The following is a 57,671-nucleotide window of genomic DNA, read 5'->3' as shown; positions in this document are numbered from 1 at the left end:
CACTTTCCGGTTGCCGCCAGCATAAATCACCCGGGTATTGAAGCCGAGAAGATTGTCCTTCGTTCTGCCGACCTTAAATTCTTTGCCAGCAATAAAATTACCGGTGAAGTTTCCGTTGAAACGTGTGTTTCGTTCGATGCCATCCGCCCCGTTATACTTCGACTGGTACACTGAAGAAGTAACTGTGTAATAAAAGCCGTTCGTTAAGAACTTCTCCAGCGTTAGTTCGAGGCCATAGTTGCGCCCGGTTCCGTCGTTGGTCAACGGACGAGTTGTGTAGCCATCTTTGGCGTTCAGCACACTAAATGTTGGTGCCCATTCATCCGTATTTGTCACTTGCGCAATGGGTACATTATAAAGATGCTGATAATAGGCTTCGGCTTTCAGCCGAACGTTGTCCGTCAGCTGTTTTTCATAACCAAGCACAAAATGCCCGGCTTTACTCATCTCGAGGCCCTTGTTGTGCTGAACCAGGGTTCCATCTTCAAGGGTTTCGTTAGCCAGATAGAGCGACGCCGATTCAAGGCGGCTGTGAAGCCCAATGCCTGCAGTGATCGATGAACCCTTGGCCACCGCCCATTTCATTCCAAAACGTGGCTCCAGCGCATGCTGGTTTTTCAGAAAAAGGTGCGAATAGTGGAACCCTGTGTTCAACGTGAGGTGCTCACCTGCCCGGTATTGCCATTGTGAGAAACCCTGAAGGAACATCATGCTGCCGTCTGCTTCCAGTCCCGTGTAAGTGGTATCATCAATATTGTGGTAGTAGCTCGAAATGAGATCGTAGCCGAGTGAACTGGCAATGATACCTGAACGCAGCGTGTTACGGGCGTTGAACTTCTGATTGAGCATTGTCGACAATCGATAGTCTTTTTTCAGAAAGGATTCTTTGTTGTATACCTGTAGCTTCAGCGAGTCCTCGTCATAAACGTTTCGGCCTCTGGAGGCAGTAAGCTTGGTTTCAATGAAGGTGTCTTTGTTAACAAAGTACACATGCGACAAACCAGCCACGCCCATGTCGGATCGGAAGTTGCTGTTGAACGGGTAGCCCTCTTCGAGGTTGGCTGCCTCGGTTTGTCTGCTGAGGCCGCCAAGCCCCCATAATGAGAAGGCTCCTGCTTTTTGGGTGGGTAGGTGAATTTTGTACGAAAGATCCTGGAACACGATCTCCTCATCACCAAAAATGGGTAACAGCCCCATTTGGTCAAGGAGCGAAAGGGTAGAGTAACGATAATTCACCAGATAAGAAGCTTTTCCATTTTTCTTCAGCGGACCCTCGGCGGCGAAAGCAATACCCAGAACGCCGGCTTGAAATGCATACTCACGCTTATCTGTATTTCCCTTGCGCAGGTTAATGTCGAATACCCCACTCAGGGCATTGCCATATTGGGCCGGAAAGGCCCCTGTATAAAAATCTGAATTGGCCAGCATATTGTTGCTCAGGATGCTGATGCCGCCTGCTGCAGAGCCCTCTTCTGCAAAGTGATTCGGGTTTGGTACTTCCACACCCTCCACTCTCCATAACAAGCCTCTGGGCGAGTTTCCCCGGATCACGATTTCGTTGGTGATATCGTCGCCACCACCACGCACACCCGCAAACGAGGCAGCCGCCCGGGCCGGATCATCAAAAGTTGCCGCATAACGGCTTGTTTCCTCCACGTTGATGGATTTTGCGCTTACAGTGGCAAAGTCGTTGAGCGGAGCCCCTTTGTCTTGTTCCGAGGCGGTGACAACCACTTCGGCCATTTGAACAATGGATTCGGTCAGGTGAACGTTTAGTACCACTTCCTTTCCAGAGCCCACCAGTACTTCCGGAATTACTTTGTTCTCGTAACCTACAAATGAAATCTGTACATGATGGCGACCAACAGGCACTTTTTCAATTTTGAAATTGCCATCAAGGTCAGTTACCGCACCCTTTATCGGGCTGCTGTTGACGATCATTACCGTGGCGCCGGGAACAGGTGCCAGCGACTGTGCATCCAGCACCTGGCCCTTCACTGTTTGAGTTAAATCCTGACTGGCAAAGGCAAAAGAATATCCCGAAAGCAAGCCGCTCAGCAGCAAGCATTTAAAAAAATTGTGCATATGTCTATTTTGAGTTTTAAACTTGCTACAATGACGATAACCGCAACCAAAGGTTTCCAAACAATTGTTTACCTGATGATTTTTTTGACAAAAAGGAGGGACTGGTTGACGAAACCGTTAGTCGCATGGAAGGTGGTAAATAGTTCTACTTTAGGTGCCAAATAATTCACCAGAGTGTACAGAGCCATAAAACTTAAACTATTCGTTACTTCTTTCAACAGGATTCACTTAATTCAGTGTTCCTTTGAAACAACACTGTGAAATATTTTAATCATGGACAGACGAACCGCCCTTAAACAAGCCGCCCTCTTTGCTGGTGGAGTGGCACTCCTGCCATCTTGCTCTTTCGGACCGGAGCGGGTGGCCATGGCACTTAGCAATTTGCAGATAGATGCTGATCAGCAGGATTTGCTCGCCAAAATTGTGCAAACCATTATCCCTTCAGGAGAAATTCCCGGTGCTGACGAGCTTGAAGTCTACAAGTTTGTGCTGGTGATGGCCGACGATTGTATGGACAAGAGCGAGCAGGGTGTATTTACGAGTGGTCTTCAAAAATTTGGCCCTTTTGTTAAGGAAAACTTCGACAAGGCGTTTGCAAAAGGCGACCAGGTGTATAAAGAGAAAGTACTGACTGATATCATGGCTATGGAAGATGCTGACGATGCATCTAAACCAGGCCTGAAGGATGTTAAATCATTTCTGGATGCCACCAAGGGCTACACTATTAGGGGCTATATGGCTTCGCAGTACATCTTGACAGAGAAATTCCCCTACAAGCATGTGCCAGGTTCATTTGAGGCATGTGTATCAACTGATGGTTTAATTGTAATGTAATGGCAAATTTTAATATAGACAGCACCAAAGAAAATACCTATGACGCCATCGTTATAGGATCAGGAATGAGTGGGGGATGGGCCGCCAAAGAGCTTGCTGACAAAGGATTGAAGACTCTGATTTTGGAAAGAGGAAGGGATGTGAAGCACAATGTGGACTACCCAACCACTAATATGATGCCCTGGGAGTTCAAGCACCGAATGCAGGTACCGCAGGAGGTTGTGGATGAGAACCCGGTGGTGAGCAAATGTTACAATTTCCGGGAAGATTCTATGCACTTCTTTGTGAAAGACAAGGAGCATCCGTACGTGCAAGAGAAACCTTTTGACTGGATCAGGGGCTATCAGGTAGGTGGCAAGTCCATTATGTGGGCAAGACAAACCCAGCGCTGGAGCGACTTCGACTTTGAGGGCCCGGCCAGAGATGGCTTTGCAGTCGATTGGCCAATCAGGTACAAGGACATTGCACCCTGGTACAGTTACGTCGAGAAGTTTGTAGGCATTGCCGGCTTCAAAGACGGACTTCCTAACCTCCCTGATGGCGAGTTTTTGCCCGGCTACGACCTGAATTGCGTGGAAGGCTACTTCAAGGAGAAAGTAGAGTCGACCTATAAGGATAGAAATATTATCTCTGCCCGTTGTGCCCACCTTTCCGAGCCTCAGCCTATTCACTTGGAGCAGGGAAGGGGCCAGTGCATGAACAGAACCTTGTGCCAGCGTGGGTGCCCTTTTGGAGGCTACTTCAATAGTAACTCGTCTACGATTCCCTGGGCACTGAAGACTGGAAATGCAACGCTAAGACCATTTTCGGTAGTACATTCCCTGATCTATGATGATGCAAAAGAAAAAGTGACTGGTGTAAGAGTAGTCGATTCCGAATCGAAGGAAATGATCGAGTATTATGCCTCTATTGTGTTTGTGAATGCAGGCGCACTCAATACCAACCTTATTCTTCTGAATTCTACTTCGAACCGATTCCCTAACGGACTGGGCAACGACAACGGCCTCCTTGGAAAGTATGCTGCTTTCCATAACTACAGAGCCAGGGTTTCTGCCCGATATGAAGGGTTTCCTGATAAAACAACAGTAGGCCGTCGTCCCACCAGCGGGTATATACCTCGTTTCCGCAACGTGTATAAGCAGGAAACAGACTTCCTTCGGGGTTACGCTGCCGGCTTCAGTGCCGGCCGCCAGGTGGACAGGAACTATGATGGAGTTGGTGAGTCACTCAAATCAAATTTACTCAACCCTGAATGGGGTGGATGGAGAGTAGGCTCGCATATGATGGGGGAAACTATTCCGAAAGAATCTAACTACTGGGGCATTGACCTAACGCAGAAAGACGAGTGGGGCATTCCATTGCTGAAGGTCAATGTGGACTATGACGACAACGACGAGAAAATGGTGGCCGATTACATAGAACAACTCACTGAGATGTTCACAATGGCCGGCTTTACCGACATTCAGTCGAACGATTCCAAACAGGCACCTGGCTTGGATATCCACGAAATGGGCGGCGTACGCATGGGCAAAGACCCTAAAACATCGCTGCTTGACAAGTGGAACCGGATGCACCTGGCCAAAAACGTTTTTGTGACCGACGGTGCTTGCATGACCTCCACCAGCACACAAAACCCCTCGCTCACTTACATGGCACTAACAGCCAGAGCGGTGGATTTTGCGGTGAAGGAAATGCCGAAGGAGACGACTTAAGAATAACGAGTTTAAGAAAGACTAGTGAGGCGGGCGGTTAGTTCGCCTCTTTTTTTGGTGCTGTAATATGTAATTTCTATTTTCATCGTACCTACGATAATCCTATGCATATTTCTAAAGCTGTTCTACAAAAAGTTATAACCGGCCTTTCCACCCTGACGGCATTCATTTTTTTTGCGCAGTGCTCTTCCACTGATAAGCCAGCAGTTGAATCGGACACCGGAGGTCAAAGGCCCAATTTCGTCATCCTTTTTGCCGACGACCTTGGCTATGGAGATTTGGGAGTTTATGGACACCCGACAATCAAGACACCAAATCTTGATAAAATGGCCTATGAAGGGCAGAAGTGGACGAATTTTTATGTGGCTGAAAATGTCTGTACCCCTTCGAGGGCTGGACTCCTCACTGGCAGGTATCCTGTAAGAAGTGGCATGACAAGTAATAAGCGAAGGGTTCTTTTCCCCGATTCAGATGGAGGCTTGCCTCAAACAGAAATTACAATTGCCAAAGCCCTAAAGGGAGCAGGGTATGCCACTACTGCCATTGGCAAATGGCATCTCGGCCACTTGCCGACTTATTTACCTACTCAGCATGGTTTTGATTCATATTTTGGAATACCCTATAGTAACGACATGGACAGGGTGAATGACGGTGGCGACTATAGGGCAGCTTTTTTGGATCCAAAAATAGAAACCTTCAATGTGCCACTTATGCGAAATGAGGAAATAGTTGAACGACCCGCAGATCAGAACACCATTACCAAAAGATATACCGAGGAAGCAGTGAAGTTTATTACTTCGAACAAGGACAAACCTTTCTTCCTCTACCTGGCGTACAACTTACCCCATGTGCCACTTTTCGCTTCCGATGAATTTCGTGGAAGTAGCGAGCGGGGACTTTATGGAGATGTTGTGGAGGAGATTGACTGGAGCGCCGGAAAAGTAATGGATGCATTAAAGGAATTGGGGATTGATAAAAACACTTTAGTTGTTTTTACTTCTGACAACGGGCCATGGGTTATTTTTGATAGCCATGGTGGAAGTTCTGGGTTGCTATACGGTGCCAAAGGAACGAGTTACGAAGGAGGCCAAAGAGAACCGGCTATTTTCTGGTGGCCGGGGACGATCAGCCCCAAAATTGTATCGGACATTGGTAGCACCCTAGACATGCTGCCTACTTTGGCGAGCCTTGCTGGAGTAGATTTACCACAGGATAGGATTTACGATGGCTACGACCTGACTGATGTGTTGAAAAAAGGAGCCCCATCACCACGGAACGAGATGATCTACTATCACAGTGAGCGTATTTTTGCAGCCAGAAAAGGAGACTATAAACTGTACTTCTATAAAAACAACCCTGCTGGTTATCCGCAACAATTGGAGAAATTGGAAAAATTGCAGCTCTTCAACCTATCAGTGGATCCTTCTGAAAAGTATGACATAATTGACGATAACCCCCAGATAGAGAAGGAGATAGAAGAGATGGTAGTGGCGCATGCGGCAGGTGTCGAGGCGGTGCCCAACCAACTTGAGAAGAGGATTGGCGAACCATTGCCAAGTGAAGTCAAATAGGGTTGAAGCCATTTTGTAGTAGATTCTATTGACGATTGAAGTGGGGGGTTGTGGTATTCAATGGAATTCCGACATTCTTTGGCTTCTATATTACCCAACTTGAAAAGCCCGTAAAAATGAACAGATATGTTAACATCATTCTAATAGCAGCCTTTTCGGCCATTGTTGTATCCTTCAGTTCATGCAAATCTGATAGAAAGGACGGAAATGCGTCATCCCAAAATTTAAGACTAATCACCTACAACGTGTGGTACGGTTTCACCGAGGTGCCTGAGAGAAAGAAGACCTGGATTGACTGGATGAAGGAGCAACAACCTGACATTGTCTCACTTCAGGAGTTGAATGAATATACGGAGGAGAAATTAGCTGAAGATGCTAAAAGTTATGGGCATCCATACAGCGTATTACTAAAGGAAGAAGGGTTTCCAACGGGAATCACATCAAAGTATCCTATTGAAGACATTCAGCGAATCCGGGAAGGCTTTCATCATGGATTGATGCGAGTGCGGATACAAGGCATTTATGTTTATGTAATTCATTTGCATCCTTCCAACTGGCAAACCAGAAAGGTTGAAATAGATCAGATTCTTCAGAATATTGAATCATTACCCACGGATTCGAAAGTAATCCTTGCTGGTGATTTTAACACATTTTCGCCACTCGACTCTGTTTACTATACACATGGAAGGCTGGAACCATTTTTTGACCAGCGAGATTCTTTGTACAATGAACAAAACCTGAATAATGGTCAGCTGGACTACTCAGTCATTCAGCAGGTATTGGATTTTGGATTAATTGATCTTGAGGCCAGCAGGCGATCTTCCGGTTATGAATTTTCCGGGAGCTTTCCAACGTTGATAGAAAAGGAAGGTGAGCACGGGGATAAAAGACGATTAGATTACGTTTTTGCCACTAAGGATGTAGCAAAAAAGGTTACCCGTGCTGAGATCATTACCACAGATACCGCTTTGATTTTGTCAGATCATTTACCAGTTGTTGTAGACTTGGATATATGACATTGAGCATTGCTTTCAGCGACCCCCTCACTGTGGCTGCCTTTTCTCCAAAGCAAAAATATGATTGTTCTTAACAGAAGCAGACCTCCAGTCTCCCGGCTTACGACCTTGACTAAGCCAAAAATCTATGGAGTAGACCAGTATCACAGGTGCATATCTGATTTACTGAACCGGTGGAATTCTGTCTGGGAATAAATTGGTAAAATACGCTGCGGCCTACATCTTTCTATTCAATATTGCTATTAACAAGCCGTTTGATAAAGTTCAATGACTGGCCCGGTTGGGTCGATTATATTTCTTATTTTGGCCATTGTAAAAAATCCTCTTGGATGACTAAAAAGCTTTCAATTTTCGTTTTGGCAATAGGTATGGCGCTTTCCTGCTCTACACCAACAAGCAAAACTTCTTCTGCAATCCAGTCGCAAGCTGGGGACTCGGCTAATGCTCCTGAAGAAATGGTCTTCATCCCGTCTGGCACCTTTACAATGGGTGGCAAATCGGAAGAGGCTTCACCCAATGAGTACCCTAACCATCAAGTAGAGGTTTCTGCCTTTTTCATGGATGAGCATGAGGTTACTAATGCACAGTTCAAAGCATTTGTAGATGTCACGGGTTATATCACTATTGCAGAAAGAGCCATCGATTGGGAGGAAATGGCCAAGCAGCTGCCTCCTGGCACACCTAAGCCAGCGGATTCAATCCTGGCACCAGGCTCCCTGGTTTTCCGGGCAACTGAAGGCCCTGTAAACCTGCGGGACTACAGCCAATGGTGGGAATGGGTGATAGGGGCCAACTGGCAGCACCCGGAAGGGCCGGAGTCTTCCCTTGAGGGAAAAATGAATTTCCCGGCTGTCCACATAGCTTACGACGATGCCCTGGCATATGCCCAATGGGCTGGTAAGAGACTGCCTACTGAGGCGGAGTGGGAGTGGGCCTCGATGGGAGGCCAGGAAGGAGTGAAGTACCCCTGGGGCAATGAATCGGTGGAGACTGCATTTACTAAAGCGAATTTCTGGCAGGGCTTCTTTCCCTACGATAACGAGGTGAAGGATGGCTTTTTTGGTGCTGCGCCGGTCAAGTCATTCCCAGCCAATGGCTACGGGCTTTATGATATGGCCGGCAATGTGTGGGAATGGTGCTCCGACAAATACCATGAAGAAGCCTACAAAATGGCTGAGGAGCAGGGTAAAGTGGAAAACCCAAAAGGCCCGGATTCCTTCTACGATCCCAACGAGCCTTATGCTGAAAAGCATGTGGTGCGAGGCGGTTCTTTTCTGTGCAACGACAGTTATTGCAGCGGTTACCGGGTAACCCGCCGCATGAGCTCCAGCCACGACTCAGGACTCAACCATACAGGATTCAGGTGTGTGAAGGATATTTAGAAAAATTAACTATTTGCCAGGTCTTTTTCGTAGTGAAGTAGCATAATATCGTTTGCTGCAAGGGGTAATTCGGCTATTGTCTCACCCTTCAAGTTCGCAAATTCAATTTCAAAGGCTGAACTGCTGTGAAGCTCCACTACGGTTCCAACCTGCCCCGACACCAGACCAAACTCAGGCATATCTTTAACGAGAGCAACAGTGTCGAGTAGTTTTATTTTTGTTCTTTTCATTACCTATACTTTTAAGTAACAGGATGTAAGCTTTGGAAATTGTTCACTATTTGGAATTATCCAACCCGTAATTAACAGTGCTTCTTTATCAAAGATACGAATATTGATTGGAACGGAATAGCGCCTACCATACTTGTCTGCTGACTTTTCATGAGCTTCAGATATAGCAATGCCGTCGAGAATTGCATTGATAAGTACTCCCACATCATCTTCGGCAAGGCCCAACACTGCTTCAAAAACCCTCGCTTTATATTTACCGGTAGGATGGCTTTTGTTTAAGCAATATTCCCGCAGCTTTCTTTCGGAAACAATTGCGTTTTTATGGTTAGGTAATAATTTCAGAGGAAAGTTAGTCATTGTTGATCTAATGATCTGATCCGGTTTTTTACCATAGTCGCACCAGGATTAATTTTCAGGTATCTTTCGTAATATTCCAGGGCCTTTTTCCAATCTCGTTTTTTGTCCCGGTATATGTCGCCGACTGTCAGATAAGCGGAGCTGCTTTTAGGATAGTTTTTAATATTCAAGAGGTAGCATTCAAGTGCCTTGTCGTATTCTTTTTGAACCATAAAGTTGTAGGCTACGACGTTAACGACTACTTCAGGAGGCAGAAACGAAAAATGGACATCTTCGGAGAATCGTTCAAAATGGGTTTTTAGTTTTGCTGCATCAGGGGTATCCGACTCGGTGTTGATGCGGTATTTCTCAAAAATAAAATGGAGCCCATCCAATTCTGCGAAAAGTGGCACGGAACCATGGGTTTCAGTTTCGTATTTTTCATAGTTGAATCTAAGTCCCGATGCTCCAGATGTTTGCAAGGTCGTCACAATTCTATCGACAGCCCGATCTGTTGTTAAACGCTTCGAGCTGTTCCCATTGTTGCGATTGGACAGGCCTAAGAAGAATGACTTGTTAGCAAGTTTTGCTTGCATGGCCTCTTCTTCGAACTTTTTTATCACCATATTATCGTCCCATCCAACGGTCGGATCGATGGCGATAAAGGCATTGAACAGACCCGGCCGGGAGTAGGCTGAATAGAGCGCCAGCAAACCGCCAAGAGAATGCCCAACGAATAGTCTAAATGGAGCCGTGAGGTAGGTTTTGTCGATGTGAGGGATCAACTCTTTCTCGATAAAGTCTAGAAACTCCTTTCCGCCGCCAGTCGTCTTAGCCTTACTATTGGGTTTCTCCAACAATGAGTCATTGCTGGTTGGCGTCAAGTCCCGCCATCTGTCTGTATTGCCAATGGCAACGACTATCATTTGTGGAAGGTAGAAGGGTGACCTGGCATCAACAATGCCGCTTATACTATGAAAATGACTCTCACCATCCAGCACATACATCACTGGATAGCTCTTCGGATGGGATGATTTATTACTGTAGCCATCAGGAAGATACACCGCATAGTGCCGTTTTTCATTCAGGATTTTGGAATGAATAACATGCGATTTTCCGATAACAATATCAGTACCTCCCTCTTGCGCCAATGCCTTGATTGACACAAGCGTAATAAAAATGGATAAGAGAAGTTTCAAACTACCTGCTCACGCTTTAATTATTGCAGATGAAGATACTAAACATTTGATAAAGAGTTGTCTCTGAATTTACTTGAACTCCACCTCATACAAAAAAGCCAATTGCTTCTCCTGAACGCTTTGTGGAACCATGCTAAACAGCTTGTTACGCAACCCGGCTGCCCAGGGCTTTTCCCATTGAGCCACCCGGCCTATTAGCCATGAGTTTTCCACTATCTTTTTGGTTCGTGGCTTCCTGACCTTTTCGAACCGGCGGAACTTCTCCTCAATGCTTCCAGCGCCCTGCAGGATCGAGTAAAGAAACGCTGCATCTTCAATCGCCTGGCAGGCCCCCTGTCCCATATTGGGCGTGGTAGCGTGACCTGCATCGCCCGCCAGCAGCACCTTACCAAAGGCAAACTTGTCGATTGGAGCAAGGTCAATGATGTCACTCCAGATGATGTCTTTCTGTGCCGCACTCTGGATGAGTTCTGCCACTGGTTCATGGAAGTCGTCGAAGTGCCATAGAAGGTTTCCTTTTTTGAAGTTGCGCACCGACAGATCATGTTGCCTTGCGTTGAGGCAGGCAAACCAGTAAATCCTATCATCCTTCAAAGGAACGATGCCAAACCGTGCGCCTTCTCCCCATGTTTCTGAAGGCAACTCTATCCGTTGTTTGGGTTGCGGAACCACAGCTCTCCAGCAGGTGTAGCCGGCATATCGTGGTGCCGACATAGGTAAAAATTGCTTCCTTATTTGGGAGTGAATGCCGTCAGCGGCTATTAAAAAATCGCCGGAGGCTGAGGTTCCGTCAGTAAATTTTACTTCGACACCAGATGCACTTTCACTACAGGCCTCCGCTTTTTTTCCGGTGACGAGTTTAGTTTTCTTAAGGTTTTTGAGTAACACTGCGTGCAGGTCGGCACGGTGAATAGCAAAGTTATCAACACCATATTTTGCGCTTATTTTTAGTGAATCTACCTGAGTAATGACTGCTCCTTTTTTGGTCAAGAGTTTTGCACTGGGAAGTAGCTGACCTGCAGCCAGTACTTCGTCCTTCAGGCCCAGATGGTCAAATGCTTTGACAGCATTCGCTGCCAGACCAAGACCGGCGCCCACAGATTTGAACTCTGGTGCTGCTTCATACACTTCTACTTCATGCCCTAGCTTTTCCAGTGCGATGGCGGTCGTTAACCCTCCTATTCCGCCTCCTGCTATTACTGCCTTCATATTTTAATAATTTGGTTATGCAATTTTACGGCAAAGAGCAGTTCTGGAATTTTCCAAACCCGCCAAAGTACTTGCCAATCACGACAAAGTAGTTAAATTGACGCCCATGATGATATCAGCCAATATCGTGGGGCACCTGATGAAGAAAGTGGAAGTGGCGGGGTATGGCCATTTACTGCAAAATTCTACAGATTATACATCGGTGGGATCCTTGTCCACCACAGCCATGATACCCGCCGAAATGTTTTTTCGGATAATTGAACATGTCAATGCACACTATCCGGATGGACAAATGGCCTACGATATTGAGTACAAGCACTTTTCACTCGGACAAATTAACATGCTGGGGGCACTGGGTCAGCTAGTGCAGGTAAGTCCTACGCTGGAGGATGTGTCGGAAGCTTTCTACAAATATTACGGAAAGCTAAATGGCATTTTTAGTCCGGCCGTTGAACGAAGGGGTGAGTATGTTGCTTCCAAAATTACAACTAGTAATCCTACCCTCTGGAAGCTACGTCCCTTTCAGGTAACTATCGAAATGTTCCTTTACGGAATGATGAGGATAGTGAAAGAATGGTTCGATGCTGAAATAGCCGAGCCTGTTTCGCTTACCCTTCCTTACGAGTTACCAGGGCCTGAGCGGTCGGTAATGAGGAGGACAGTGGGTATTGAGCCATTGATGGGGGACGGTTGTTATTTGGTGTTTAAAGCGGATGTTTTCTTGCGGCCCCTGCCGTTCGCCAACCCGCAGCTATGGGAGCATTTGAAACAATACCTTGAGCAGAGCGCACAGCAAGACAAAGAATTGTTCAAGACTCAGCTTGAGGCCTATTTAAAGACCAACATTAAAAACACCCCCGACTTAAAAGCGGCAGCCAACCATTTCTCGTTGAGTGAGAGGAGCTTGCAAAGGAAGCTGCAAAGTGAAAAAACAGCCTTCCAGCGGGTGATTGACGAAGTGAGAAAAGATTTGGCGTGCCAACTGCTCCGCAACGACCGACTGAGCTTAAAAGAAATTGCTTTTGAATGTGGGTTCTCTGACCCCAACTCTTTCTTTAAAGCATTTAAAAAATGGACTGATAAAACGCCGGATCAGTGGCGAAATACAGGCTAAAACCAATTCTACTGCATCGCCAGTAGAGTGAGGTTTTTACATACTACCAAAAGAGGTGTCAAGGCATTTCAATCACCTGTTTCCCACATTTGCAGCCTTGCCGAAATAATGAACGCACGCTTCGTGCATTGTAGAGATGTACCATTCTTTTTTAATAAAAAAGACATTGATATTATGTGAAATTTTAGAAAAAACTTTAGCTTTAGATAGCTGCCTTTGATTTTTTCTAATTTCCGACATTAACCGAAAGGACTATGAAGTTGATTTTGGTGATAGAAGACGATCTGGGCGTTCGTGAAAACACAGTCGACATTTTGGAGCTGGAAGGCTATCAGGTGATTGCTGCAGTCAATGGAAAAGAAGGAGTGGCGTTAGCGGAACAAAATACCCCTGACTTGATTCTCTGTGATGTTTCGATGCCTTATTTGGATGGGTTTGGTGTTTTTATGCAGTTGGCCAAGAACTTAAAAACAGCTGGCACTCCTTTCATTTTTGTTACCGGCCAGGCACATACTACAGATCAAATGAACGGTATCCAACTTGGTGCAGATGATTATATCATCAAGCCATACGATGTCGATGTCCTCCTTGCAACTATCAAGTCCAGGATTGAGAAGCATGAGAAGAACAAGGAAGAAATGGGCAGAGAACTTTCCGCCTATGTTCATGAGCTGGAAACGTTGCTTTACATGACCTCCCACAGAGTGCGTTCACCTATGGCCCGCTGCCTTGGACTCATCGGCTTATTGGAAAACGAATATGTGAATGGCACCCTGAATGATGAAATGAAAGCCACTCTTACCTACTTGAAAGAGAGCGTTCGGTCTCTTGACGAGTTTACCAGGGACCTCACTCAATTTATGAGTGAATCTCACGGCACCAGAAGCACAAAGCTAGAAGCATACAGGAACTTGTTTGATCAAAAACATGAGGAGTTGGAGTAAGCAAAGCGCAGGGAGAGTTTGTCTTACTTTGTCTGGGCCGGTTTTGTAAAAGGCTAGTGTTCTCAAATAAATTGCGGGCAAAATATGCCGAGAACCGAATTGTAAAGAAATTGTAAAAGGTCTGTAAAAAAACTGGCTTCGTGTAACTCTTTGATGGATGTGGAGTAAGTTAGTAAGACCTAACACGCCTCCCTATGATTCGGAACTACCTCCTCATTGCATTTCGTAACCTGCTCAAGCAAAAACTTTTTAGTTTCATTAACGTTTTCAGCCTCGCTGTTGGGTTAGCGGCGTCCATCGTCATTTACCTCTTTATTCAGGATGAAACCAGCTTCGATCAATTCCATTCGCTAAAGGAAAACATTTACCGGCTCGATGAGATTCAGAGCTTTCCTGGCACTAACACTCAGAAAGTGGCCTTGTCTATGCCAGGTATGGGGCCGTTCATGCAGCAGGATTTTCCCCAGGTGAAGCGGTACTCCCGGTTCATGGGAAACGACAATATGCTGCTGGAAGTAGGCGAAAAGAAAATAAAAGTAGGAATGGGCGCTAATGTGGACAGCACTTTTCTCCGGATGTTTGATTTTGGCGTGGTTGAAGGTGATAGAGAAAATGCTTTGAACGAGCCACTCACTATGGTGGTAACCGAAGGGTTGGCCATGAAGCTTTTTGAGAGAAAAGACGTGATGGGAGAGGTTGTCATTTGGGGTGATAAATCTTATAAGATTACCGGCATAATGAAGGATGTGCCCGAAAACTCACACCTGCAGTTCGAAGTACTTGTTTCCATGGCTACTATGGTGAGGGACAATCCGGGACTTAATTCCGCCTGGGGAGGCAATTGGATGGTGACCTATCTTGAATTGAACCCGGGCACAAACGTGGAAGAAATGTCTGCGGGCTTCAACGACTTTCTCCTCAAGCATGGCGACGAAGACATTCTGAACTACTACAAATTGTTTTTACAACCCCTGACGGATGTGCATCTAGGGTCGATCGACATTGAGCACGACTACCACGACTACCGTAAATTCAATGGCGAGTACATTGGCACTTTTGAACTGGTGGGAATTTTCATACTGCTTATTGCGGGAGTTAACTTCACAAATCTGGTCACAGCTCGGGCTTCCTACCGATTCAAAGAAGTAGGTGTTCGAAAATCAATTGGGGCCAAAAAAGGCCAGCTTTTCGCTCAGTTTCTTGTCGAGTCAGCTATTTTGGCCTTTTTGGCGTTGCTTATGGCTCTGGTTTTAGACCTGCTCCTCATCCCATTTCTAAACACACTGATTGGAAGGGAACTCAGCCTGCTTTCATACCTGGTTCAACCCGCATTTTTAGGCGGACTTTTGTTTATTACTTTGATGTTGGGGTTGATCGGAGGAATTTACCCGGCGCTATTTATGGCGTCATTTAAACCCGTCAGCATCATCAAGGGAGGGAATGTAAAAGGGGGCAAGTCCTGGCTCGGAAACTCGCTCATTGTGGTGCAGTTTGGCCTCGCATTAGCCATGATTGTGAGCACTTTTGTCGTCTTGCAGCAGCTCAGCTTCATGCAAAACAAAGACATTGGCTTCGAAAAGGATCACATTGTGCAGGTAAGTATGAACGGTGACGCCAATCGGAAGTTTGACCTTATCAAAAGTGACTTGCTCAATCAAACCGATATTCTTGGTGTAACGGCCTCCGGTCAGCGGCTGGGTAACAACTTTCACCAGTGGGGCTTTAAGTACAAGTCGGATTCCGGAGTAATGGACATCACCCCCTCGAATGTGAATGTAGATTATGATTTCCTTGAAGTATTTGGGATTAAACTGAAGGACGGTAGAGGCTTTTCTAAAGACTACGCACAAGACAATGGCATGTCATTCATCATTAACGAGTCGCTGGCCAAAGACCTGAACTTGTCGCAGCCGATAGGAGCAAAAGCAGGACACGGTTGGTTCCACAATGATTCTCTTGGCACTATTATCGGTGTGACTGAAGACTTCAACTTCAATTCGTTACACTATGCCGTTAACACCCTTTCGATGGTTGTGCACCCGGAGTGGGGCTATCAGGAGATGTCTGTGAAAGTAAATGGGCAAAACGTTGACGGAGCGCTGAAGGAACTGGATGAAGTATGGACAAAACATGTCGGTGAATTTCCGCTAGAATACACCTTTCTGGATGCACACTTTGAGGAGCTCTACCGCTCCGACAAACAAATGAGCGCCGTGGTGACTATCATGGGTGTGCTGGCCATTCTTATTGCCTGTATGGGGCTGTTTGGTTTGGCTGCCATTACAACCGAGAGAAGAATCAAAGAAATCGGGATCAGGAAAGTGCTGGGTGCCTCCGTGATCGATATCATGTTTGGGCTGAGCAAAAGCTTTGTGTTACTGATACTGATAGCCTTTGTGATCATGACACCGCTGGCATGGCTTTTCCTTGGTAAGTGGTTGGAGAACTTTGCTTATCACATCGACATCAACCCAGTAGTTTTTATCGTATCGATGGTCATTGCCGTCGCCATTGCCCTGGCGACCATCAGCTACCACACGCTCAAGTCCGCCAAAGCCAATCCGGTGGATGCATTGAGGTATGAGTAGGGGGTGGGTTAGGCACTGAGGTAGCTGCACCGTCACTCCTGCGAAGGCAGGTGTCCCGAAGTGGGCCTGCCATGTCTTTTACAAAGTGGCCAAAGGCATGTTGGGGTGGTGGATATGCTTACTAAGGGAGATGGATGTGACGTTGGGGGGCAGGTGAGCCTGACGAACGAGATTTTGTTCACTAGTGGCTGCCAGAAGGATCAACCGGTTTTTTCGTGAAATCAAACCCCACGCCTAAACCTATTTTGAGCCCAGACCAATCTACAAGAGCCCCACTTTGAGTGACTGGGTAGTCCAATTTTGCATATTCATATAAGAGTGAGGCGTTGATATAACCTTTCCATATTTCCTTGCGGTAACTTATTCCTATTAATATTGGTAGCGAAGCCGATGGAGTGCTTTTTTTTTCAAATTCACTTGAGTCCTGAGTTTTTATTGTCTGGACGATGTCGAGAGAGTTCCATGAATAACCGACCCGCAGGTTTATTCTAATAATTCCAGGCCTTGTTCTGATGCTCCCCTGATACCCCGGGCCAATGACGACTGACTCCACCAGAAAATCTGTTGTATAGCTCCCTGAATAATCGGCATAGGAGTTTCTTGCGCCAGTAGAACGATAGCTGCCCCAAATACCTATCTGGCTCACGTCATCAAGCTTGTAGGAGGTTAATAGGTCGTATGCAAAGTAGGCGGGAAAAGTTGCGACCGCTTTCAATGGAACTGGATTATACCACATTAGCAGGGACTGCACGTCATGTAAGTCCTTCATTGAATAGGAAGCATAGTAGATGTTTGACTCAATATTTATTACTTGGGTGTAACCTGCCCTTGAAATAACTATAAGCGCTATGGAAAACAGCAGTATTCTCATTTAGTTGTATTTGAGAGCTCTTCCATTAGTAGCGATCAACACTCCATTTAAATAGAAATACCCTCCGTATCTGTTTATAGGGGCTTTTTGTATTAGTCTGTTTTCAGAATAGTCGTAAATAGCGACTTCATTTTTTCCACGATCAAAATAAACGAAAGTGTCCTTTTTTTCGTCAAAGTATATGTTTAGCAGTGGCCCCACTCGGTTGGCAATATACTGAGCTTGATCAAACGAGAATGAATACCCCGCTTCTTGAGAGGCCAAATCGATTTCTCGTGTGCCAAAATCAGATAAAGCAATAAATTTGTCACTGTTCTTAAAAAAGCCCTTTCTTTCGGCAATATTATACTGAAATTGAAATGCCCCGCCTACCAGTTGAAAAAACTTCCCTGTATCAAAAAGATATTTTCCATCAGGTGAGAGTTGGATTCGCTCTGTCGCGGCATCAGTTTTTACGTCATATAATACCTTTGTACGATCTTCATTAATCACAAGAGCCCTATAAAACAGTCTAATAAGGGCTAAGTTATTGCTGGCAAGATTTAGATCTCTGGTTGTCTGTGAAGTAGTTAGAGATATTAAATTCTCAATATTCGTAGTTTTAACCACCTCCATTGAATGTGGGTTTATATCCGTAAGTTGTAAATGATATTGACTAATAACGGCTAAGCGTTGCCCGTCTTCACTTGCTCCTATGGCCACATACTTATCATTTGTTACCAGCAAATTATTCTGATCAATAACGTGAAATACAGGACTCATCTTAAGAACCGCTGTTATATTTTCTCCGTTTTGATTTTTGCCCCCTTGGATTAAGAAAAAGGAATCTAAACTATGACTGTATGCAATGTCCTCGAAAGCTGGGATTGAATCGCCAAGGCCGATTTGTTTAACTACTGTGTAAGATCTGTCCCTAAAAGGATACACATTTCTCTCAAAGATAAAATCACATCGAAAAGCTAGCATGTCTCCAAAAACCAGATTTTCTGGATAGACCAAAGTACCATCAGTAATCGCTGCTGTTTCTAAGACCACTTCGTTTTGCTGTCTAATAGTAAGTTCCGTCGCATTGCTGTAAAGAATGGGCTTTTTCCAAGCAACAGTAACAAGGTTACTATCGACAAGTGATAGATTAAGTAAGTGATCATTCAAAGAAAATGATTTTGACCTTCCTCGGACATAGAAGTATGGCGATTCAATATCCACACGAAGGATTATGTTGCCAGCCAGAAACTGTGAAAAGCTGGAGGATAATGAATTTTTTGAAACTTCGAATTTGGCGTCATTGTCCGCAATATAGTATCGACTGAAATTTTTGATTTTTGGTGCGGTCCAATCGAGTATCAGCGTTCCGTTAGAAATGTAGATACTGTCTATTTCAATGGCCTCAGGGGGACTAGTATTTATTTCGACATCTAATTCTTTCCATATCAAATATTCCTCGTAGCCTAGAACATCACCCAGACTGCTATTCCCTGGCGCTGTTGTGTATTCAATGCGGAGAGTGTAGTCTCCATCTCCGAAATTTTCCGGATCAAGTTCAAAAGAAAGAGTATCACTAAGGTGTTCAAAAAACTTTAAAGGTATTAGAGAACTGTCTAGTCTAACTATGACATTCTTTAATGGAAGAGTTTTATTACCAATAACAAAATCAAAAGTAGTCGGTTCGTAAATGAAAATGCTGTCATTCGAATCAATCGAAATACCTACTCCCGAAAAGTCAGGCTTTTCAACCTCTTTGAAGTAAACATCGTCTGGTTGAAATTGACAAGCATATAAAAAAAATAGGCAAAATGATATTATCCATTTCCCTGGTTTCTTATCAGAAGTCTTCCTGAAGGAATCGAGCATTCAACGAAGGCATAAGTGTCTAGCGCAATTAAGGTAAATTTGGTGACATTTATTCGTGATTTCTGCTTATGAACTCTAATAAATCTACCAACTAAATAGTGTAGTGACCTGCCTCAAGGTGGGGGACTCACCGCCGTCCACCCTCCATCTACCACCAGCGTCTGCCCCGTAATTTGCCCAGAGCGGGGAGAAAGGAAGAACAACGCTGCATTGGCAATATCCTGTACGGTAGCTGCTCTTCCCGTGGGGGTAATGCTGTTCCACACATCCAGATAGTGCTCGTCCAACGCCAATGTCCGCTCCGTAATGGTGGCACCTGGTGAAATGGCATTCACGGTTATTTGCTTAGGGCCAAGCTCGGCGCCAAGCGTTTTGGCCATAAACTGAATGGCTGCCTTGGACATGCCGTAGGCTGCCAGATCGGGATGGTACTGGTGCCCGGTCACGGAAGACATTAGTAAAATGCGCCCATCGGACTTTTGTTTGATGAACTGGAGCGCTGCCTGTTGTGCTAAAAAGAAGGTGCCCTGCAAGTTTACGGCGCAAATCTGCTGGAAACTCTCCACCTGATAGTCCAAAAACTTACCAAACGTAGTGATGCCCGCATTGGCAATGGCCATATCCAGCTTGCCATAGGTGCTCACTGCCTTTTCAATCAGCCCTTGTATGGTTTCCATAGTGCTGGAGTCGCCGACAAAGGGCACGCACTTGCCACCTTCCCTGGTGATGGCATCAGCCGCCTGCTGAGCAACCTTTTCGTCAATGTCATTCAATACAACACTGGCGCCTTTTTGAGCAAGCTGTCGGGTAATTTCAAAACCGATGCCGATACCGGCACCGGTGATGATGGCTACTTTGCCCTTGAATAATTGATCCATTTCAAAAGGGTGTTAATAGACGAAATTTTATCATAAACGCAATGTCATACTGAGCCTGTCGAAACACAGCGTTTGAAAACACAATTTTCCAGGGCTATTAAACCGCCCTCGACAGGCTCAGACTGACATTCTTCTTTGCAACCCTCCAAAGGTGAAGACGGGTTTTCTGATCCCTCCCTTTAGGGTCGGGGTAAAGGATCAGAGACGATCGTGTCTAATGCGAATCTCGCTTCACCTCTTTGCCTGACTTACCTCTAAGGAAGTCGAGGTCGGTGCCCAGGTGCGACTGCTCCACGTGGTCGATGTAAAGCTTCACATAGCCACGGTCGTAACCCAGGTCGGGCGCTTTCCACTTCTTCTTCCTTTCAGCCAACACCGCATCCGACACATGCAGTTGCAGTTTTCTTTTTGGCACATCCAACTCAATCAGATCACCATTTTCTACCAGCGCCAAATTGCCACCCGCAGCTGCTTCAGGTGACACGTGCAGAATCACCGTGCCAAAGGCAGTGCCGCTCATGCGTCCGTCAGAGATGCGGATCATGTCCGTCACGCCTTTGTCAAGCAACTTCTTAGGCATGCCCATATTGCCTACTTCAGGCATGCCAGGGTAGCCCTTGGGTCCAACGTTCTTCAGCACAAGGATGCAGGTTTCATCGACCTCCAATGCCGGGTCGTCTATTTTGGCTTTGAAGTCTTCGATGTCTTCAAATACCACCGCTTTGCCTTTGTGTACCATCAACGCTGGCGTTGCGGCGTTGGGCTTGATAATGGCGCCATTTTCAGCCAGGTTGCCTTTTACCACCGCTATGCCAGAGTCCTTTTTAAAAGGTTTGGCAACAGAGGCAATCACCTTATCATTGAAATTTTCCGATCGGGCTACATTCTCGCCCATGGTCTTTCCGGTTACGGTGAGCGCATCCTTGTTGATCAAAGGAAGAAGCTCCTTGATGACAGCGGGCAAGCCTCCGGCATAGAAAAACTCCTCCATCATAAACTGCCCGGAAGGTTGCAGGTTGGCTAGCAGAGGAATTTTGGATGAGAATTTATCGAAGTCTTCGAGGTCGAGCTTGATGCCAGCACGGCCAGCGATGGCTAGCAAGTGAATCACAAAGTTGGTAGAACCCCCCACAGCAGCATTTAGCATGATGCTGTTTTCAAATGCTTCCCTTGTCAGGATTTTAGACACAACCAGGTCTTCTTTCACCATTTCCACAATCCGGCGGCCGCTCATTTGAGCCAATACTTTTCTTCTGGAGTCGGCAGCAGGAATAGCGGCGTTCTCTGGCAAGGTAAGCCCAAGCGACTCGACCATACAGGCCATGGTAGAGGCAGTGCCCATCACGGCACAATGGCCCTGGCTGCGACACATGCAGGCTTCGGCTGTCATGAACTCGTCCTGACTCATCTCACCCCGGCGGTTGGCTTCGCTGAAGCGCCAAATGTCAGTGGTGCCAATGTCTCTACCACGGTACTTTCCGTTAAGCATAGGGCCACCTGAAACGAAAATGGTGGGCAGGTCAACACTGGTAGCCCCCATCAGGATGGAGGGCGTTGTTTTGTCGCAGCCACCCAACAGCACTACGCCATCGATGGGATTCGCCCTGATGCTTTCTTCTGCATCCATGCTGGCAAGGTTGCGGTAGAGCATGGCAGTGGGTTTGATCAGTGTCTCGCCGAGCGACATCACTGGAAACTCCAGCGGAAAGCCGCCAGCTTCCCAAACCCCCTTTTTTACCGACTCGGCCAGGTCTCTGAAGTGTCCATTGCACGGAGTCAACTCCGACCAGGTGTTGCATATGCCTATCACCGGCTTTCCTTCAAACTCATCGTGCGGAGTACCCTGGTTCTTCATCCAGGCTCTGTAGATAAACCCGTCTTTTCCCTTTTTGCCAAACCAGTTCTGGCTGCGTAATTTTTTCATGTAAGTAAGTAATTGTAGGTGTTTTTTCTTCTTCTATATAATGACTTCCTTTTTGGGCTTTTCAATATTCTTCTCTAGTTCCGCCTGTAGTTGGGCAGGTTTTCTGTTCCCAACTTCCGTCTCCAGTCCCCTATCTTCTTCCTTCCTCCTCAATAAGTCGCTCTTCCTCCGCTAATATCAAAAACAAACCCAGTGTTAAAGCTTGCCTCTTTCGATACGATCCAGCAGGAGAGGGCCGACACTTCTTCGATGGTGCCCATGCGCTTCATGGGTATTTTATCGGTCATGTATTTCAACATTGCGGGGTCGGTGTTTTCATTAAACTCGGTAGCAATTACAGCTGGTGCAATGCCGTTTACGGTGATGCCCGACTCAGCATATTCTTTTCCGGCACCTTTCACGAGGCCAATCAATCCCGATTTGCTCGCTGCATAGCCCATCATACCAGGGTTGCCTTCTTTGCCACCAATGGAGGTCACGTGAAGAATTCTGCCATAGCCTGCTTTTAACATGGGAGCGATGGCATGCTTGGTAAGCAGAAACGCACCTCGCAGGTTGATAGCAATCACCTTGTCGAATATGTCGGTGGTGTAGTCGCCAATTTTCACATTGGTTTCGCCCACAATACCAGCACAGTTGACCATCACATCTAACCGACCGTTTGCAGCTACCACTTTTTGAACAAGGGCCTGTACTTCTTTTTCAGAAGTCACATCCACTATTTCTCCGGATACCTTCAATCCATTGCCGGTAAGTTCCTTTACAGTGGCATCCAATTCTTTCTGAAGTACATCCAGTATCACAACCGTTGCACCTTCTGAGGCCAATCTTTTAGCTACTCCTTTACCAATGCCCCTGGCTCCGCCAGCGACAATGGCTACCTGATTTTCAAATCTTTCCATGTAGTATTAAACTTAAGATTTTCCTCGCTATATGCATAACCACTTTGCACAGATAGCTTGAAATGCATAAAAAAAACCCGAAACATTGTGCTTCGGGTTCTCAATACTTCGGGTTACGAAGGTTTTTACTTTAAATCACTGAAATCGAAATCTTCCAGGAATTTGGTGGTGAACTTACCTGACTTGAATTTAGGGTCGTCCATCAGTTTAATATGGAATGGAATGGTGGTTTTAATTCCCTCAATCACAAACTCAGACAAAGCCCTTTTCATTCTCGTGATCGCTTCTTCACGGCTTTGGGCCGACACAATGAGCTTGGCAATCATGGAGTCGTAGTTAGGTGGAATGGTATAGCCGGCATATACGTGACTGTCCACTCTCACACCGTGCCCGCCTGGTAGGTGAAGGTTTGTTATTTTACCCGGGCTTGGACGGAATCCGTTTCCTGGGTCTTCAGCGTTGATTCTGCACTCCATTGAGTGAAGTTTTGGGAAGTAGTTCTTGCCGGAAATAGGCACCCCCGCAGCGACCTGAATTTGCTCTTTGATCAGGTCAAAATCTGTTACCTCCTCGGTGATTGGGTGCTCCACCTGAATCCTGGTATTCATTTCCATGAAGTAGAAATCTCCATGCTTGTCCACAAGAAATTCAATGGTACCCGCTCCTTCATACCCTATGGCTTCGGCACCAGCAATGGCCGCAGCACCCATTTTCTCTCTCAGCTCCTGAGAAACTATAGGAGAGGGGGTTTCCTCTACCAGCTTTTGGTGACGACGTTGTATTGAGCAATCTCTCTCCGAAAGGTGGCAGGCTCTGCCCTTACTGTCTCCTACGATTTGAATTTCTATATGGCGTGGCTCTTCAACAAACTTTTCGAGATAGAGGCCATCGTTCCCAAAGGCTGCTGCAGATTCCATTCTGGCATCATCCCAGGCTTTTTGAAATTCTGACTCTTGTTTCACCAGGCGCATACCCCGGCCACCACCGCCGGCAGTAGCCTTCAATAGCACCGGATAGCCTACTTCGGCGGCCAATTTTTTGCCCTGTGCCACCGAGTCTAACAGACCCTCAGATCCGGGGATAATAGGCACGCCAGCCTTTTTCATGGTATCTTTGGCAGTAGCTTTGTCTCCCATTGAGTTGATCATCTCGGGACTGGCGCCAATGAATTTGATGCCATATTCCTGACAAATGCGTGAAAATTCAGCGTTTTCAGAAAGGAAACCATAGCCGGGGTGAATGGCATCGGCATTGGTGATTTCAGCCGCTGAAATCAGATTGGGCATTTTCAGGTAAGACTTGGCACTTGGCGGAGGGCCTATGCAAACTGCCTCGTCAGCAAATCTAACGTGAAGGCTGTCTTTGTCGGCTGTGGAATAGACGGCCACCGTTTTAATACCCATCTCCCTACAGGTTCTTATGATCCTCAGGGCGATTTCTCCTCTATTGGCTATTAATATCTTTTTGAACACAATGATTTGGGTTTATCCTGACAAATAAATATGACTTCAATATTCCTCAAATGCTGGCCTTACGAAGGGTCAACTAGGAATAATGGCTGATCATATTCTACCGGACTAGCGTTGTCTACCAATACCTTCACGATGGTTCCGGAAACTTCAGATTCGATTTCATTGAAGAGCTTCATGGCTTCAATAATGCAAACTGGTTGCCCTGACTTCACTTTGTCTCCAACCTTTACAAATACGTCAGTTTCAGGATTAGGGGAGCGGTAGAATGTACCGATCATCGGAGACTTGATAGTGAGGTATTTGCTTTCGTCATTGCCAGATTTTGGTGCAGGTGCTGCCGGAGCAGGTGCAGGTGCCGGAGCTACAGGAGCAGGTGCTGCTGGCATATGCTCCACCATGCGGGGTGCGTCGCTATTGCGCTTTACTTTGATCTTGAACTCTTCTGTTTCGATATTGACTTCCTCAAGTCCGCTTTTGGAGATAAAATCGATCAGATCCTGAATTTCTTTCGCTTTCATAGGTTCGTTTTTATTGGGCCTCGACTGCTTTTCTGCCATGGCTAATAGATTTTGTTGGGTTAACCAATAACTAAATTAGTGGAATATTTTCGAAATTCCTGCCGTACATGGAATAGCTGCTATTTCACTCTTTCGTAGTATTCGCCTGTCCTTGTATCGATTCTTATTCGTTCGTCCTGATTGATAAACAGCGGCACTTTTATGTTGGCACCGGTTTCTATCGTAGCTGGTTTCAGCGTGTTAGTGGCCGTGTCTCCTTTAAGACCGGGCTCTGTGTAAACGACCGTCACTTCTACGTGTGCGGGTAACTCGCAAGACAGTGGCGTTTCGGTTTCAGCATGCACCAGAATGTCGACACCCTGCCCATCCATCAGGAATTGCGGGGCACTGATCATCTCTTCCTGAAGAATTACCTGCTCAAAAGTAGAGCTGTCCATGAAGTTGTACCCCAGGTCATCTTTATAAAGAAATTGATGAGGCCGGTTCTCAACTCTTGCAGTTGTAATTTTCACTCCGGAGTTAAAGGTGTTGTCAATCACTCTGCCGGTTTTTATGTTTTTGAGCTTGGTACGGACAAAGGCAGGTCCTTTTCCAGGTTTCACATGTTGAAACTCGGTAATAACATGAAGTTCGCCGTTATACTCAATACACAGACCGTTTTTAAAGTCAGCGGTAGTTGCCATAAAATATTGTCAATATTGATGTTGAAGCTATTATTTAGAACCTTCAGAATCGTAGGACCATTTAACATAAACCGATCCCCAGGTAAACCCACCACCAAAAGCGGCTAGAACCAGATTGTCCCCTTTTTTCAATTGTTTTTCGTAATCCCACAGGCACAGAGGAATGGTGCCACTTGTAGTGTTGCCGTATTTTTGAATATTGAGCATCACCTTCTCTTCGCCAACTCCCATTCGTTTGGCTGTAGCATCTATTATACGTTTGTTGGCCTGGTGAGGTACCAGCCAATCTACATTTTCCGAGGTAAGGCCATTTCTTTCCATGATTTCTGCGGCTACTTCAGCCATATTGGTCACGGCAAATTTGTAAACGGTAGCGCCTTCCTGATATACGTAGTGTTCGCCTGCAAGCACCGTTTCTGCCGTAGCTGGTTTGCGGCTTCCGCCTGCTTTCATGTGCAAAAATGGTTCTCCTGAGCCGTCTGAGTGAAGAACAGCGTCTATGATGCCTGTGCCATCAGTTGTTGGCTCAAGCATCACCGCTCCACCGCCATCGCCAAAAATAATGCAGGTAGTTCTGTCAGAGTAGTCAATGATGGAGGACATTTTGTCGGCCCCAATCACGATTACCTTTTTGTATTTTCCTGTTTCGATAAACTGTGATCCTGTGGTGAGGGCGAAAAGAAACCCCGAACAAGCGGCCTGAATATCGTAGCTGAAAGCATTTTTTATTCCCACCGCATTGCAAATGATATTGGCCGTGGCGGGAAATAACATGTCAGGAGTGGTAGTGGCGCAGATCACCAAATCTACTTCCGATGGATCGGTGTTTGTCTTTTTCAGCAAGCCTTTCACAGCCTCAATGCCTATTACAGAAGTTCCCCGATCTTCGCCTTTCAGGATGTGCCTTTCTTTGATGCCGGTTCTGGAGGTGATCCACTCGTCTGTAGTTTCTACTATGGTTTCCAGCTCTTTATTGGTCAATATATAATCTGGAACGTATCCTTGAATCCCCGTTATTCCTGCCCGGACTTTGGTCATATTAGTAGTTGTTTAATCTCCGAAGGCGACCTTTATTTTTTGGTAAAAATTGGTTTCCGCCATTCGGTATGCAAGTAAAATCATGTTTTTAATTGCCTCAGGGCTGGAGGCATCGTGGCCAACGACCACATTCCCATTAACTCCCAATATAGGACTTCCTCCAACGGCGTCGTAATTAAACCTTGTGAAAAAGTCATCAAGGAAATTGCGTTTCTTCAGGAGATCATAAAAAGCCTCAATCATTTTTGATACCACATTGCCAGTAAAACCATCGCAGACTATCACGTCAGCCTTATTGTTAAAGAGGTCGCTTCCGTCAATGTTTCCAATAAAGTTGACTTTGGAGCTGGCACTGTATAGCTGGTAGGCAGCTTGGGTAAACAACGTCCCCCTTCCTTCCTCTTTACCAAGGTTCATTAATGCTACTCTCGGGTTTTCAATGCCCATCATGCTAGCCGCATAAATTGAGCCCAGCTCGCCAAATTGGAGAAGAACGTCTTGCCGAACGTCTGTATTGGCTCCTATGTCAAGTAGCAGCGCATAGCCACCGTCTTCTTTTGGTACAAACCCAGCCAGGCTTGGTCGAATCACCCCTTCAATAGGCTTGACCGAAAAAAGGGCTCCCATTTGCATGGCTCCGCTGTTACCGGCCCCGCAAAATGCCCGTATTTCCTTATTTTTCAGTAAATGAAACCCCTCTGCAATGCTTGAATGCTGCTTTTGAGCCAGGGCTTTGGTAGGATGCTCATCGATGCCAATCACCTCAGGAGCGTGGTGAAGCTCAAATAGTTGATGGGAGATTTGAAGTTTTTCGCATGACGTCTGAATAACGCTTTTATCACCCAGAAGAACCAATGAATCGGCTTCAGTAAAGGACTTCAGGGCTTGGGCTGCTCCAATGACAACATGATCAGGGGCAAGATTGCCTCCCATTGCGTCCACAGCTATTTTCATGCACGATGTGTTGGTTTGGAACCAAAAGAGGGGTTAGCTTATGCTAACACCTCTTTTTCCATGATCACTTTGCCTTTGTAGTAAAGCTTGCCTTCAAGCCAGAAAGCTCTGTGTGGCAGGTGAAATTCACCTGTGGTAGGGCATACCACGTAGCTTTTGGCTTCAGCTTTATAGTGAGTCCTTCTCTTATCACGTCTGGAGGTCGAATGTCTTCGTTTTGGATGTGCCATTTTTACTTCGTATTAACAATTAATTGTTTCTAAATTTTTTCAGCGCCTCCCAGCGTGGATCGACGTTTTCTTCTGTGTCGTCGTCTTGCTCCTGTTCGGCAGAGGTTTGGTAGATCAACGACCCTTCAACCTCAAAGTCTTCGTCCTCTTCAGTGACCAATTCCGGATGAAGCTTTTTCATCGGAACATCTACCGAAATGAACTCATATATATATTGGGCGACATTCAAATGCTGTGTTTCTCTTGGAATCACCACAACGTCATCGTCCAATTCAGCAAACTCGTCTCCAAACTTAATGATCAACTGCTGCCTAATCTCCAACTCATAGTCGAACGAGCGTAGGCTTCTGTCGCATGTAAGCTCGACCGAACCTTCAACCTCGAATGACAAAGTCATCATTGTCTCCGATTTCAAAAGCTCAACATGAGCACTTCCCTTGCCTTTTTCAATCAATGACCCTTCGAATGCCTCAAACAATTGATTGTCAAAGCTGAAGTCAAATGAATGCTGGTCAAGAGAAAGCCCCTGAATCTCTATTTCAAACGGTTTTAAGGGACTTTTTGCCATCTCAAACTCACTCTGTATTCAATAAAGACCGCAAAGATATGAATAAAGCCGTAATTAATAAAACGACGTTCACGAATTAAATAGAAAATATATCGCACTTACTTAGAACGGTTTCTGACACCTGTTTAGTTTTTGCTGAGGCCTATGTAAAAGCTGCAAGGCAATCAGGTCATCAAAACTCAGTCTTCCGTTTCTTCGCCAGCGTTCATTCTTCGCTGTTTCACAATGTCTGCGGCCATGAAGATAGCTTCTCGCATAGATGATTCAGAGGCTTCATTTTTCCCTACGAGGCTGTAGGCGGTGCCATGGTCAGGAGAAGTGCGAACAGCAGGTAGACCTGCCGTGTAGTTAACGCCGGTTTCAAAGCAGAGGGTCTTAAACGGAATCAACGCCTGGTCGTGGTACATGGCCAGCACTCCGTCATATTTTGCATGCATCAGGGTACCGAAAAACCCATCTGAGGGGAACGGGCCAAAGACAAGATTGCCCTTGTCTTTCCATTCTTTAAGCACTGGCGAAATCACATCTCTTTCTTCGTTACCCAGTAAGCCATTTTCTCCTGCATGAGGGTTGAGCCCAAGCACGGCTATTCGGGGCTTTTTGATGCCAAAGTCATTTTTAAGTGTACTGTCAAGCACTGACAGCTTCTTAAGGATGAGCTCCTTGCCCAGTGCTGAAACGACAGCCTTCAAAGGAATGTGGCCTGTAACCAGACCAATTTTCATTTTATCACCAGCCATCAACATCAGGTGATCCTTTACACCAAAAGCCTCGGCCAGGTATTCGGTGTGCCCCGGAAATTTAAACTCCTCACTTTGGATATTATTCTTAGAAATAGGGGCCGTCACAACTGCGTCAACCTTTCCGTCCTTCAAATCGGCCACTGCCGCCTTCAGGGAAAGAAACGCATACTTGCCTCCTGTCTCATTTTCTTCCCCCATTTTGATCTCCACAGTTTCCTCCCACAGGTTGTAAACATTTACTTTTCTATGAAAGAGCTGGCCCAGATCCTTAATTTGGTGGTAGTTGAAGTCGCTCAGGTCGAGCGCCTTTCTGTAATAGGACACAACTTTGGAAGAACCATAAATGACGGGCGTCATAAACTTCAATATCCTGCTGTCTTCAAGGGCCTTTATGATGACTTCAGGACCAATCCCATTAATATCTCCAAGGGTGATGCCAACAACAGGTTTATTTTTCTTTGACTTATCCATCCGATTTATCCTACAAAATTTCAGTTATTTGGCCTGCGTTTGGGTTTTTCATTCAGGGATTGAGTAATGTGTAACCTTTCCACACAGGAGGCGCAAATTAAGGGATTTTACCTTCTTTAAAAAAATGGACAGAGTTAGACCCAAAAAGCATCTAGGGCAGCATTTTTTGAAAGATCAGAACATTGCCAGAAAAATTGCCGAGTCGTTAACGCTTCACGGCGACTACAAAACGGTACTGGAAGTGGGGCCCGGCACGGGCGTGCTCACTCAGTTTCTGACTGATAAGAAGGAATTTCAATTATATGTGTCTGAAATAGACAAAGAGTCGGTGGTCTACCTGCAAAAGCACTTTGCTTCGCTGGAGGGTAGAATTATCGATGGTGACTTCCTGAAAATGGACTTGGAGGCTATTGCGCCTGGCCCGTTAGCTGTCATCGGAAACTTTCCTTATAATATAAGTTCACAGATATTTTTCAAGGTGCTTGATAACCGCCAAAAAGTGCCCGAAGTGGTGGGCATGATCCAGAAAGAGGTGGCAGTGCGCATAGCCGGGAAGGAAGGTAGCCGAGACTATGGTATTCTCAGCGTACTTTTGCAGGCATACTACGATATAGACCTTCTTTTTACTGTGCCTCCGGGTGTTTTTCATCCGCCGCCAAAAGTAAATTCAGCGGTTATCAGGCTGAAGAGAAACAAACGAGAGCGCTTGCCATGTGACGAAGATCTTTTTAGGAAAGTGGTGAAAACAGCCTTCCAAAAGCGACGCAAAACGTTGCGGAATGCACTTAAAGAACTAACTTTGCCGACTGAATTTGAAGTAAACCCCATACTTCAGAAGCGGGCGGAACAATTGTCAGTTGAAGATTTCTTCGAACTTACTTTATCTCTGGAAAAAGCATGGAAGCAGTCATCCAATTCGAGCTAAGCAAAGAGTACCTCGAGAGGTTCCAGGGAGCGCTCGATGAGAAAGATGAGCAGTTCATCAAGGCGTCGCTCGACGGCGTCAATCCTGCTGACATTACCCAACTTCTCTACGAGTTCGACACTGAGGAGTCCAAATACGTTATCGACCTTCTCGAGAAGCAGATCAGCGCTCAGATCATTAACGACCTGGACGAAGACACCAGGACTGAGTTCCTGGGAGCATTCACAGTAACAGAGATTTCTTCCTTTCTTGATTTCCTTGATTCGGACGACTGCGTAGATATTTTGATGGAGTTGTCGCTCCAGACCAGGGAAGAGGTCGTTGCACTCATTCGTGACGAGCAAAAGGCAAGGCATATTCAGGAACTGCTCCACTACGACGAAGATGTAGCGGGCGGTTTGATGGCCAAAGAGCTTATCAAGTGCAATCTCAACTGGACTATTCGTCAGTGTATCGACGAAATCAGAAAGCAGGCCGAAACGGTGCAGAAAATCTATTCTGTGTATGTAGTGAACAACACGGGAAAGCTGATCGGCAAGGTGTCGTTGAAGAAAATCATTATTGCCGAAGACAGCGCCAAAATTGCGGACATCTACGACGATGACATAGTGTCTGTTGCCACCCATATGGACGAAGACGAGGTGGCATCCATTATGCGGAAATATGACCTGGAAGCTGTGCCTGTTATTAACGCCAAAGGCAGGCTCGTAGGCCGAATCACTATTGACGACATTGTGGATGTGATGCAGGAGCAGGCCGAAGAAGAACGGCAGCTGATGGCTGGTATCTCCGATGATGTTGAAGAAGATGACAGCGTTTGGAAGCTTTCGAAAGCCCGGTTGCCGTGGCTGATCATAGGCATGGTTGGGGGATTGATGGGGGCCAGGTTTATAGGGCTTTTTGAAGGCGACATAGCACTGATTCCCGCCGTTGCTTTTTTTATCCCGCTGATAACGGCCACCGGAGGCAATGTTGGCATACAGTCGTCATCCATCGTCGTTCAGAGCCTGGCAAACCCGAACGTTTTTGCAGAATCGATGGCCAGGAGGTTGATTAAAGTACTCACTGTGGCCGTACTCAATGGGCTTATTCTGGCATTGCTCGTCTTCGGGTCTATCATTCTTCTCTACAAAGAAGAATTTCTGGCTATTACGGTAAGCATAGCTCTTTTCAGTGTGGTGTTACTGGCCTCGTTTATGGGAACTATCACGCCAATTGCATTAGATAAGTTTGGCATTAACCCTGCGCTCGCTTCCGGCCCCTTCATCACCACGGCAAACGATTTACTCGGTTTAGGGGTTTACTTTACTATAGCCAACTTACTTTACGGAATATTTTAAGAGATATGTTGAAGTCTGTATTGATCGTGGATGAAATGCACCCCAGCATAGTTCCGCTTCTGGAAAGTGAAGGGTACAAGGTGGACTATGAACCTCAAATAACTGCTGGAGAGGTGCTGGACAGGGTCGCTGAATACTCTGGCCTTGTTGTGCGGTCAAAGCTTTTGATCAATAAGCTTTTCCTCGAAAAGTGTGTGAAATTGGAGTTCATAGCCAGGGCCGGTGCTGGTATGGACCAGATCGATGTGAAAGCAGCAGAAAGCAAGGGTATTTACTTGCTAAACGCACCGGAAGGTAACCAGGATGCACTGGCGGAGCACAGCATAGCCATGCTGCTGACACTATTCAACAACTTGTTGGTGGGTGACGCTCAAATAAGAAGCAAAGTGTGGGACCGTGAAGGCAACCGGGGCTATGAATTGAAAGGGAAGACAGTTGCCATCATTGGCTTTGGTCATATGGGCGATGCATTTGCAAGGCGGCTTACCAGCTTTGGGTGCAAGGTCATTGCTTACGACAAATTCAAAAGAGGTTTTAGCAATATGCGTGTTGAAGAAGCATCCATGATGGAAGTGTATGTCGAAGCCGATATTGTTAGTTTGAATGTACCTCTCACAGCTGAAACAAGACAAATGGTCAATGCTGAATTTTTCGAAAGATTTCAAAAGCCAATTTGGCTTTTGAATACGTCAAGAGGCGAAGTTGTCGTTCTCAAGGATTTATTGAGTGGTCTTAAGTCTGGTAAAATAAGAGGGGCAGCACTTGATGTGTTGGAGAACGAAAAGCTTCATTCTTTCACACAAGAGCAAGAAAGTACATTCGGTGAGTTGGTCAAGATGAGAAATGTGCTTTTCTCACCTCACGTGGCAGGTTGGTCGTTCGAATCCTACGAGAGAATCAATCAGGTACTGGTGGAGAAGATTCGTAAATTAAAGCTCAAAGAAACCAAAACCCCGAGCACTTCGTTGTAAAGCCTGATCTCCGGTTTGCAGGTTTAGGGGATAAATCTTTATATTTGCATCCTAGATCAATATATGTTTTAAGCTCCGACGGGGTTTGAATTAAAATCTTAATATATTTGATATCACAGACTTCAGCTATTGTGAATAAAGTTTACAATGGTTGTTAGTGACGTTTTAATCGATCATCAGTAAAAAATCATTAATTGTAACGGTCTCCAATAGGATTTACCTGGCGGGCCGTTCTTTTTTATTTAATAGCACACTGTATGTCTAATTTATCTTATTACACAGAGGAAGGACTCAAAAGACTCAAGGACGAGCTTAATGAGTTGAAAACGAAAGGAAGAGCTGATATGGCCCGCCAAATAGCTGAGGCCAGAGACAAAGGTGACCTGAGCGAAAATGCTGAGTATGATGCTGCAAAGGATGCTCAGGGCTTATTGGAGTTGAAAATTTCGAAGCTTGAAGCGATTGTTGGCAATGGCCGGGTAATAGACGAAACCAAGCTTGATACTTCAAAAGTGGCTATTCTGTCGAAAGTGAAAATCAAGAACAAGAAAAATGGAGCGGTAATGACCTACATGCTTGTGGCAGAGGAAGAAGCTGACCTGAAAGCCAGCAAGATTTCGGTTAAGTCACCCATAGGAAAAGGGCTGCTGGGAAAGAAGCTTGGCGAAACAGCCATGGTAGAAGCGCCAGGTGGGAATATTGAATTCGAAATTGTTGATATTGCTATCTAACAATTCGCACGATGGCTTCTATTTTCACCAAAATCATCAATAGAGAAATACCAGGTCACATAGTGCTCGAAGACGAGCACTACATTGCTTTTTTGGATATCAGTCCTCTGGTGATGGGCCACACATTGGTGGTGCCTAAAAAGGAAGTGGACTACATTTTTGACAATGACGATGAAACCTTGTCGGGGATTCTGGTATTCGCCAAAAAAGTTGCCAAAGCTATTGATAAGAGCATTCCCTGCAAGAGAGTAGGCGTGGCTGTTATTGGTATTGAAGTGCCCCACACGCATGTGCATCTGGTTCCTCTTAATAGCATGCGGGACATCAATTTTCTGGAGCCCAAGTTGCGCCCTACTCAAGAGGAGTTGGCTGCTACCGCTACTAAAATCAAAGCAGCTTTATAACGTGCTTTTATCTGGCCTGGCCAGGTTTTAAGCTCCCTTCACTCTTCCGGGGTTGTCAGAAATAAAGGACTTCCAGCTTTTGTTTTTGGTACCAGTGTCGCCACCCTGAAAATGGTGACATACGGCTACCGCCAGTGCATCCGTAGCATCAAGCAGCTTAGGTGCCTCACTGAAGCTAAGAAGCGTTTGTAGCATTTTAGCTACCTGTTCCTTTGAAGCATTTCCATTGCCCGTTACCGACTGCTTTACCTTTTTGGGCGCATATTCAAAAATCGGTATTTCACGTGCCAATGCGGCGGCCATGGCCACACCCTGCGCCCTGCCAAGCTTTAGCATCGATTGAATGTTTTTCCCAAAAAAGGGAGCTTCCAGTGCTACTTCATCGGGATGAAACTCCTCGAGAACAGACGTTATTCTCTCGAAAATCTTCTTTAGTTTCAATTCATGACCGGAGTATTTGCTCAGGTGAATTACTCCAAACTGCAACAGCGTCAGTTTATTGCCCTGCACCATAATGACGCCGTAGCCCATGATGCTGGTGCCCGGGTCAACTCCCAAAATGATTTTCTCTTTTACAGTCTTGTTCAAACCCGCTGTGGCTTTTGCGATAAGCTTATTTAAAATTTAGGTGATGCTACATAAATCCTCCCTAAATTCAAACCCGGATGTTGGCTATTGATATTTTCGGGATCATTGCTGCTGTGGGTGTTGTCATTTACAGCATATTCATAGCTTTTTGCTGGAGTAGGTGGAGACATGTTCCTGTGGCTGCGGAGGCGGTAACGGACAGTGGCTCATTGTCAGTATCAATTGTTATTGTGGCCAGAAACGAAGCAGCGTCCATCGTGTCACTTCTGGGCAACATCGAAGCTCAAACTTATCCCGGCCATCTCATGGAAGTGATTTTGGTCAACGACCAGTCTGACGACGACACTGTGGAAAAGGCAGAATGCTTTGCTGCGGACAATAGCATAGCGCTTAGAATCATTCACCTCGAAGCCACAGTTGCCGAAGGGAGCCGAAAAAAGCAGGCAATAAAGGCAGCAGCAGCTTTATCGACAGCAGACATACTTGTATTGACCGATGCTGATTGCAACGTGCAACCAAATTGGGTAGCCTCGCATATCAACTATTACACACGTTATGAGGAAGCGAAGCTGGTCTTTGGTGCATTTTGCTTTAAAGGCAGAAACTGGGCGTCTGCGCTGTTGAACCTGGAGGCAATGTCGCTGACGGGTGTCGCCGCCATCACCAACCTGATCCAAAAACCAACCATGTGTAGTGGCGCTAACTTATCCTATAGGCGTGAACTGATACAAGAACTTCATCCTTTTGACGGCAACCAACAGATTGCTTCCGGCGATGACGAGTTTATGTTGCATGCCGTGACGAGGAAATATCCGAATGGCGCTTTTTACAATAAAGATCAAGACTCACTTGTTTCAACCGCCAAGCCGGAATCACTGGGAGCTTTGTACTACCAACGGAGACGCTGGGCGGGCAAGTGGAAGGCTTACGCTGTTCCCTGGCCTCGCCAACTCGCCGCTGCTGTGGTGGCGGGCAACCTGGGCTTCATATGTCTTTTCACCTTTTTCTTTATTTCATTGAATCCAGTTTGGCTGATGCCCATCGTTCTAAAATGGCTTGCGGAGTTTGCCTTCAGCCGAAAAATCAGCAAAAACTTCAACCTGAGTGGGCTGGGGCAGTACTTTCTTCTTATGGAAATTATTTACCCATTTTATGCCGTATTTTTTGCTATAGCTTCTAATTTTGGAGAATATCACTGGAAGGGAAGGGTGTATCCATGAGTGACCTGGAGTTTGATGTATTGGACGAGTTGTATTTCGTAACGCACTTCAAAGAATTGAAGAACGCAACCAACCTTTCAGTGGAAAACCTAAAGTCTACCCTCACCGATTTGTACCGTAAGGGATGGTTGAAAGTTTATGAAAGTGTAGCTGTTGAAATATCGGATCAGCAAATCAACTTGGATCACAACTTTCAAAACTACTTTTATCTGGCCAGCAAGGAAGGCCTGCTCGCTCACAATGGGCGCTAATAGGAGTAAAAATGGAATCCGTAGTTACGCAACAAGATCTCAAAGAGCTGGAACTGAATTCTTTGCTCGAAATCACTCAGGCTATCAACAATAACCTGGCGGAAGCCTCTTTGTATAAAATCTACCATTTTACCCTTCTTGGAAACCTCAAAGTAAAGAAGCTGGCGCTTTATGTGATGGAGGAGGAGTGGGACTGCAAGCTCAGCTTTGGTGTAGGCAATAAAAAGATTCCAAAGCTTCCGGCATGTTACCAGAATTTGCCTGAGGAAATTGAGCTCGACTCGAATGAGGCATTTTGGTCGGAGTTTCACATGGCATTCCCCGTTCAGCACAAGGAGAAGCTGCTTGCTGTGGTTTTCCTGGGTAAGCAAGACGATGCGCAGACAGAGCAGGGGGTGTCTCACAACCTTACATTCATCAAGGCATTGACCAATATCATATTGGTGGCTATTGAAAATAAGAAGCTGGCACGAAGACAACTGGAGCAAGAGGCCTACAGAAAGGAGCTCGAGATTGCCAGGCAAGTGCAGACTTTCCTTTTCCCGAAAAATCTTCCGCAGTTGGAGAAGCTGCAAATAGAAGCCACTTATATCCCACACAAAAACGTTGGCGGCGATTATTACGACTATGTGGAGCTGAGCAACGGCAAGTTCTTATTGTGCATCGCCGATGTTTCCGGAAAGGGCGTGCCTGCGGCATTGCTAATGTCAAACTTTCAGGCAGCGTTGAGAGTGATAGTCAGGAAGACCTACGATGTGCGGGAGATCGTTTACGAGTTGAACCGCCAGATCATGTTCAATAGCAATGGCGAGAACTTCATCACCTTTTTCATGACCATTTACGATCATGAAGCTGGGCAGATGAAATATGTAAATTGCGGACACAATCCTCCCATCCTATTTACAGAAAGTGGCTTTCAGGCGCTGGAGGAGGGCACAACTATATTGGGAATTTTTGAAGACTTGCCGTTCTTGAATGTAGGCACCGTTACCGGGCTGAAGGATTTCAACTTTTTCTGCTACACCGACGGGCTCACTGAGACTTTCAATGCCGATGGTGAGGAATATGGCTCGGAAAGACTGATGGAAGCGCTTAGCGACATGACCAACAAGTCTCTGGCAGGGATACACGAAACAGTGATCAAGTCACTCGAAGATTTCAAGGGTGCAGAAAGCTACCGGGACGATATCACCATGCTTTCTTGTAAAATCATAAGCTAGACTTGGTTTGCTCTACTTCAGAAAAACTCCCGGTTGGCTAAAGAAGTTGTTTCCTCAGGTGATCTGGAATTTTGATGACAATGAAAAAAAGATATTCCTGACTTTTGACGATGGCCCCATACCTGAGCTTACTCCCTGGGTGCTCGACACTTTGAAAGAATTTGGTGCCAGGGCTACCTTTTTTTATGTTGGCAATAATATCAAAAAACACCCGGAGCTGTTTAAGCGGGCCAGCGATGAAGGACACAGTATCGGCAATCACACCTTCAACCATCTGAAAGGATGGCGAAACTCTCATGAAGACTATATGGCCAATATAGCACTTTGTGAGAAAGCTATTGTTGAATGTGGAGCAGGAGACCCCGCCAGACTGTTTAGGCCACCTTATGGGCAGCTGACCTTTTCCCTTGCAAAAAAGATATCTGCCAGTTACCGCATAATCATGTGGGACTACTTAACTGGTGACTTTGATCAATCACTAAGTCCCGAAAAATGCCATGTAGAAACAATAAAAGGAACCAAACCCGGCTCTATTGTCATTTATCACGAAAATGTGAAAGCAGAAGCCCGAATCAAGTACTCGCTACCGAAATTTCTGGATCATTTTTCTTCACTAGGTTATCAGTTCTGTGCCATTGAGTGATACAATCGGTTTGATTTTGATTTTTTTCGTCTGTAGCGTGTTGCTTATCGACACATTGCTGCTTTTCTTTTTAAAGGGTGATTCAAGCAGGGATGTTGCTACAAGTTTATTCGATGATACGAACCTTCCAGGGGTTTCCGTTCTGGTAGCGGCGAGAAACGAGGAGGCAACGTTGCCAAGGTGCATCAAAAGCCTTTTGGATCAGGACTATCCTGCTGATAAGATAGAAATACTCATAGGAAACGATGCCTCCACCGATAAGACAGAGGTTATTGCCCGCTCATTTGAAAGGGAGCACTCTCTGCTAAAGGTCTTTAATATTGACCATGATATGGGCTCCGCCAGGGGCAAAGCAAATGTGCTTGCACAGCTAGCCAGAAAGGCATCCGGCGAAGTCTATCTTATAACCGATGCTGACATGCAGCTTCCGTCCACCTGGTGCCAGGCCATGGTAGCAGCTTTTGAAAAAGATACGGGCATGGTAACAGGCTACACGGCGATAAACGAAAACAGCCTTTTCGCTTCCTTTCAGTCCATCGACTGGGCATACGCCATCGGAATGATGAGGGTCGTATCCGACCTGGGCACGCCCGTGACCGGGATGGGCAATAACATGGCTGTAATAGCAAATGCTTATCATCAAACAGGTGGTTATGAGAACATGCCTTTCTCAGTTACGGAAGACTTTCAGCTCACCAGGGCTATTTTATCCAAAGGATATGGCTTCAGGCAGCTGATCAGCCCACCCGTCACCGGCATTACTTTACCCGCAGCTAGCATCAAGGGGCTTTTGCATCAGCGAAAGAGGTGGATGAGTGGAGCCGTTCAACTCCCTGTGGCCATCGTGGCTGTTTTGGGACTTCAGGCCTTCTACTATCCGTTGGCCATTGCATTGGCTGTACTCCACCCCTGGTCAATACTTTTGATTGCTGCAAAGAGCGCTGTTCAATCATGGTTTGTTTACAAAACTGTACGCCTGTCGGGACTGCCTGTAAAAATTGGTACACTTGTTCTCTTCGAATTCTACTCGGCTATTATATCTTTGTCCACACTTTTGTTTTCCATTTTGCCTTCAGGAATAAAGTGGAAGGATAGACATTATTAGCCCCGACATTTGATGCAGTTTGTTGATACCCACGCTCATATATATTCAAGAAAATTTTCAGAAGACGTTCACGAGATGGTGGCCCGCTCATTTGAGAGTGGTGTAGAGAGAATTTATATGCCAAATATCGATAGTGAGTCTATCGATAGTATGCTTGCACTGGAAGATGCTTATCCGGGGCGCTGTTTTTCAATGATGGGTGTGCACCCATGTTCCATCAAAAATGGATTTGAAAGTGAGCTGAAGATAGCCGAAGAGTGGCTGGGAAAGCGACAGTTTACCGCTATTGGCGAAATAGGCACCGATCTTTACTGGGATAAAACGCTCCTCGACTATCAGAAAGAAGCGTTTACTATTCAGTGCCAGTGGGCAAAAGAGTATGGCTTGCCTATAGTTATTCATTGTCGTGAATCGATTGACCTGACAATTGATTTGGTAGAATCCCTTAAAGACGAGCGGCTTAATGGTGTCTTTCATTGCTTTACGGGAAATGAACACCAGGCCAGGCGGATACTGGAATTAGGATTTTTTTTAGGAATAGGAGGAGTAAGCACCTTTAAAAACGGCGGGCTTGATGCAGTTTTACCCCAGCTGGGTGCAGATGGGCTGGTTTTGGAGACCGACTCTCCTTATCTTGCACCAGTGCCGCATAGGGGCAAAAGAAACGAGCCTTCCTACATTCCAATTATTGCGCAGCGGGTTTCTGAACTAACCGGACTCTCCCTGGCTGAGGTGGCTGAAACAACCACAAGGAATGCAAATCAACTTTTCAGCTATCACCGATGAATTATAAGATTGTAAACATTGCCACTGCAAGTGGCCTTAACCCAAAAAGCAGTATCCTTATTATATATACCGGAGGCACATTCGGTATGTCATATGACGAAACAGGGTCTCTCGTCCCTTTCAACTTCGGCCTGGTGATTGATAAAATTCCCGAGCTGAAGGCCCTCGACCTGAAAATTACTGTCATTTCGTTTCCTGAGCCCACCGATTCCTCGAATATTAATATTTCACACTGGCAGGACATTGGCTATATTATCTACGAAAACTATTCTCAGTACGATGGTTTCGTAATACTTCATGGAACTGACACCATGGCGTATACAGCGTCGGCACTTAGCTATATGCTCGATGGGCTTAACAAGCCAGTTATCTTCACCGGTGCACAAATCCCTATCGGATCGACCAGGTCAGATGCCCGTGAGAACCTGATTACAGCTCTCGAGATAGCCTCTACGCTCGAAGAAGACAAACCAATTATCTCTGAAGTTGCCATCTACTTTAATTTTTACCTGATGAGAGGTAACCGATCACAAAAATTAAGGAGCAGTCATTTTGCGGCATTCGAATCGGAGAACTACCCATACTTGGCTGAGTCGGGCGTTACTATCGAATACAACAAGTCGTCAATCATGGCTTTTCGGCCTGGCCTTAAACTCAAACTTCATAAGGGATTCGACAATAATGTCACCATCTTAAAGCTTTTTCCTGGCATCAGTGAGAGTGTGGTCAATAGTATATTGGGCACTCCCGGACTTCGGGGAGTTGTGCTGGAAACCTATGGGTCGGGTAATACAATGAACTACGACTGGTTCATAAAAAGCCTTCATTCCGCTGTTACAAGGGGGATTGTCATCTTTAATGTAAGCCAGTGCATTGGAGGTAAAGTAATTCAGGGGCGCTACGAATCAAGCAGGATTCTCGAGGAAATAGGGGTGCTCAGCGGTCAGGACATTACGACTGAAGCTGCCATCACCAAACTAATGTTTCTGCTGGCAAAAGAGAAGAATACCAAGGAAGTTAAAAAGAAGCTAATAGTGCCAATTGCAGGGGAAATGAGCTAGTTTTACGCTTATGTAAATTTAATATCAAAATTTGCATAAAGAGTTTTTTCTTGATTTATTTGTTGCTGCTAGACGCCAAAAATTGTACTTTGGAGAGGTGTCCGAGTGGTTGAAGGAGCACGCCTGGAAAGTGTGTATACCTCTAAAGGGTATCGAGGGTTCGAATCCCTCTCTCTCCGCAGAATTTATAAACGAGAATTCTAAACGAAAACAAACTATCTTTTACTAACTGTAACCAATTTACGATTTACTAAAATTTAAACTATGAAAAAGTTATTCGCTTCGCTGTTGCTAACAGGCGTTTTTGCATTCAGCCAATTCAATGCAGTTGCTCAGGATGAAGTTTCCTCAGACAGTACTGCTATGGTTGACTCTGCTGCTGTGGAAGAGGTCGTTGCCGAGCCTGAGCCTGTAGCCGCTCCAATGATGGAAGAAGTAGTCGATGAGCCAGAGCAATCATTTCACCAAATTGTAAAGGAGCAATTCATCGCCGGTGGTTGGGAATTTATGGGTATCGTTCTTTTGTGTTTGATCTTCGGATTGGCCGTTGCCATCGAACGTATCATTACATTGAACCTTGCTACCACCAACACCAAAAAACTTCTTGCTAACGTTGAGAATGCGCTGGCTTCAGGAGGTGTTGAGGCAGCAAAAGAAGTTTGTAAAAATACCAAAGGCCCTGTTGCTTCAATTTTTACTCAGGGACTAATGAGAATGTCAGAAGGTGTTGAGATGGTTGAGAAGTCAATCATTGCTTACGGTTCTGTTGAAATGGGCAAACTGGAAAGAGGAATGGTTTGGATATCTCTTTTTATCTCTCTTGCTCCTATGCTTGGTTTCATGGGTACTGTAATTGGTATGATTGGTGCATTTGATGCAATTGCGGCAGCCGGTGACGTTTCTCCTGCTCTTGTGGCCGACGGTATCAAAATCGCCCTTTTGACAACGGTAGGTGGTCTTATCGTAGCTGTTATTCTTCAGTTGTTCTATAACTACCTAATTTCTAAGATCGACTCTCTTGTGAACTCAATGGAAGATGCCTCTATTACATTGGTGGACATCCTTGTAAAGCACAATCTTTCTAAGTAGTATTAACATCTAAAGACAGCAAAAATGGATTTTATTGATATAGCATTGATCGGCTCCTACATTCTGGTAGGAATAGCGTTACTAGCAGCGATCATATTGCCTTTGATCAACGCCTTGGACGATCTGTCTTCATTGGCCATGTCGGCCGTCGGCATTCTTATCTTGCTGGTTATTTTCGGTTTGGGATATGTAATTTCCGGCGATGAGGTAACAGCAGTGTATACCAAATACAACGTCGACGCAGGATTGTCTAAATTGGTTGGAGGTTCTTTGATTATGATGTACCTGTTGACAGGTGTAGCTTTAGTCGGAATCGTATATACGGAAATTTCAAAAATCGTTAAGTAATATGGCAAGCAAGAAAAACAGACCTAGCACGGAGGTAAATGCCGGTTCTATGGCTGACATTGCTTTCCTTTTGCTCATTTTCTTTCTGGTAACTACCACGATGGCAAATGACAAAGGTATTGCGATGCTTTTGCCACCGAAGCCGGATCCGAACCAGCCACCACCAGAGGTGAAGGAGAACGATAGGAACATCTTCAAAATTCAAGCAAACTCGAAGGATTTGCTGCTTGTTGAAGATGAGCCCCTAACGGATGTTGAGGAACTGAAGCCAATGATCAAGGAGTTTATTCTCAACTTTGGCCGCCCCTCTGAGGACGCCATGCAAGTATATAATGACCTTCCCGCTCCTATGAAGAGCTTTGTTAGCGCATATGGAAGAAAATCTACTTCATCCGATGGGCCTGATAAAGCCATCGTTTCTTTCAAAGCCGACAGAGGTACGAGCTATGAACTATACATTACTGTATTGGACGAAGTAAATGCCGCTTACAACGAGGTATATGGTGAGAGAATAGGTAAAACTGCTCAGGAGTTTCTTCAGCTGGATCAGAAAGATCCGGAGCAAAAGAAGCTATATGATCAGGCTCGTTCAGGAATGCCCAGAGCGATTTCTATTGCGGAGCCTACTAAAATTGGAGGTTAATTATGGGAAAGTTTAAAAAGAGTTCTGGTACTTCTCAGGAGATACCTACAGCTGCTCTTCCTGATATCATCTTTATGCTTTTGTTCTTCTTCATGGTAACCACCGTGATGAGGGAAACAGAGCTATTGGTGGAACAACATTTGCCGAGAGCTACTCAGCTATCGAAAATTGAGCGCAAGTCGCTGGTGAGCTATATCTATATTGGCCCTCCTAAGAATGCCGCAACTTTCGGTACCGAGCCTAAAATTCAGGTAAATGATGTCTTCATTACGCCTAAGGATGTTGTGCAGTTTGTAAATACTGAAAAGGACAAGCTTAGCGAAGTGGAAAGAGATCAGATTACAATGTCAATGAAGGTGGATATTGAAGCCAAAATGGGTATTGTAGCTGATGTGCAGCAGGAGCTGAGAGAAGCTAATGCCAGGAAGGTGCTTTACAGTTCCCTTCAAGGTATGGATAACCAATAATCATAGTTGATAATCATATAAAAGTCTTTCCTTTGGGGAAGACTTTTTTTTTGCCATGAACCTGAACCTTAAGAATAACAAGGTGGTGAATGCCTGGTGCATGTACGACTGGTCTAATTCAGTCTACAACCTGGTGATTACCAGCACTATTTTTCCAGTTTATTATAGTAGCGTCACGAGAAACTTTTTTGGCGGTGAGAAGGTGCAGTTTTTAGGGCTGGAGATCACCAATACGGTTCTATACTCCTATTCTATTTCTTTCTCGTTCCTGGCTATTGCTCTCTTTTCTCCTTTACTCTCGGGCATCGCTGACTATGGAGGCATGAAGAAACTCTTTCTTCGAATCTTCACCTATATCGGCGCAGCTGCGTGTATAACGCTTTATTTCTTCGATGGGAGCAACATTGAGCTGGGTATTTTCGCTTCTATTGTGGCCAGTATTGGCTACTCGGGAAGCCTGGTTTTTTACAACGCTTTTTTGCCTGAGATCACCACTTCCGACAGGTATGATATCGTAAGCGCCAAAGGCTACGCCATGGGGTATGCAGGTAGCCTGCTGCTGCTTCTGTTTAACCTTATCTCTATTACTTTTCCTGATTGGTTTGGGTTTGCTAATGGGGGAGAGGCGTCACGATTTGCCTTTTTGCTGGTAGGGGTGTGGTGGCTAGGGTTTTCACTAATTCCCTTTCATTTTCTACCCACCAATCCCTACAATCGAAAGCCTGCTGGCAAGCTACTGGCTCATGGGTACAAGGAGGTGCGAAAAGTGTTTAGGTCTCTAAGGGAGTTGCCTTCCATGCGGCGTTACCTCAAAGCTTTCTTTTTCTACAACATGGGCGTGCAAACCGTCATGTTTCTGGCCGCAACTTTCGGCGACAAAGAGCTGAAGTTGCCTGGCGAAAAGCTGATATTGACCGTGTTGATTATACAGGTGGTAGCCGTCGCCGGGTCATATTTGTTCGCCTACGTGTCGAAGATAAAGGGGAACAAAATATCGTTGTCGATAATGGTTGTGATCTGGATTTTGGTTTGCCTTGGGGCATACTTTGTTACTTCCGCTATGCAGTTTTACGTAGTGGCCACTGTGGTCGGGCTGGTAATGGGGGGTATACAGTCACAGTCCCGGTCGGCATTTTCTAAGCTGATACCTGAGAACACCATTGACCACGCTTCTTACTTTAGCTTCTATGATGTGACGGAAAAACTATCAATTGTGATCGGGACATTTGCCTATGGATTGATAGAACAACTTACCGGCAGCATGCGAAACAGCACACTAGCCCTTGCTACGTTTTTTATTTTGGGTCTCTTTTTCTTGAGACAAACCAATTTTAAGATTATCAGGCTTCCGAAAGAGGAAGAAGCTAAATGAGCAAGGAAACCAGACCACTTGTAATTGAAAAGGACGGACAGACGCTCATTTACGACCTTCTTAGACGGAAGTACCTCGTTTGGACGCCTGAGGAAGCGGTCAGGCAGCAGATGGTAAATTATCTCATGGCTGAACTCCACTACCCAAAGGGTTTGATGTCGATAGAAGCCGGCTTGCATTACAACAAAAGGCAGAAGAGAACTGATCTTGTGGTGTATAGCAACACTGGCAAACCTCATATCCTGGTGGAGTGTAAAGCGCCAGATGTGAAGCTAAGTCGGGAGACGATTTTTCAGGTGGCGACTTATAACAAAGAGCTGGACGCCAACATATTGGTCATTACCAATGGTAACGAAATGATTTGTCTCCAGGTTGAAAGGGAAAGGAATAACCTGGTATCTCTTAGCGATATCCCTCCTTATAAGTAAAAAGAGGTTGTCCGCAGCTAGAACAACCTCTTCAGATCGAATTAATTCAGGAATGTGTTTACGTCGGTATAGGCCAAATTAAAGGCTTCTGATACTGCCTGGTATACCACTTTTCCGTTGATCACATTCAAGCCAAGTTTCAGTTCATTGTTGTCCCTGCAGGCTGTCTTCCATCCCTTGCCAGCCAGCTGAATAGCATAGGGCAGTGTGGCATTGGTAAGTGCCAGTGTGGAAGTGTAAGGAACGGCGCCAGGCATATTGGCGACGCAATAGTGAATCACATCGTCGATGATGAAAACCGGATCCTGGTGAGTAGTTGGCTTGGTGGTCTCGAAGCAGCCACCCTGATCCACCGCCACATCCACCATCACGGTGCCTGGGCGCATTTCCTTCAGCATGTCTTTGGTGATAAGCTTGGGGGCTTTTGCTCCAGGGATAAGCACTGCACCGATAATGAGGTCATGATCTTTAATGAGCTCTCGGATATTGTATTCGTTGCTCATTAAGGTTTTAACGTTGGCAGGCATCACGTCGTCCAGATAGCGCAGTCGGGGCAAGCTCAGGTCAAGGATGATCACATCAGCACCAAGGCCAGCAGCCATTTTAGCTGCTTCGGTTCCTACTACGCCACCACCAAGGATCATTACCTTAGCTGGCCTAACGCCGGGTACACCACCCAGAAGAATACCCCTGCCTTTCATCGGTTTCTCCAGAAACTTGGCGCCTTGTTGTATCGACATTCTACCAGCTACTTCCGACATAGGGATGAGAAGGGGCAGAGTGCCATTGGCTTTCTCCACTGTTTCATAGGCAAGGCAAACAGCCCCGCTCTTTATCATTGCATGAGTAAGGGGTTCATAAGAGGCAAAGTGGAAATAGGTAAATAGTAATTGATCCTTCTTGATAAGCGAATACTCTGCTTCGATAGGCTCCTTCACTTTCATGATCATTTCAGCTTTCTGGTAAGTAGCTTCAATGGTCGGAAGTATGTTGGCACCGGCCTCTTTGTAAGAATCATCAGTGAACCCGCTGCCTTCTCCTGCAGTAGACTGCACATGAACCTCATGGCCCCTCTTTAATAATTCAGTTACGCCAGCTGGGGTCAATGCGACCCTGTTTTCATTATTTTTAATCTCCTTTGGAACCCCAATTATCATGATCGTATTGTTAGTTAATGTCGCCTTTTTGGAAAGGCCACAAATATATGAACATGAATGCAATAATTGTTTTGAAACTCTTCGATTTTCAATGTTGACAAAATCGCCTGCCTTTCATTGAATAATACTAAAATTTCTTACCGATTGACCCCGGCAAACTATTCTTTGCCCGAAGGGTCATTTGCAAAAATTTTATTCCATAAAAATAACAATTTTCACTGATTATCAGGTAGTTGTATTTTTTTTACACGATTAGCAAAATTGAAAACGTGTAATTTTATGCTTATATTTGAAATACCTCTTTTGAGAGTCCGTTCATTGCAATCGACAACATTATCCTTTAAATCAGCATAATAGTGAGTGTAGTAAAGACTAAGAAAGAAATCAGCGTGCCTGTTGCCGAAATTCTCGACGACTACCTTTTGGTTTGCGAAAGCCGTGAAGCTAGTTTGATGGGAAGGAAGGAAGTTTTCATGGGCAAGGCGAAGTTTGGTATTTTTGGTGATGGCAAGGAACTCGCACAGGTAGCGATGGCCAAGGTATTCAAAAATGGCGATTTCAGGTCTGGTTACTACAGGGATCAAACATTTATGATGGCCATCGGTCAGCTGACGATCCAGCAGTTCTTTGCTCAACTTTATGCTCACACTGACCTTTCCGCTGACCCTTCTTCTGGCGGCCGTTTGATGAATAGTCATTTTTCTACACGGTACCTCAATGAAAAGGGCGAATGGAAAACGCAGACAGACATGAAGAACTCCAGTTCGGATATTTCATGTACGGCGGGCCAAATGCCACGTCTGCTCGGCCTCGCTTATGCCTCCAAACTTTACAGAAACAATCCTGCACTCAAACACTTTGAAGACTTTTCTATTGATGGAAATGAAGTAGCCTGGGGCACTATTGGCAACGCATCTACATCGGAAGGACACTTCTTCGAAACAATCAATGCAGGCGGGGTGCTACAGGTGCCTATGGTCATTTCTATTTGGGATGATGAATATGGAATTTCGGTGCCTGCGGAATATCATACTACCAAATCGGATATTTCTAAAGTATTGGCTGGCTTCCAGCGGAATAACTCCGAAAATGGGTATGAAATCATCGTGGTGAATGGCTGGGACTATGAAAAGCTCGTTCAGGCATACCGCCACGCAGGCAGGATCGCACGGGATGAACATGTTCCGGTGCTCGTTCACGTAAAAGAGATGACCCAGCCTCAGGGGCATTCTACTTCCGGTTCACAGGAAAGATATAAGTCGAGAGAAAGACTTGACTGGGAGGAGGAATTCGACTGCATAAAGAAATTCAGAGAGTGGATATTGGAAAATGAAATGGCCACTTTGGAGCACCTCGAGAGGCTGGAGGAAAATGCGAGAGAGAAGGCAAAAGCCGATAAGAATGAGGCTTGGAAGGCCTATGTAGCCAGTATCAAGGAAGACCTGAAGGGGGCATCGAATTTACTGGCAAATGCTGCAGGGGTAAGCAAAAATGGTGCAAAAATAAGCGCTATTAATAAGGCGCTAGAAAAAACGCTTAATCCATTGAAGATGGATGTGGTGAAGGCTGTTAAGCGCTCTTTGTACCTTATGCGAGGTGAGAAATACGAAGAGAAACGGCACCTTATCAATTGGCTGAAGATTAAGAACGCCGAGCACCTTGAGCAATACAGTAGCCATTTGTATAGCGAATCGGAGCAAAGAGCGGTAAATGTGAAGGAGGTGGCACCTGTTTACAACGACGCCAGTGTTATAGTTGACGGTAGAGAAGTACTTCAGGCCTTCTTTGATCATGCATTTAGCAAGGATCCGAGAATATTTGCCATTGGGGAAGACGTGGGACAAATTGGTGATGTGAACCAGGGCTTTGCAGGACTACAAGCGAAGCATGGCGAGATTCGTGTAACCGACACGGGAATACGGGAAAGTACCATCATAGGACAAGGTATTGGGGCCGCTATGAGGGGGTTGAAACCCATTGCAGAAGTACAATATTTGGATTACTTGATTTTCACCTTGCAGACATTGTCTGACGATCTGGCAACGCTTCAGTACAGAACGAAGGGAGGCCAGAAGGCTCCTGTGATTATAAGGACACGGGGTCACCGACTGGAAGGCGTTTGGCACTCAGGTTCACCCATGAGCATGATCATGGGCTCTCTCAGAGGCATATACCTGCTCGTGCCCAGGAACATGACCAAAGCAGCCGGCTTCTACAACACTTTGCTGGCCTCCGATGACACTGCGATAGTTATTGAGTGTTTGAACGGGTACAGACTCAAAGAAAGACTTCCGGAAAACATAGATGATATAAAAACGCCGCTTGGGGTTCCTGAGGTAATAAGGGAAGGGTCTGATGTGACCATTGTAACCTACGGCTCCATGTGCAGGATTGTGATGGAGGCAGCAGACCTCCTTGAAGAATATGGCGTTTCCTGCGAGGTGATTGATGTGCAGTCGTTAATGCCTTTTGATCTGCACCATTCGATTGTTGAGTCGTTGAAAAAGACTAATCGCATCATTTTTGCTGATGAAGATGTGCCGGGAGGTGCCTCAGCTTATATGATGCAAAAAGTGCTCGAAGAGCAGGGTGGGTACAAATACCTTGACTCACAGCCAGGTACTATCACCTCTGCTGAGCACAGGCCGGCCTATAGCTCAGACGGCGATTATTTCTCCAAACCCAATGTGGAGAATGTTTTCGACAAGGTGTATGAATTGATGGCGGAAGCCGACCCAGAAAAATACCCTGAGATATTTAATTGAGTGTAATATTGTCAAGCGTCAAATCTGGGCTTTCTATCACATTGCTGTCGTGAAGTGCACGATCCTTGATGTAGACTTTTAGTTTGAAGGTGTCTTTCTTCAATACGATGCCGAATCCAGCAGATAGCATAGAATAGCGAAGCGTGCCTGAAAGAGATTTTCCTAGATTGTCAGTGTCGAAGATTGGGAACCTGGCGTTGAAATTTGTACCGCAACCGGTAGTTGAAAACACACTTGCCCAGTCGAGAAACTCATAGTTGCCATTCACCTTTCTGTAGAAGTCCACATAAATATTGTTATTGTTGGGGTTCTTTTGAATAAAGAAAGTGTCTATTTCTGTATTGGTGCCAGTATTATCAAGGTTGAATTTTATGACTTCATATTGCTCACAATTGAACGGCCTTCTCGTGTCTGTTTCTGAAAATAATTTCTCTTTCTCAAGAGGTCTAAATTGCCCCCCGGATAGCACCAGAGGAATACTATAGAAAGGAAGTTTGTAGTCTGTTTCTCCGAAATACACAAGTCTCCTATCAGCGTCAATAATATAATTAAATGGGTGGTAAGGATAGCTGTCTTCAGTGCTTCTCAGCCCTATATCTCCATCTCCATCTTCAAAATTGATATAGAGAACAAGCGAATCTGAGCCAGTTGCCTCGTCAAAAAACTCGACCCTGTTATAGGAAATTTTTGGAATGATGGGAAGCTCATCCGGTGGTTGGCATGCCCACACAACCCCCATAACTCCTAACCCCAGAACAAGACTTTTTAGTAATCTATTCTTCATTTCCATCGCTTACTTGACTCATAAAATTATTAAAATTGGATCATCTTTCGCAATTTAAACACATGTCCGAGCTTCTTAGTTTTAGAGACCGCCTTTTAAACCTGAATAATGATCATTTTACTGTCCTCGCTCTGGATATTTTTAAATGGCAGGCCCAACACAATCCTGTCTACAAAAAGTATATTTCGTATTTAGCTAAAGACCCAAAAAAAATCAGCCGGTTGGAAGACATTCCCTTTCTTCCGATTGAATTTTTCAAGAATCATGCTATAAAGACAGGTGAATGGGGTTCTTCCCTTATGTTTTCCAGTAGCGGCACCACTGGTTCCGTGCAAAGCTCCCATTACCTCGACGATCCTTTATTCTACGAGAAACTAACGAAGGAAATATTTGAGTCGATGTATGGGTCGCTCTCAAATTTCCATATTGTTGCCTTGCTGCCCTCTTACCTTGAAAGAAGCGGATCCTCACTTATTTATATGATAGAGCACTTCATAAAGCTCACCGGCTCAAAATTCTCAGGCTTCTTTCTGAAGGATGACAGTGCCCTTTTGCGTGTGATAGAAAAACTTAAAAAGCAGGATGGTAAAAAGCTGCTAATTGGAGTCACTTTTGCCCTAATTGACCTGTCTGAAAGGCGTCAGCTTGACCTTAGCGACTTTATTATTATGGAAACCGGAGGCATGAAGGGGAGAGGGAAGGAGCTGACAAGGGCCGAGTTACATGCTATGTTGAGTGAACGATTGAATGTGGAGCGTATACATTCGGAATATGGGATGACGGAGTTAATGTCGCAGGCCTATTCGGATGGAGGGGCTGGCTTCCGTTGCCCACGATCGATGAGGGTGATGGTTCGGGATATTAATGATCCGTTTTCCTATTTGATGGAAAAAAAAGTTGGAGGTTTAAATATTATTGACCTTGGAAACATTCATTCGTGCTGCTTTATTGAAACAAAGGATTTGGGCCGAATAGCTAACACGAAAGGGGATTTTGAAGTGCTTGGCAGGTTCGATAATTCGGATGTGCGAGGGTGCAATTTGCTGATACAATAGGCATTACCTCCAGCCTTGGAACTTAAAGTGTTTTGATATATGTGTAGATATATATATCTTAGAGCTTCTAAGAACCTAAGTAAAGCCGTTTCGTTATGAAAATTAAATTACTGTTGTTTGCTGTAGCTGTTTTCATGCTTGGTGCTTGTACTCAGAAGACGTGTCCTACTTATGCTAAGTCGGACGTGCAGAAAGAAAAGCCTGCTCAAAGGCTTTAATTGTAAAGTACTCGACCTGGTTGGAAATTATTGAAAGAATATATGCGGTTCTTACTAAGTAAGTACCGCATATTTTTTTACATCCATTTCTGTTATACTGCCTGATGACATGATCATCAGCCGCTCTGTCACATTTCTTAGTTCCCTGATATTTCCCGTCCATTCAAATTGTTGAAGCTGCTTAATGGCGGCATCGTCTATTGGTTTTGGTGCCCAGCCGTATTCAGCTGAAATGTCTGCAATAAACCTATCCACGAGTAGTGGAATATCATCTTTGCGGTCTTTTAGTGCCGGCACCTGAATGATAATTACGCTCAGTCTGTGGTAGAGGTCTTCTCTAAACTGATTTTCAGCAATAGCCTTTTTCAAGTCCTTATTGGTAGCAGCCACTACTCTTACGTCTACCTTTACCTCCTTCTCGCCGCCTACCCGGGTAATTCTATTTTCCTGTAAGGCACGTAGAACTTTGGCCTGGGCCGAAAGGCTCATGTCGCCAATTTCGTCAAGGAATAACGTGCCGCCGATTGCCTGCTCAAACTTCCCAATCCGTTGCTTTACAGCGGAGGTGAAGGAGCCCTTTTCGTGGCCGAAAAGCTCACTCTCAATTAATTCGGATGGAATGGCTGCACAGTTTACCTCCACCATCGGGCCCGACGAGCGGTTACTTTTCTCGTGGATCCATTTGGCGACCAGCTCCTTGCCTGTGCCATTCGGGCCGGTAATCAGCACTCTTGCATCAGTGGGAGCCACCTTTTCAATCATTGCTTTGACCTCTTCAATCTTTGGCGACTCGCCTACTATGTCGAAAGTCTTGCTTATTTTTTTCTTCAGCACCCTGGTTTCATTCACCAGCTCCTTGCGGTCCAGTGCATTTCTGAGTGTGACCAACAGCCTGTTCAGGTCCAGAGGCTTTTGAAGGAAGTCGAAAGCACCTTTTTTGGTCGCTTCCACAGCGCTATCAATCGTTCCATGAGCCGAAATCATAATGAACGGTGAGTCAATTCCTTCCTCCATAGCCTTGTGAAGCAATTCAAGGCCGTCCATTTTTGGCATCTTTATATCGCAAAGCACGAGGTCGTACGATCCCTGTTTGAGCATTTCCAGGCCTTCTTCACCATCTTTTGCTTCGTCAATTTTGAATTTTTCGTACTCAAGAATTTCCCGGAGGGTAGAGCGAATAGATTTCTCGTCGTCTACTATTAGAATTTTTGCCATAGGTTAATGAAAATAGGAAAATATGATCCTGTAAGCCGGGTTCTGTACCTCCCGACGAGTCAGGAGGCCCTTATCATTTATCTGGACCTGATGTCGCCATCAGGTTCTATCAATCTACCCACCACAACGAGACCGCCGAAGCAGCCTACAGGGACGAGCAGCCCCTGAATCGTGGCATATTTGATCTTTCAATCCGTAAGGTTTACCGTGCCCCCAATGTCACCATTGAGGCGGTGGGCTCTTACCCCACCTTTTCACCTTTTCCCCCAATGCAGAAGCATTGCGGGTAGTTTATTTTCTGTTGCACTGTCTGTAGCACTGTCGTCGCCAACACTGCCCCTTCCTGTTAGGAAGTACGGCGCTCTGCATTGCCCGGACTTTCCTCCCCGCTCAGAATACTTTCTGAACAAGGCGATAAGGCGGATCACATTTTCCTAAATAGTTAAACTTATTTGATAACTAAAAGATACTTCTTAGTTGACGTCTTTGCCTGTAATGGCAAGTTCCCACTCATCGGCTAGTTTGGCTGTTTCGAGTATCATTTCCTTCAATTTCTGTGGAGGTACTGTGTCGTCGAACAAGGTGGTTTCCACCATTAGGAAATCGCCAAGCACCACAAACTTAGAATTGATAAGGTCAACGTTGTGCGCAAGTACTTTGGTATAATCAATTTTTTCGGCGGTGCGACATACTCTGGACAGTATCTGAATGACACTCTTGCCATACTTTTTGTTGTCAATTTTGCCACCACGAACCGATTGAAACCTACCGTCGGGAAGAGGAACGATCACAACTGATCGATTATCGTCATATTCTGAATATTGGCCGTTAATTTCAGAGGCAAGTTCCTCCATCAACTTTCTTACGTCCATAGTATTATGTTTTATTTTAGGCTTAAAAAATGCTAGTTAGTCTTTTAATTTGATAAGTGTAGCGCCATAGCCAAACCTTTGTTTCTGGGCATCCTGAAAGTACAAGATATTTTTCATTTTACTTAGCCTTTTATGGATTTCTTCACGCAGAACACCGTTTCCCACGCCATGAATAAACGTTATCTCGTCTCTGCCAATTGCGATGGCTGAATCAAGTTCTTTCTCAAAAACAGCTAGTTGGTAGGAGAGAGCCTGCGATGTAGGCACCTCTTCTTTTTGCCCTGTTAATTTCTCCATGTGTAAATCTACCTGGTGCGAGCCTGGTTTTTGCTCTGTTTTTGGTACTGGCGTTGCTTTTGCAGAAAGCAGGCTGTTTTTTATCTCGTCAGCGTTAATTTTTGCAGGATTATCATCCAGTTGATAAACATATCCTTCCTTCGAGGTCATAGGGATAGTGCCCTTCTTGTGCATGAAAGCTGCCGCCTTGAACGAGACAACCCTGCTCAGCATTGGCTTACTTTTGTAGATTCCTTTTTGGAAATACATGCAGGAAAACTGCATGTCCGACCAGTTGTCGAAGTTTTGAGAAGACTTGGATGCTATCGCCTGATTTGACTTTGCCTCAAGGTGACCGGCGTGCAATCCTAGCGTAGTGCCTTTCACCAACTCATCTATCTTAAAAACCAGCTCGTAATCTGTGTTGTTGATCAGCCAGACTGTGAAAATATCTCCCTTCGGCTCGAAGCCAAGGTAAATTCCTTTTTCAGCAACTGCCTGAGTCTCCTTAAAGAATGATTTTTGGCCGGAAGAACTTTGCTGTGCAGGGCTGTCCCTTTTGAAGTGCTCCGCTTCAGTTTTACTTACCAAAACGACCTCACTCTTAAGCACGGGGAAGGAAAAGCCGTCTTCTATTTCTATTTCATAGGTGTTTTCGTTGACCACCCTGATAATAACCCCCTCTTCAGTTCCTCTCAGAAGCCTTACTTTATCCCCTATGTTCATACAGTTACTTTAACGCCGATTTGTAAGTGTCGATGGCTCTTTGTCTGGCAAATTTATGTTCAACAATCGGTTTTATGTAATTTTTGCTGTCATATTCCGGCACCCATCGGCGGATATATTCTTTGTCCTTGTCAAACTTGTCTGTTTGCGACTCCGGGTTGAACACTCTGAAATACGGTTGAGCGTCGGTGCCTGTGCCCGCCGCCCACTGCCAGCCACCGTTGTTGGAGGCTAGCTCGAAGTCGAGCAGTTTCCTGGCGAACCAGGCTTCTCCCCATCGCCAGTCAATGAGCAAATGCTTGGTGAGGAAGCTGGCAACCACCATGCGCACTCTGTTGTGCATGTACCCCGTTGTGTTTAATTCCCTCATGCCAGCATCTACTATTGGGTAGCCAGTCATTCCCTCGCACCATTTCTGGAATTGTTCCTCATCGTTTTGCCAGGGAATGAGGTCGTACTGAGGTTTGAAGGCGTTGTGAACCACATGAGGGAAATTGTACAAAATCATTTGATAAAACTCCCTCCAAATGAGCTCATTTAGCCAGGTTTGATTGAGGGCTGCCGCTTTTGTCACGGCTGCCCGAACGCTGATGGTGCCGTGACGCAGATGAATACCGAGGCGGGAGGTACCTTCGATGGCAGGGAAGTCCCGATTTTTGTCATAGGCGGCTATAACTGACTCATCGAACGTCGACGGTGGAATAATAATAGAGCTATTTGAAAAGCCCATTTCCTGTAAGGAGGGGACAGGATACGGTTTGGTTTTATGGAAATTTGATGACGAAGGAGCGATGGAAAACTCTTCCAACTGTAAGTTTTGCCACTTAGCCAGCCATTTGTTTTTGTACGGGGTGAATACCTTGTAAATGCCTCCGGTGTCAGTTAATATTTCTTCCTTTTCAAAAATCACCTGGTCTTTGAAGGAGTAAAAACCTATCCCTTTCTCCGTGAGCAGCGAGCGGACTGCGGTGTCCCTTTCGTTGGCATAGGGTTCGTAGTCCCGGTTGGTGTAGACCGCTTTGATGTCGAATTCTGCCGCCAGCTGTGAAAATGCTGCTTCCGGTGAAGCGTAAAGGATGCGTAGTGAGCTTCCGTGGTCTTCTAGTTGCTTCTTTAGCTGCAACAGCGTGCTGTGAATAAACGAAACCCTGGCATCCGTCCTTTCTTCAAGCTTTGATAATATCTGTGGATCAAAAATGAAGATGGGAAGAACGGGTAACTCGTCTTTTAGTGCGTAGAAAAGACCTGCATTATCAGCAAAGCGAAGGTCTCGCCGGAACCAGAAAATATTGACAGCCGGATGCGTTGGCATAAGTTTTTTCTAAACTAACTGCGCAGTGCTCATTTAGTTATTAAAGCTCGGAAAAATTGAAGAAGGGGTGACCGCTTGCTTCGTCTTCCTCTTGCCTTATTTTATCCGAATTGAAGTTTAATGAGGTCTTTTGGTCTTCTTCCTGCGGGTCAGGTTCTTCCCTGTTTTTAACACGTACGTCCTGCATCAAGTCTTTGAAGTTGTTGAAGCTTCGGATGTATTGGAGGCTGAACCCCGCTTTTGTATTGGTCTGGTTACTTATGTTTTGTGTAAGGCTGTTGACGCTGGTTCTGGAGTACATTTTAGCCCTCAATTTGCCGTCAGGTGTAAGCAGGTACTCAAGGGTCCAGTCGCCCATAATGGCTCCCAGTTCGTTGCGGGTAGTGGTGCTGGTGACGCCCCCATCCCTGGAAACCCGCAGTCGGCCATCCAAAAATGTATAGGCGAGCCGAAGCTGGAACGTGTTGTAGGCATCGTTGTCAAGGCTGGCCAGGTCGATGTCGATTTCAAGGTTCTCGTCCACCTGAGAAATCCAATAGCTGAGCTGGTTGGAGACAAATTCACTCACACTACTGCCGATGGAGTTGGTGCCGACATTGAAGCTGTTGATGGGTGAGAAGCGTCGCAGGATAATCAAGCTGAATACCTGGCGTTTCATTTCCTGCTCATCGGTTTTGACTGTATTTTTGAACCCCTGTATGGTAGTGCCCAATGGATAGCTATTGGCGCCGGCGGTTTCAGGGTAGCCTGTTATCTGAATATCGAAAGCGATATCTGGTGACATCAGATCTCCATTCAGCTTCATCTGAACGTTTGTGGGGTAACGCCTCTTCAATTCTGGCGTATTCAGTGTAGCACTATCAATATTGGTTAAGATGGGGGATAACAAAGCATTTTGCCGGTAGCCTGCAGTAATATCCATCTGGGCTTTGTAGGGATCACCCGACCAGGAGATGCTACTTCCGCTAACGATCTCAAACTCCTTATTGATGATATTGTAAAGGGTGAAATTATAGCCCCCTTCCTCGATGTCAAGATCACCAAACATATAGAAATCCCCGTTGGTGTCAATTTGCATGTTGAGCTTGCCATTGCCTCTGCCCCGTATGATATCGCCGGATTTTATGTCGAAGATAAGCTCGCAATATGCGTCCGGCGTGATGTCAAGGTCGAAGTCGAGGCGAATATTAGAAAACTTCTCTTCGTCAATATCCGATTCCTCATCGGCTACTTTGGTTGTGTCGCTAAAGTTCACGAATGAGATGAAGTCCTCAACCTGTACGTCGGAGCTTTCGTCAAGCGGAATGAAAATCCGTGTATTTCTATTTGTGGTAGCTTTGGCGCTAATATTGAGATTGGATATAGCACCCAAAAAATTGATTGAGCCAGTGGCGTAGGCAGTGCCATAGTACAAGGAATTGTCGGCAGCGGAAGTGTTAAGCACTTGAAAGTTATTTAATTGCCCTTCTAAGTCCAGCACAAAGTCTCTAAAACCATCGTGGAAAATACCTCCATTCAGCGAAGCACGATGATCCTGCTCGTCTCGGACGTCGAGGTTTCGGACACCTATTTCGTTATCGTCAAAGAATATATCTCCATTGAAGCTATATGTAGTGTTGAGGTACTTGATCCTTCCTGCCCCATTGCGTAGCGTCCCGGTCCCCCGGAGGATAGGATAGGTGGGGCTGCCTGAAATCCTGAATTTTCCTGTGGCGGTGCCTTTGATTTCATTAAAGTTTTCCTCGATAAATGGCTCCAGGATATTAATGTTGGCATTGTCGAAGTCGGCAGTGAAGTTGAGCGGGCTTATGCTGTCGAGTGGGGCATAGTAGCCATTGAGCCCAATGATATTTTTGCCTTCCCTTATTACGGTAAGCCTCGACAGTATTTGTTTGGATGCATCGTTCCATGACGATTTACCGGTCAGGTTTCCGACTAAAAATCTATCGACAAAAAAGTTGTCAATTTTAAGGTCGCTTTCAACAATGGAGCCCTCACCGTAGTTAATAAGAGTGGCATGCCCGTTTACCACTCCGTCCAGAGGGACAGTTGTGAGCGGGTTGAGGTTAGACAGAGCAAAATTCGTGACCCGTCCTCGTAGCGGAATATTTGTCGAGTCGCTGATATAGCCAGTTAGTTCCACTTCCTGATTGCCCGCCGAAAGCTTCAGGTTTTCAAAGGCAATTGCTTCATCTGTGATAACAATTTGGTTGTTGTCTGAAAACTGCCACTTTCCCTCAAGCACTTGAAGATCAGAAGGGTATACTGTTATAATTGTCCTGTCTGGAAGAAATTGAAGATCCCCATATACCCTGGCGTAGTTGGTGGTATTGAGCTGCTCTACGTTGGTTTGAAAATCAATTTGGTTATTACTCC

At 45.5% G+C, this 57,671-nt stretch carries 55 protein-coding genes, 1 tRNA gene and 1 other RNA gene (2 of these 57 running past the window's edge); 30 read left to right on the top strand and 27 right to left on the bottom strand.

Translation table 11 applies throughout. From position 1 onward, the window contains the following. Positions 1-2,085, bottom strand: the 5' portion of a protein-coding gene (locus RIG68_RS24700) for a TonB-dependent receptor (protein ID WP_350128735.1). Its footprint begins 276 nt before the window's first position; the window shows 2,085 of its 2,361 coding nt (coding positions 1-2,085); its start codon is at positions 2,083-2,085; its stop codon lies off the left edge, out of view. 273 nt (positions 2,086-2,358) lie between these two features. Between RIG68_RS24700 and RIG68_RS24695 the strand changes: the two genes are divergently transcribed. The 5 genes from RIG68_RS24695 to RIG68_RS24675 all read left to right on the top strand — a co-directional run bounded on the left by RIG68_RS24695 (position 2,359) and on the right by RIG68_RS24675 (position 8,600). Continuing rightward, positions 2,359-2,919 (top strand): gluconate 2-dehydrogenase subunit 3 family protein, encoded by a 561-nt coding sequence (locus tag RIG68_RS24695; protein ID WP_350128732.1) that lies wholly within the window; start codon positions 2,359-2,361, stop codon positions 2,917-2,919. Then, entirely contained in the window at positions 2,919-4,631 is a 1,713-nt protein-coding gene (locus tag RIG68_RS24690) for a GMC oxidoreductase (protein ID WP_350128729.1), read from the top strand. Before RIG68_RS24695 ends, RIG68_RS24690 begins: the two co-directional genes overlap by 1 nt. A 104-nt stretch (positions 4,632-4,735) precedes the next feature. After that, a complete protein-coding gene (locus tag RIG68_RS24685; protein WP_350128726.1) occupies positions 4,736-6,202 on the top strand; it encodes a sulfatase family protein in 1,467 nt (488 codons plus the stop codon). Between the two features lie 116 nt (positions 6,203-6,318). Then, positions 6,319-7,218 (top strand): endonuclease/exonuclease/phosphatase family protein, encoded by a 900-nt coding sequence (locus RIG68_RS24680; RefSeq protein WP_350128723.1) that lies wholly within the window; start codon positions 6,319-6,321, stop codon positions 7,216-7,218. Positions 7,219-7,547: 329 nt separating this feature from the next. After that, positions 7,548-8,600, top strand: coding sequence for a formylglycine-generating enzyme family protein (locus RIG68_RS24675; protein ID WP_350128720.1), 1,053 nt, complete (start codon positions 7,548-7,550; stop codon positions 8,598-8,600). A 5-nt stretch (positions 8,601-8,605) separates the two neighbouring features. Here RIG68_RS24675 and RIG68_RS24670 read toward each other — a convergent pair whose 3' ends face one another. The 4 genes from RIG68_RS24670 to RIG68_RS24655 form a co-directional block, all read right to left on the bottom strand. After that, positions 8,606-8,830, bottom strand: coding sequence for a DUF4926 domain-containing protein (locus RIG68_RS24670; protein WP_350128717.1), 225 nt, complete (start codon positions 8,828-8,830; stop codon positions 8,606-8,608). Positions 8,831-8,833: 3 nt separating this feature from the next. Continuing rightward, positions 8,834-9,187, bottom strand: a complete 354-nt coding sequence (locus RIG68_RS24665; protein ID WP_350128714.1) for a DUF6883 domain-containing protein — start codon at positions 9,185-9,187, stop codon at positions 8,834-8,836. Further along, positions 9,184-10,365, bottom strand: coding sequence for an alpha/beta hydrolase-fold protein (locus RIG68_RS24660; RefSeq protein WP_350128711.1), 1,182 nt, complete (start codon positions 10,363-10,365; stop codon positions 9,184-9,186). The genes RIG68_RS24665 and RIG68_RS24660 overlap by 4 nt, the downstream gene beginning before the upstream one ends. Before the next feature lie 69 nt (positions 10,366-10,434). Then, complete coding sequence (locus tag RIG68_RS24655) at positions 10,435-11,574, bottom strand: FAD-dependent monooxygenase (RefSeq protein WP_350128708.1); 1,140 nt, start codon at positions 11,572-11,574, stop codon at positions 10,435-10,437. A 106-nt stretch (positions 11,575-11,680) separates the two neighbouring features. On the opposite strand from RIG68_RS24655, the gene RIG68_RS24650 reads away from it, so the two are divergent. The 3 genes from RIG68_RS24650 (at position 11,681) to RIG68_RS24640 (ending at position 16,220) form a co-directional block, all read left to right on the top strand. Continuing rightward, complete coding sequence (locus RIG68_RS24650; RefSeq protein WP_350128705.1) at positions 11,681-12,688, top strand: helix-turn-helix domain-containing protein; 1,008 nt, start codon at positions 11,681-11,683, stop codon at positions 12,686-12,688. A 254-nt stretch (positions 12,689-12,942) separates the two neighbouring features. Next, the gene (locus RIG68_RS24645; RefSeq protein WP_350128702.1) at positions 12,943-13,632 is read left to right on the top strand and encodes an ATP-binding response regulator; all 690 of its coding nucleotides are present in this window, start codon (positions 12,943-12,945) and stop codon (positions 13,630-13,632) included. A gap of 194 nt (positions 13,633-13,826) precedes the next feature. Beyond that, the gene (locus RIG68_RS24640; protein ID WP_350128699.1) at positions 13,827-16,220 is read left to right on the top strand and encodes an ABC transporter permease; all 2,394 of its coding nucleotides are present in this window, start codon (positions 13,827-13,829) and stop codon (positions 16,218-16,220) included. Between the two features lie 181 nt (positions 16,221-16,401). Here the strand turns inward: RIG68_RS24640 and RIG68_RS24635 are convergent, their stop codons facing one another. The 13 genes from RIG68_RS24635 to pdxA all read right to left on the bottom strand — a co-directional run bounded on the left by RIG68_RS24635 (position 16,402) and on the right by pdxA (position 29,323). Continuing rightward, the gene (locus RIG68_RS24635) at positions 16,402-17,091 is read right to left on the bottom strand and encodes a hypothetical protein (protein WP_350128696.1); all 690 of its coding nucleotides are present in this window, start codon (positions 17,089-17,091) and stop codon (positions 16,402-16,404) included. Continuing rightward, positions 17,092-18,942: a YncE family protein gene (locus RIG68_RS24630; protein WP_350128693.1), complete on the bottom strand. Its 1,851-nt coding sequence runs from the start codon at positions 18,940-18,942 to the stop codon at positions 17,092-17,094. 113 nt (positions 18,943-19,055) lie between these two features. Further along, positions 19,056-19,820: an SDR family NAD(P)-dependent oxidoreductase gene (locus tag RIG68_RS24625; RefSeq protein WP_350128690.1), complete on the bottom strand. Its 765-nt coding sequence runs from the start codon at positions 19,818-19,820 to the stop codon at positions 19,056-19,058. A 214-nt stretch (positions 19,821-20,034) separates the two neighbouring features. Continuing rightward, on the bottom strand, positions 20,035-21,744 hold the full coding sequence (locus RIG68_RS24620) for an IlvD/Edd family dehydratase (RefSeq protein WP_350087369.1): 1,710 nt from the start codon (positions 21,742-21,744) through the stop codon (positions 20,035-20,037). 149 nt (positions 21,745-21,893) lie between these two features. After that, positions 21,894-22,646 carry an SDR family NAD(P)-dependent oxidoreductase gene (locus RIG68_RS24615; protein ID WP_350128687.1) on the bottom strand — a complete coding sequence of 251 codons (753 nt, stop codon included), beginning with the start codon at positions 22,644-22,646 and terminating at the stop codon, positions 21,894-21,896. Between the two features lie 125 nt (positions 22,647-22,771). Beyond that, on the bottom strand, positions 22,772-24,118 hold the full coding sequence (gene accC, locus RIG68_RS24610) for an acetyl-CoA carboxylase biotin carboxylase subunit (RefSeq protein ID WP_151998333.1): 1,347 nt from the start codon (positions 24,116-24,118) through the stop codon (positions 22,772-22,774). A gap of 59 nt (positions 24,119-24,177) precedes the next feature. Further along, complete coding sequence (accB, locus tag RIG68_RS24605) at positions 24,178-24,636, bottom strand: acetyl-CoA carboxylase biotin carboxyl carrier protein (RefSeq protein WP_350128774.1); 459 nt, start codon at positions 24,634-24,636, stop codon at positions 24,178-24,180. Positions 24,637-24,755: 119 nt separating this feature from the next. Further along, positions 24,756-25,319: an elongation factor P gene (gene efp, locus RIG68_RS24600; RefSeq protein WP_151998335.1), complete on the bottom strand. Its 564-nt coding sequence runs from the start codon at positions 25,317-25,319 to the stop codon at positions 24,756-24,758. A 30-nt stretch (positions 25,320-25,349) separates the two neighbouring features. Beyond that, the gene (locus tag RIG68_RS24595) at positions 25,350-26,357 is read right to left on the bottom strand and encodes a beta-ketoacyl-ACP synthase III (RefSeq protein ID WP_350128684.1); all 1,008 of its coding nucleotides are present in this window, start codon (positions 26,355-26,357) and stop codon (positions 25,350-25,352) included. A 12-nt stretch (positions 26,358-26,369) separates the two neighbouring features. Beyond that, the gene (locus RIG68_RS24590; protein ID WP_350128681.1) at positions 26,370-27,311 is read right to left on the bottom strand and encodes a phosphate acyltransferase; all 942 of its coding nucleotides are present in this window, start codon (positions 27,309-27,311) and stop codon (positions 26,370-26,372) included. Between the two features lie 38 nt (positions 27,312-27,349). Next, positions 27,350-27,541 carry a 50S ribosomal protein L32 gene (gene rpmF / locus RIG68_RS24585; RefSeq protein ID WP_151998338.1) on the bottom strand — a complete coding sequence of 64 codons (192 nt, stop codon included), beginning with the start codon at positions 27,539-27,541 and terminating at the stop codon, positions 27,350-27,352. A gap of 19 nt (positions 27,542-27,560) precedes the next feature. Further along, positions 27,561-28,109 (bottom strand): YceD family protein, encoded by a 549-nt coding sequence (locus RIG68_RS24580; RefSeq protein WP_350128678.1) that lies wholly within the window; start codon positions 28,107-28,109, stop codon positions 27,561-27,563. Positions 28,110-28,288: 179 nt separating this feature from the next. After that, the gene (gene pdxA / locus RIG68_RS24575) at positions 28,289-29,323 is read right to left on the bottom strand and encodes a 4-hydroxythreonine-4-phosphate dehydrogenase PdxA (RefSeq protein ID WP_350128675.1); all 1,035 of its coding nucleotides are present in this window, start codon (positions 29,321-29,323) and stop codon (positions 28,289-28,291) included. Positions 29,324-29,447: 124 nt separating this feature from the next. Here pdxA and rsmA point away from each other — a divergent pair, with 124 nt between their 5' ends. From rsmA to RIG68_RS24550, 5 genes are all read left to right on the top strand, one after another. After that, positions 29,448-30,248 carry a 16S rRNA (adenine(1518)-N(6)/adenine(1519)-N(6))-dimethyltransferase RsmA gene (gene rsmA / locus RIG68_RS24570; RefSeq protein WP_350128672.1) on the top strand — a complete coding sequence of 267 codons (801 nt, stop codon included), beginning with the start codon at positions 29,448-29,450 and terminating at the stop codon, positions 30,246-30,248. Further along, a complete protein-coding gene (gene mgtE / locus RIG68_RS24565; protein WP_350128669.1) occupies positions 30,221-31,588 on the top strand; it encodes a magnesium transporter in 1,368 nt (455 codons plus the stop codon). Before rsmA ends, mgtE begins: the two co-directional genes overlap by 28 nt. A gap of 5 nt (positions 31,589-31,593) precedes the next feature. Further along, positions 31,594-32,559, top strand: coding sequence for an NAD(P)-dependent oxidoreductase (locus RIG68_RS24560; protein ID WP_350128666.1), 966 nt, complete (start codon positions 31,594-31,596; stop codon positions 32,557-32,559). 257 nt (positions 32,560-32,816) lie between these two features. Beyond that, a complete protein-coding gene (gene greA, locus RIG68_RS24555; protein WP_151998344.1) occupies positions 32,817-33,290 on the top strand; it encodes a transcription elongation factor GreA in 474 nt (157 codons plus the stop codon). An 11-nt stretch (positions 33,291-33,301) separates the two neighbouring features. Continuing rightward, positions 33,302-33,694, top strand: a complete 393-nt coding sequence (locus RIG68_RS24550; RefSeq protein ID WP_350128663.1) for an HIT family protein — start codon at positions 33,302-33,304, stop codon at positions 33,692-33,694. A 27-nt stretch (positions 33,695-33,721) separates the two neighbouring features. Here the strand turns inward: RIG68_RS24550 and ruvC are convergent, their stop codons facing one another. After that, positions 33,722-34,282: a crossover junction endodeoxyribonuclease RuvC gene (gene ruvC / locus RIG68_RS24545; RefSeq protein ID WP_350128660.1), complete on the bottom strand. Its 561-nt coding sequence runs from the start codon at positions 34,280-34,282 to the stop codon at positions 33,722-33,724. Positions 34,283-34,359: 77 nt separating this feature from the next. On the opposite strand from ruvC, the gene RIG68_RS24540 reads away from it, so the two are divergent. The 14 genes from RIG68_RS24540 to RIG68_RS24475 all read left to right on the top strand — a co-directional run bounded on the left by RIG68_RS24540 (position 34,360) and on the right by RIG68_RS24475 (position 44,915). Beyond that, a complete protein-coding gene (locus RIG68_RS24540) occupies positions 34,360-35,502 on the top strand; it encodes a glycosyltransferase (protein WP_350128657.1) in 1,143 nt (380 codons plus the stop codon). Continuing rightward, positions 35,499-35,753: a transporter gene (locus tag RIG68_RS24535; protein WP_350128654.1), complete on the top strand. Its 255-nt coding sequence runs from the start codon at positions 35,499-35,501 to the stop codon at positions 35,751-35,753. The genes RIG68_RS24540 and RIG68_RS24535 overlap by 4 nt, the downstream gene beginning before the upstream one ends. Before the next feature lie 11 nt (positions 35,754-35,764). Further along, positions 35,765-36,973, top strand: coding sequence for a SpoIIE family protein phosphatase (locus RIG68_RS24530; RefSeq protein ID WP_350128651.1), 1,209 nt, complete (start codon positions 35,765-35,767; stop codon positions 36,971-36,973). Positions 36,974-36,980: 7 nt separating this feature from the next. Then, the gene (locus RIG68_RS24525) at positions 36,981-37,616 is read left to right on the top strand and encodes a polysaccharide deacetylase family protein (protein ID WP_350128648.1); all 636 of its coding nucleotides are present in this window, start codon (positions 36,981-36,983) and stop codon (positions 37,614-37,616) included. After that, positions 37,609-38,721 (top strand): glycosyltransferase, encoded by a 1,113-nt coding sequence (locus RIG68_RS24520; RefSeq protein ID WP_350128645.1) that lies wholly within the window; start codon positions 37,609-37,611, stop codon positions 38,719-38,721. The genes RIG68_RS24525 and RIG68_RS24520 overlap by 8 nt, the downstream gene beginning before the upstream one ends. Before the next feature lie 12 nt (positions 38,722-38,733). After that, a complete protein-coding gene (locus tag RIG68_RS24515; RefSeq protein WP_350128642.1) occupies positions 38,734-39,507 on the top strand; it encodes a TatD family hydrolase in 774 nt (257 codons plus the stop codon). After that, positions 39,504-40,568 carry an asparaginase gene (locus RIG68_RS24510; RefSeq protein WP_151998353.1) on the top strand — a complete coding sequence of 355 codons (1,065 nt, stop codon included), beginning with the start codon at positions 39,504-39,506 and terminating at the stop codon, positions 40,566-40,568. Before RIG68_RS24515 ends, RIG68_RS24510 begins: the two co-directional genes overlap by 4 nt. Positions 40,569-40,659: 91 nt before the next feature. Continuing rightward, a tRNA-Ser gene (locus RIG68_RS24505) sits at positions 40,660-40,747 on the top strand. 85 nt (positions 40,748-40,832) lie between these two features. Continuing rightward, positions 40,833-41,657, top strand: a complete 825-nt coding sequence (locus RIG68_RS24500; protein WP_151998354.1) for a MotA/TolQ/ExbB proton channel family protein — start codon at positions 40,833-40,835, stop codon at positions 41,655-41,657. A gap of 24 nt (positions 41,658-41,681) precedes the next feature. Further along, complete coding sequence (locus tag RIG68_RS24495) at positions 41,682-42,005, top strand: hypothetical protein (protein ID WP_350128639.1); 324 nt, start codon at positions 41,682-41,684, stop codon at positions 42,003-42,005. 1 nt (position 42,006) lies between these two features. Beyond that, positions 42,007-42,648: an ExbD/TolR family protein gene (locus RIG68_RS24490; protein ID WP_151998356.1), complete on the top strand. Its 642-nt coding sequence runs from the start codon at positions 42,007-42,009 to the stop codon at positions 42,646-42,648. A 2-nt stretch (positions 42,649-42,650) separates the two neighbouring features. Continuing rightward, on the top strand, positions 42,651-43,115 hold the full coding sequence (locus RIG68_RS24485; protein ID WP_151998357.1) for an ExbD/TolR family protein: 465 nt from the start codon (positions 42,651-42,653) through the stop codon (positions 43,113-43,115). Between the two features lie 55 nt (positions 43,116-43,170). Then, positions 43,171-44,487 carry an MFS transporter gene (locus tag RIG68_RS24480; RefSeq protein WP_350128636.1) on the top strand — a complete coding sequence of 439 codons (1,317 nt, stop codon included), beginning with the start codon at positions 43,171-43,173 and terminating at the stop codon, positions 44,485-44,487. After that, positions 44,484-44,915 carry a type I restriction enzyme HsdR N-terminal domain-containing protein gene (locus RIG68_RS24475; RefSeq protein ID WP_350128633.1) on the top strand — a complete coding sequence of 144 codons (432 nt, stop codon included), beginning with the start codon at positions 44,484-44,486 and terminating at the stop codon, positions 44,913-44,915. The genes RIG68_RS24480 and RIG68_RS24475 overlap by 4 nt, the downstream gene beginning before the upstream one ends. A gap of 41 nt (positions 44,916-44,956) precedes the next feature. Here the strand turns inward: RIG68_RS24475 and ald are convergent, their stop codons facing one another. After that, positions 44,957-46,072 (bottom strand): alanine dehydrogenase, encoded by a 1,116-nt coding sequence (gene ald / locus RIG68_RS24470; protein ID WP_350126901.1) that lies wholly within the window; start codon positions 46,070-46,072, stop codon positions 44,957-44,959. A 356-nt stretch (positions 46,073-46,428) separates the two neighbouring features. Between ald and RIG68_RS24465 the strand changes: the two genes are divergently transcribed. Then, a complete protein-coding gene (locus tag RIG68_RS24465; RefSeq protein ID WP_350128630.1) occupies positions 46,429-48,837 on the top strand; it encodes an alpha-ketoacid dehydrogenase subunit alpha/beta in 2,409 nt (802 codons plus the stop codon). Here RIG68_RS24465 and RIG68_RS24460 read toward each other — a convergent pair. Then, positions 48,830-49,621, bottom strand: coding sequence for a hypothetical protein (locus tag RIG68_RS24460; protein ID WP_350128627.1), 792 nt, complete (start codon positions 49,619-49,621; stop codon positions 48,830-48,832). The two genes, RIG68_RS24465 and RIG68_RS24460, sit on opposite strands and share 8 nt — an antisense overlap. Before the next feature lie 62 nt (positions 49,622-49,683). Between RIG68_RS24460 and RIG68_RS24455 the strand changes: the two genes are divergently transcribed. After that, positions 49,684-50,676 (top strand): LuxE/PaaK family acyltransferase, encoded by a 993-nt coding sequence (locus RIG68_RS24455; protein WP_350128624.1) that lies wholly within the window; start codon positions 49,684-49,686, stop codon positions 50,674-50,676. Positions 50,677-50,771: 95 nt separating this feature from the next. Next, positions 50,772-50,894 carry a hypothetical protein gene (locus RIG68_RS24450; protein WP_255471521.1) on the top strand — a complete coding sequence of 41 codons (123 nt, stop codon included), beginning with the start codon at positions 50,772-50,774 and terminating at the stop codon, positions 50,892-50,894. A 54-nt stretch (positions 50,895-50,948) separates the two neighbouring features. Here RIG68_RS24450 and RIG68_RS24445 read toward each other — a convergent pair whose 3' ends face one another. The 6 genes from RIG68_RS24445 to RIG68_RS24420 all read right to left on the bottom strand — a co-directional run. Beyond that, positions 50,949-52,109 carry a sigma-54-dependent transcriptional regulator gene (locus RIG68_RS24445; RefSeq protein ID WP_350076610.1) on the bottom strand — a complete coding sequence of 387 codons (1,161 nt, stop codon included), beginning with the start codon at positions 52,107-52,109 and terminating at the stop codon, positions 50,949-50,951. A 15-nt stretch (positions 52,110-52,124) separates the two neighbouring features. Then, positions 52,125-52,540, bottom strand: an RNA gene (gene rnpB / locus RIG68_RS24440) — RNase P RNA component class A. Positions 52,541-52,582: 42 nt separating this feature from the next. Then, positions 52,583-52,981, bottom strand: a complete 399-nt coding sequence (locus RIG68_RS24435) for a hypothetical protein (protein WP_151998364.1) — start codon at positions 52,979-52,981, stop codon at positions 52,583-52,585. Between the two features lie 36 nt (positions 52,982-53,017). Continuing rightward, positions 53,018-53,983 (bottom strand): Smr/MutS family protein, encoded by a 966-nt coding sequence (locus RIG68_RS24430; RefSeq protein ID WP_350128621.1) that lies wholly within the window; start codon positions 53,981-53,983, stop codon positions 53,018-53,020. Between the two features lie 4 nt (positions 53,984-53,987). Further along, positions 53,988-55,295, bottom strand: a complete 1,308-nt coding sequence (locus RIG68_RS24425) for a cryptochrome/photolyase family protein (RefSeq protein WP_350128619.1) — start codon at positions 55,293-55,295, stop codon at positions 53,988-53,990. A 40-nt stretch (positions 55,296-55,335) separates the two neighbouring features. Further along, on the bottom strand, positions 55,336-57,671 hold the 3' portion of the coding sequence (locus RIG68_RS24420; protein WP_350128617.1) for a translocation/assembly module TamB domain-containing protein. Its footprint extends 2,278 nt past the window's final position; 2,336 of the gene's 4,614 nt are visible here — the last part of the coding sequence; the start codon falls outside the window, past its right edge — the gene reads right to left on this strand; it ends in the stop codon at positions 55,336-55,338.

Source organism: Imperialibacter sp., assembly GCF_040222385.1.
Classification (GTDB): Bacteria; Bacteroidota; Bacteroidia; order Cytophagales; family Cyclobacteriaceae; genus Imperialibacter.
This window is presented reverse-complemented; position numbering and strand designations above follow the sequence as displayed.

Bases quoted from the DNA above. Each gene is read 5' to 3' on its own strand.
- RIG68_RS24485 (WP_151998357.1), top strand. From the start codon at position 42,651: ATGGGAAAGTTTAAAAAGAGTTCTGGTACTTCTCAGGAGATACCTACA.
- RIG68_RS24595 (WP_350128684.1), bottom strand. From the start codon at position 26,357: ATGACCAAAGTCCGGGCAGGAATAACGGGGATTCAAGGATACGTTCCA.
- RIG68_RS24495 (WP_350128639.1), top strand. From the start codon at position 41,682: ATGGATTTTATTGATATAGCATTGATCGGCTCCTACATTCTGGTAGGA.
- RIG68_RS24450 (WP_255471521.1), top strand. From the start codon at position 50,772: ATGAAAATTAAATTACTGTTGTTTGCTGTAGCTGTTTTCATGCTTGGT.
- RIG68_RS24615 (WP_350128687.1), bottom strand. From the start codon at position 22,646: ATGGAAAGATTTGAAAATCAGGTAGCCATTGTCGCTGGCGGAGCCAGG.
- RIG68_RS24695 (WP_350128732.1), top strand. From the start codon at position 2,359: ATGGACAGACGAACCGCCCTTAAACAAGCCGCCCTCTTTGCTGGTGGA.
- RIG68_RS24445 (WP_350076610.1), bottom strand. From the start codon at position 52,109: ATGGCAAAAATTCTAATAGTAGACGACGAGAAATCTATTCGCTCTACC.
- RIG68_RS24655 (WP_350128708.1), bottom strand. From the start codon at position 11,574: ATGAAGGCAGTAATAGCAGGAGGCGGAATAGGAGGGTTAACGACCGCC.
- RIG68_RS24475 (WP_350128633.1), top strand. From the start codon at position 44,484: ATGAGCAAGGAAACCAGACCACTTGTAATTGAAAAGGACGGACAGACG.
- RIG68_RS24670 (WP_350128717.1), bottom strand. From the start codon at position 8,830: ATGAAAAGAACAAAAATAAAACTACTCGACACTGTTGCTCTCGTTAAA.
- RIG68_RS24530 (WP_350128651.1), top strand. From the start codon at position 35,765: ATGGAATCCGTAGTTACGCAACAAGATCTCAAAGAGCTGGAACTGAAT.
- RIG68_RS24430 (WP_350128621.1), bottom strand. From the start codon at position 53,983: ATGAACATAGGGGATAAAGTAAGGCTTCTGAGAGGAACTGAAGAGGGG.
- RIG68_RS24500 (WP_151998354.1), top strand. From the start codon at position 40,833: ATGAAAAAGTTATTCGCTTCGCTGTTGCTAACAGGCGTTTTTGCATTC.
- RIG68_RS24490 (WP_151998356.1), top strand. From the start codon at position 42,007: ATGGCAAGCAAGAAAAACAGACCTAGCACGGAGGTAAATGCCGGTTCT.
- RIG68_RS24455 (WP_350128624.1), top strand. From the start codon at position 49,684: ATGTCCGAGCTTCTTAGTTTTAGAGACCGCCTTTTAAACCTGAATAAT.
- RIG68_RS24480 (WP_350128636.1), top strand. From the start codon at position 43,171: ATGAACCTGAACCTTAAGAATAACAAGGTGGTGAATGCCTGGTGCATG.
- RIG68_RS24650 (WP_350128705.1), top strand. From the start codon at position 11,681: ATGATGATATCAGCCAATATCGTGGGGCACCTGATGAAGAAAGTGGAA.
- RIG68_RS24435 (WP_151998364.1), bottom strand. From the start codon at position 52,981: ATGGACGTAAGAAAGTTGATGGAGGAACTTGCCTCTGAAATTAACGGC.
- RIG68_RS24680 (WP_350128723.1), top strand. From the start codon at position 6,319: ATGAACAGATATGTTAACATCATTCTAATAGCAGCCTTTTCGGCCATT.
- RIG68_RS24540 (WP_350128657.1), top strand. From the start codon at position 34,360: ATGTTGGCTATTGATATTTTCGGGATCATTGCTGCTGTGGGTGTTGTC.
- RIG68_RS24665 (WP_350128714.1), bottom strand. From the start codon at position 9,187: ATGACTAACTTTCCTCTGAAATTATTACCTAACCATAAAAACGCAATT.
- accB (WP_350128774.1), bottom strand. From the start codon at position 24,636: ATGAAAGCGAAAGAAATTCAGGATCTGATCGATTTTATCTCCAAAAGC.
- RIG68_RS24590 (WP_350128681.1), bottom strand. From the start codon at position 27,311: ATGAAAATAGCTGTGGACGCAATGGGAGGCAATCTTGCCCCTGATCAT.
- RIG68_RS24515 (WP_350128642.1), top strand. From the start codon at position 38,734: ATGCAGTTTGTTGATACCCACGCTCATATATATTCAAGAAAATTTTCA.
- pdxA (WP_350128675.1), bottom strand. From the start codon at position 29,323: ATGGATAAGTCAAAGAAAAATAAACCTGTTGTTGGCATCACCCTTGGA.
- greA (WP_151998344.1), top strand. From the start codon at position 32,817: ATGTCTAATTTATCTTATTACACAGAGGAAGGACTCAAAAGACTCAAG.
- RIG68_RS24645 (WP_350128702.1), top strand. From the start codon at position 12,943: ATGAAGTTGATTTTGGTGATAGAAGACGATCTGGGCGTTCGTGAAAAC.
- RIG68_RS24510 (WP_151998353.1), top strand. From the start codon at position 39,504: ATGAATTATAAGATTGTAAACATTGCCACTGCAAGTGGCCTTAACCCA.
- RIG68_RS24635 (WP_350128696.1), bottom strand. From the start codon at position 17,091: ATGAGAATACTGCTGTTTTCCATAGCGCTTATAGTTATTTCAAGGGCA.
- RIG68_RS24685 (WP_350128726.1), top strand. From the start codon at position 4,736: ATGCATATTTCTAAAGCTGTTCTACAAAAAGTTATAACCGGCCTTTCC.
- RIG68_RS24550 (WP_350128663.1), top strand. From the start codon at position 33,302: ATGGCTTCTATTTTCACCAAAATCATCAATAGAGAAATACCAGGTCAC.
- RIG68_RS24630 (WP_350128693.1), bottom strand. From the start codon at position 18,942: ATGCTCGATTCCTTCAGGAAGACTTCTGATAAGAAACCAGGGAAATGG.
- RIG68_RS24560 (WP_350128666.1), top strand. From the start codon at position 31,594: ATGTTGAAGTCTGTATTGATCGTGGATGAAATGCACCCCAGCATAGTT.
- RIG68_RS24425 (WP_350128619.1), bottom strand. From the start codon at position 55,295: ATGCCAACGCATCCGGCTGTCAATATTTTCTGGTTCCGGCGAGACCTT.
- rpmF (WP_151998338.1), bottom strand. From the start codon at position 27,541: ATGGCACATCCAAAACGAAGACATTCGACCTCCAGACGTGATAAGAGA.
- RIG68_RS24625 (WP_350128690.1), bottom strand. From the start codon at position 19,820: ATGGATCAATTATTCAAGGGCAAAGTAGCCATCATCACCGGTGCCGGT.
- RIG68_RS24675 (WP_350128720.1), top strand. From the start codon at position 7,548: ATGACTAAAAAGCTTTCAATTTTCGTTTTGGCAATAGGTATGGCGCTT.
- RIG68_RS24460 (WP_350128627.1), bottom strand. From the start codon at position 49,621: ATGAAGAATAGATTACTAAAAAGTCTTGTTCTGGGGTTAGGAGTTATG.
- RIG68_RS24535 (WP_350128654.1), top strand. From the start codon at position 35,499: ATGAGTGACCTGGAGTTTGATGTATTGGACGAGTTGTATTTCGTAACG.
- rsmA (WP_350128672.1), top strand. From the start codon at position 29,448: ATGGACAGAGTTAGACCCAAAAAGCATCTAGGGCAGCATTTTTTGAAA.
- RIG68_RS24640 (WP_350128699.1), top strand. From the start codon at position 13,827: ATGATTCGGAACTACCTCCTCATTGCATTTCGTAACCTGCTCAAGCAA.
- RIG68_RS24580 (WP_350128678.1), bottom strand. From the start codon at position 28,109: ATGGCAAAAAGTCCCTTAAAACCGTTTGAAATAGAGATTCAGGGGCTT.
- efp (WP_151998335.1), bottom strand. From the start codon at position 25,319: ATGGCAACTACCGCTGACTTTAAAAACGGTCTGTGTATTGAGTATAAC.
- mgtE (WP_350128669.1), top strand. From the start codon at position 30,221: ATGGAAGCAGTCATCCAATTCGAGCTAAGCAAAGAGTACCTCGAGAGG.
- ald (WP_350126901.1), bottom strand. From the start codon at position 46,072: ATGATAATTGGGGTTCCAAAGGAGATTAAAAATAATGAAAACAGGGTC.
- RIG68_RS24620 (WP_350087369.1), bottom strand. From the start codon at position 21,744: ATGAAAAAATTACGCAGCCAGAACTGGTTTGGCAAAAAGGGAAAAGAC.
- RIG68_RS24690 (WP_350128729.1), top strand. From the start codon at position 2,919: ATGGCAAATTTTAATATAGACAGCACCAAAGAAAATACCTATGACGCC.